At 48.9% G+C, this 57,336-nt stretch carries 54 protein-coding genes and 2 tRNA genes (1 of these 56 only partly in view); 35 read left to right on the top strand and 21 right to left on the bottom strand.

All coding sequences use genetic code 11. From position 1 onward, the window contains the following. Positions 1 to 1,778: the 5' portion of a leucine--tRNA ligase gene (gene leuS, locus HMPREF2700_RS09745; RefSeq protein WP_070591784.1), read on the bottom strand. It extends 853 nt beyond the left edge of the window; 1,778 of the gene's 2,631 nt are visible here — the first part of the coding sequence; its start codon is at positions 1,776 to 1,778; its stop codon lies beyond the left edge, outside the window. 210 nt (positions 1,779 to 1,988) lie between these two features. On the opposite strand from leuS, the gene dnaJ reads away from it, so the two are divergent. The 3 genes from dnaJ (at position 1,989) to HMPREF2700_RS09730 (ending at position 4,668) form a co-directional block, all read left to right on the top strand. Next, positions 1,989 to 3,140 carry a molecular chaperone DnaJ gene (gene dnaJ, locus HMPREF2700_RS09740; RefSeq protein WP_049322586.1) on the top strand — a complete coding sequence of 384 codons (1,152 nt, stop codon included), beginning with the start codon at positions 1,989 to 1,991 and terminating at the stop codon, positions 3,138 to 3,140. A 297-nt stretch (positions 3,141 to 3,437) separates the two neighbouring features. Then, positions 3,438 to 4,016, top strand: a complete 579-nt coding sequence (locus tag HMPREF2700_RS09735; RefSeq protein WP_070591782.1) for a TMEM165/GDT1 family protein — start codon at positions 3,438 to 3,440, stop codon at positions 4,014 to 4,016. A gap of 1 nt (position 4,017) precedes the next feature. Beyond that, positions 4,018 to 4,668 carry a TIGR01621 family pseudouridine synthase gene (locus tag HMPREF2700_RS09730; protein ID WP_070591780.1) on the top strand — a complete coding sequence of 217 codons (651 nt, stop codon included), beginning with the start codon at positions 4,018 to 4,020 and terminating at the stop codon, positions 4,666 to 4,668. Positions 4,669 to 4,743: 75 nt separating this feature from the next. Here HMPREF2700_RS09730 and HMPREF2700_RS09725 read toward each other — a convergent pair whose 3' ends face one another. Beyond that, complete coding sequence (locus HMPREF2700_RS09725; protein ID WP_003748251.1) at positions 4,744 to 5,670, bottom strand: LysR family transcriptional regulator; 927 nt, start codon at positions 5,668 to 5,670, stop codon at positions 4,744 to 4,746. Between the two features lie 175 nt (positions 5,671 to 5,845). Here HMPREF2700_RS09725 and HMPREF2700_RS09720 point away from each other — a divergent pair, with 175 nt between their 5' ends. From HMPREF2700_RS09720 to HMPREF2700_RS09695, 6 genes are all read left to right on the top strand, one after another. Beyond that, positions 5,846 to 6,595, top strand: a complete 750-nt coding sequence (locus HMPREF2700_RS09720) for a Nif3-like dinuclear metal center hexameric protein (protein ID WP_070591779.1) — start codon at positions 5,846 to 5,848, stop codon at positions 6,593 to 6,595. Between the two features lie 122 nt (positions 6,596 to 6,717). Next, positions 6,718 to 7,299 (top strand): ubiquinol-cytochrome c reductase iron-sulfur subunit, encoded by a 582-nt coding sequence (gene petA / locus HMPREF2700_RS09715; protein ID WP_003685865.1) that lies wholly within the window; start codon positions 6,718 to 6,720, stop codon positions 7,297 to 7,299. Between the two features lie 18 nt (positions 7,300 to 7,317). After that, positions 7,318 to 8,667 carry a cytochrome b gene (locus HMPREF2700_RS09710; protein ID WP_049328413.1) on the top strand — a complete coding sequence of 450 codons (1,350 nt, stop codon included), beginning with the start codon at positions 7,318 to 7,320 and terminating at the stop codon, positions 8,665 to 8,667. A gap of 14 nt (positions 8,668 to 8,681) precedes the next feature. Continuing rightward, the gene (locus HMPREF2700_RS09705; RefSeq protein WP_003685846.1) at positions 8,682 to 9,467 is read left to right on the top strand and encodes a cytochrome c1; all 786 of its coding nucleotides are present in this window, start codon (positions 8,682 to 8,684) and stop codon (positions 9,465 to 9,467) included. A gap of 214 nt (positions 9,468 to 9,681) precedes the next feature. After that, positions 9,682 to 10,287: a glutathione S-transferase N-terminal domain-containing protein gene (locus HMPREF2700_RS09700; RefSeq protein ID WP_003685910.1), complete on the top strand. Its 606-nt coding sequence runs from the start codon at positions 9,682 to 9,684 to the stop codon at positions 10,285 to 10,287. 11 nt (positions 10,288 to 10,298) lie between these two features. After that, the gene (locus HMPREF2700_RS09695; protein ID WP_003685902.1) at positions 10,299 to 10,703 is read left to right on the top strand and encodes a ClpXP protease specificity-enhancing factor; all 405 of its coding nucleotides are present in this window, start codon (positions 10,299 to 10,301) and stop codon (positions 10,701 to 10,703) included. Between the two features lie 141 nt (positions 10,704 to 10,844). Here the strand turns inward: HMPREF2700_RS09695 and HMPREF2700_RS09690 are convergent. The 3 genes from HMPREF2700_RS09690 to HMPREF2700_RS09680 form a co-directional block, all read right to left on the bottom strand. Then, a tRNA-Ala gene (locus HMPREF2700_RS09690) sits at positions 10,845 to 10,920 on the bottom strand. A gap of 6 nt (positions 10,921 to 10,926) precedes the next feature. Next, positions 10,927 to 11,003 (bottom strand) — tRNA-Met (locus HMPREF2700_RS09685). Between the two features lie 106 nt (positions 11,004 to 11,109). Then, the gene (locus HMPREF2700_RS09680; RefSeq protein ID WP_070591777.1) at positions 11,110 to 12,261 is read right to left on the bottom strand and encodes a class I SAM-dependent methyltransferase; all 1,152 of its coding nucleotides are present in this window, start codon (positions 12,259 to 12,261) and stop codon (positions 11,110 to 11,112) included. Positions 12,262 to 12,662: 401 nt separating this feature from the next. On the opposite strand from HMPREF2700_RS09680, the gene mraZ reads away from it, so the two are divergent. From mraZ to ftsZ, 24 genes are all read left to right on the top strand, one after another. Further along, on the top strand, positions 12,663 to 13,118 hold the full coding sequence (gene mraZ / locus HMPREF2700_RS09675) for a division/cell wall cluster transcriptional repressor MraZ (RefSeq protein ID WP_039861849.1): 456 nt from the start codon (positions 12,663 to 12,665) through the stop codon (positions 13,116 to 13,118). Continuing rightward, a complete protein-coding gene (gene rsmH, locus HMPREF2700_RS09670; RefSeq protein WP_070591776.1) occupies positions 13,115 to 14,077 on the top strand; it encodes a 16S rRNA (cytosine(1402)-N(4))-methyltransferase RsmH in 963 nt (320 codons plus the stop codon). The genes mraZ and rsmH overlap by 4 nt, the downstream gene beginning before the upstream one ends. 62 nt (positions 14,078 to 14,139) lie before the next feature. Next, a complete protein-coding gene (ftsL, locus tag HMPREF2700_RS09665; protein WP_003681879.1) occupies positions 14,140 to 14,403 on the top strand; it encodes a cell division protein FtsL in 264 nt (87 codons plus the stop codon). Between the two features lie 76 nt (positions 14,404 to 14,479). Then, complete coding sequence (locus HMPREF2700_RS09660; RefSeq protein ID WP_070591775.1) at positions 14,480 to 16,228, top strand: peptidoglycan D,D-transpeptidase PBP2; 1,749 nt, start codon at positions 14,480 to 14,482, stop codon at positions 16,226 to 16,228. A gap of 26 nt (positions 16,229 to 16,254) precedes the next feature. Then, positions 16,255 to 17,733, top strand: a complete 1,479-nt coding sequence (locus HMPREF2700_RS09655) for a UDP-N-acetylmuramoyl-L-alanyl-D-glutamate--2,6-diaminopimelate ligase (RefSeq protein ID WP_070591773.1) — start codon at positions 16,255 to 16,257, stop codon at positions 17,731 to 17,733. A 180-nt stretch (positions 17,734 to 17,913) separates the two neighbouring features. After that, positions 17,914 to 18,435 carry a M23 family metallopeptidase gene (locus tag HMPREF2700_RS09650; RefSeq protein WP_070591771.1) on the top strand — a complete coding sequence of 174 codons (522 nt, stop codon included), beginning with the start codon at positions 17,914 to 17,916 and terminating at the stop codon, positions 18,433 to 18,435. Positions 18,436 to 18,459: 24 nt separating this feature from the next. Continuing rightward, positions 18,460 to 19,314 carry a hypothetical protein gene (locus tag HMPREF2700_RS09645; protein WP_049348579.1) on the top strand — a complete coding sequence of 285 codons (855 nt, stop codon included), beginning with the start codon at positions 18,460 to 18,462 and terminating at the stop codon, positions 19,312 to 19,314. A gap of 21 nt (positions 19,315 to 19,335) precedes the next feature. Next, positions 19,336 to 19,839 (top strand): hypothetical protein, encoded by a 504-nt coding sequence (locus HMPREF2700_RS09640; protein WP_070591769.1) that lies wholly within the window; start codon positions 19,336 to 19,338, stop codon positions 19,837 to 19,839. Beyond that, complete coding sequence (gene murF, locus HMPREF2700_RS09635; protein WP_070591768.1) at positions 19,836 to 21,200, top strand: UDP-N-acetylmuramoyl-tripeptide--D-alanyl-D-alanine ligase; 1,365 nt, start codon at positions 19,836 to 19,838, stop codon at positions 21,198 to 21,200. The genes HMPREF2700_RS09640 and murF overlap by 4 nt, the downstream gene beginning before the upstream one ends. Before the next feature lie 15 nt (positions 21,201 to 21,215). After that, a complete protein-coding gene (locus HMPREF2700_RS11840; RefSeq protein ID WP_168162742.1) occupies positions 21,216 to 21,365 on the top strand; it encodes a hypothetical protein in 150 nt (49 codons plus the stop codon). A gap of 101 nt (positions 21,366 to 21,466) precedes the next feature. After that, the gene (mraY, locus tag HMPREF2700_RS09630; protein ID WP_003685861.1) at positions 21,467 to 22,549 is read left to right on the top strand and encodes a phospho-N-acetylmuramoyl-pentapeptide-transferase; all 1,083 of its coding nucleotides are present in this window, start codon (positions 21,467 to 21,469) and stop codon (positions 22,547 to 22,549) included. A gap of 115 nt (positions 22,550 to 22,664) precedes the next feature. Further along, a complete protein-coding gene (locus HMPREF2700_RS09625) occupies positions 22,665 to 23,153 on the top strand; it encodes a group II truncated hemoglobin (protein ID WP_070591766.1) in 489 nt (162 codons plus the stop codon). Positions 23,154 to 23,213: 60 nt separating this feature from the next. Beyond that, on the top strand, positions 23,214 to 24,134 hold the full coding sequence (locus HMPREF2700_RS09620) for an SEL1-like repeat protein (RefSeq protein ID WP_070591764.1): 921 nt from the start codon (positions 23,214 to 23,216) through the stop codon (positions 24,132 to 24,134). 73 nt (positions 24,135 to 24,207) lie between these two features. Beyond that, positions 24,208 to 24,807 carry a tetratricopeptide repeat protein gene (locus HMPREF2700_RS09615; protein ID WP_070591763.1) on the top strand — a complete coding sequence of 200 codons (600 nt, stop codon included), beginning with the start codon at positions 24,208 to 24,210 and terminating at the stop codon, positions 24,805 to 24,807. Positions 24,808 to 24,849: 42 nt separating this feature from the next. Then, positions 24,850 to 26,187, top strand: a complete 1,338-nt coding sequence (gene murD, locus HMPREF2700_RS09610) for a UDP-N-acetylmuramoyl-L-alanine--D-glutamate ligase (RefSeq protein WP_070591761.1) — start codon at positions 24,850 to 24,852, stop codon at positions 26,185 to 26,187. A gap of 13 nt (positions 26,188 to 26,200) precedes the next feature. Continuing rightward, a complete protein-coding gene (locus HMPREF2700_RS09605; RefSeq protein WP_070591760.1) occupies positions 26,201 to 26,761 on the top strand; it encodes a L,D-transpeptidase family protein in 561 nt (186 codons plus the stop codon). A 203-nt stretch (positions 26,762 to 26,964) separates the two neighbouring features. Next, complete coding sequence (locus HMPREF2700_RS09600; protein ID WP_070591758.1) at positions 26,965 to 28,461, top strand: amidase; 1,497 nt, start codon at positions 26,965 to 26,967, stop codon at positions 28,459 to 28,461. Positions 28,462 to 28,731: 270 nt separating this feature from the next. Then, entirely contained in the window at positions 28,732 to 29,994 is a 1,263-nt protein-coding gene (gene ftsW, locus HMPREF2700_RS09595) for a putative lipid II flippase FtsW (protein WP_070591756.1), read from the top strand. A gap of 4 nt (positions 29,995 to 29,998) precedes the next feature. Further along, complete coding sequence (murG, locus tag HMPREF2700_RS09590; protein WP_070591755.1) at positions 29,999 to 31,066, top strand: undecaprenyldiphospho-muramoylpentapeptide beta-N-acetylglucosaminyltransferase; 1,068 nt, start codon at positions 29,999 to 30,001, stop codon at positions 31,064 to 31,066. Positions 31,067 to 31,232: 166 nt separating this feature from the next. After that, the gene (gene murC, locus HMPREF2700_RS09585; RefSeq protein WP_070591753.1) at positions 31,233 to 32,642 is read left to right on the top strand and encodes a UDP-N-acetylmuramate--L-alanine ligase; all 1,410 of its coding nucleotides are present in this window, start codon (positions 31,233 to 31,235) and stop codon (positions 32,640 to 32,642) included. Positions 32,643 to 32,729: 87 nt separating this feature from the next. Next, positions 32,730 to 33,644 carry a D-alanine--D-alanine ligase gene (locus HMPREF2700_RS09580; RefSeq protein ID WP_070591752.1) on the top strand — a complete coding sequence of 305 codons (915 nt, stop codon included), beginning with the start codon at positions 32,730 to 32,732 and terminating at the stop codon, positions 33,642 to 33,644. Further along, complete coding sequence (locus tag HMPREF2700_RS09575) at positions 33,634 to 34,353, top strand: cell division protein FtsQ/DivIB (RefSeq protein ID WP_049328386.1); 720 nt, start codon at positions 33,634 to 33,636, stop codon at positions 34,351 to 34,353. The genes HMPREF2700_RS09580 and HMPREF2700_RS09575 overlap by 11 nt, the downstream gene beginning before the upstream one ends. Positions 34,354 to 34,427: 74 nt before the next feature. Continuing rightward, the gene (ftsA, locus tag HMPREF2700_RS09570; protein WP_004518873.1) at positions 34,428 to 35,678 is read left to right on the top strand and encodes a cell division protein FtsA; all 1,251 of its coding nucleotides are present in this window, start codon (positions 34,428 to 34,430) and stop codon (positions 35,676 to 35,678) included. A gap of 252 nt (positions 35,679 to 35,930) precedes the next feature. After that, a complete protein-coding gene (gene ftsZ / locus HMPREF2700_RS09565) occupies positions 35,931 to 37,130 on the top strand; it encodes a cell division protein FtsZ (protein ID WP_063076120.1) in 1,200 nt (399 codons plus the stop codon). A gap of 119 nt (positions 37,131 to 37,249) precedes the next feature. On the opposite strand, the gene ispH is transcribed toward ftsZ, so the two are convergent. The 15 genes from ispH to carA form a co-directional block, all read right to left on the bottom strand. Continuing rightward, on the bottom strand, positions 37,250 to 38,218 hold the full coding sequence (gene ispH / locus HMPREF2700_RS09560; RefSeq protein WP_070591751.1) for a 4-hydroxy-3-methylbut-2-enyl diphosphate reductase: 969 nt from the start codon (positions 38,216 to 38,218) through the stop codon (positions 37,250 to 37,252). A gap of 13 nt (positions 38,219 to 38,231) precedes the next feature. Continuing rightward, positions 38,232 to 38,738, bottom strand: coding sequence for a signal peptidase II (gene lspA / locus HMPREF2700_RS09555; RefSeq protein WP_070591749.1), 507 nt, complete (start codon positions 38,736 to 38,738; stop codon positions 38,232 to 38,234). Positions 38,739 to 38,886: 148 nt separating this feature from the next. Beyond that, entirely contained in the window at positions 38,887 to 39,786 is a 900-nt protein-coding gene (glyQ, locus tag HMPREF2700_RS09550; protein ID WP_003685919.1) for a glycine--tRNA ligase subunit alpha, read from the bottom strand. Positions 39,787 to 39,867: 81 nt separating this feature from the next. Beyond that, entirely contained in the window at positions 39,868 to 40,050 is a 183-nt protein-coding gene (gene yacG / locus HMPREF2700_RS09545; RefSeq protein ID WP_003682475.1) for a DNA gyrase inhibitor YacG, read from the bottom strand. Further along, positions 40,047 to 40,667, bottom strand: a complete 621-nt coding sequence (gene coaE / locus HMPREF2700_RS09540; RefSeq protein ID WP_070591748.1) for a dephospho-CoA kinase — start codon at positions 40,665 to 40,667, stop codon at positions 40,047 to 40,049. Before coaE ends, yacG begins: the two co-directional genes overlap by 4 nt. Beyond that, positions 40,667 to 41,554 carry a prepilin peptidase gene (locus tag HMPREF2700_RS09535; RefSeq protein WP_070591747.1) on the bottom strand — a complete coding sequence of 296 codons (888 nt, stop codon included), beginning with the start codon at positions 41,552 to 41,554 and terminating at the stop codon, positions 40,667 to 40,669. The genes coaE and HMPREF2700_RS09535 overlap by 1 nt, the downstream gene beginning before the upstream one ends. Before the next feature lies 1 nt (position 41,555). Further along, entirely contained in the window at positions 41,556 to 42,797 is a 1,242-nt protein-coding gene (locus HMPREF2700_RS09530; RefSeq protein WP_070591745.1) for a type II secretion system F family protein, read from the bottom strand. Positions 42,798 to 42,876: 79 nt separating this feature from the next. Beyond that, positions 42,877 to 44,556 carry a type IV-A pilus assembly ATPase PilB gene (gene pilB, locus HMPREF2700_RS09525; RefSeq protein WP_070591743.1) on the bottom strand — a complete coding sequence of 560 codons (1,680 nt, stop codon included), beginning with the start codon at positions 44,554 to 44,556 and terminating at the stop codon, positions 42,877 to 42,879. A gap of 403 nt (positions 44,557 to 44,959) precedes the next feature. Further along, on the bottom strand, positions 44,960 to 46,021 hold the full coding sequence (locus tag HMPREF2700_RS09520) for a DNA polymerase beta superfamily protein (protein WP_070591741.1): 1,062 nt from the start codon (positions 46,019 to 46,021) through the stop codon (positions 44,960 to 44,962). Between the two features lie 14 nt (positions 46,022 to 46,035). Next, entirely contained in the window at positions 46,036 to 46,794 is a 759-nt protein-coding gene (locus tag HMPREF2700_RS09515; protein WP_070591738.1) for a nucleotidyltransferase domain-containing protein, read from the bottom strand. Positions 46,795 to 46,885: 91 nt separating this feature from the next. Further along, positions 46,886 to 50,101, bottom strand: a complete 3,216-nt coding sequence (carB, locus tag HMPREF2700_RS09510; RefSeq protein ID WP_070591737.1) for a carbamoyl-phosphate synthase large subunit — start codon at positions 50,099 to 50,101, stop codon at positions 46,886 to 46,888. A gap of 23 nt (positions 50,102 to 50,124) precedes the next feature. Further along, complete coding sequence (locus HMPREF2700_RS09505; RefSeq protein ID WP_070591736.1) at positions 50,125 to 50,370, bottom strand: hypothetical protein; 246 nt, start codon at positions 50,368 to 50,370, stop codon at positions 50,125 to 50,127. A gap of 110 nt (positions 50,371 to 50,480) precedes the next feature. Further along, the gene (locus HMPREF2700_RS09500; RefSeq protein WP_210389900.1) at positions 50,481 to 50,858 is read right to left on the bottom strand and encodes a hypothetical protein; all 378 of its coding nucleotides are present in this window, start codon (positions 50,856 to 50,858) and stop codon (positions 50,481 to 50,483) included. Between the two features lie 341 nt (positions 50,859 to 51,199). Beyond that, positions 51,200 to 51,457: a SemiSWEET family transporter gene (locus tag HMPREF2700_RS09495; protein WP_049225703.1), complete on the bottom strand. Its 258-nt coding sequence runs from the start codon at positions 51,455 to 51,457 to the stop codon at positions 51,200 to 51,202. A 136-nt stretch (positions 51,458 to 51,593) separates the two neighbouring features. Next, a complete protein-coding gene (gene carA, locus HMPREF2700_RS09490; protein WP_070591733.1) occupies positions 51,594 to 52,724 on the bottom strand; it encodes a glutamine-hydrolyzing carbamoyl-phosphate synthase small subunit in 1,131 nt (376 codons plus the stop codon). Between the two features lie 481 nt (positions 52,725 to 53,205). Between carA and pilC the strand changes: the two genes are divergently transcribed. Then, the gene (gene pilC, locus HMPREF2700_RS09485) at positions 53,206 to 56,679 is read left to right on the top strand and encodes a PilC family type IV pilus tip adhesin (protein WP_070591731.1); all 3,474 of its coding nucleotides are present in this window, start codon (positions 53,206 to 53,208) and stop codon (positions 56,677 to 56,679) included. Positions 56,680 to 56,715: 36 nt separating this feature from the next. Here the strand turns inward: pilC and HMPREF2700_RS11715 are convergent, their stop codons facing one another. Then, on the bottom strand, positions 56,716 to 56,979 hold the full coding sequence (locus HMPREF2700_RS11715) for a hypothetical protein (RefSeq protein ID WP_141745851.1): 264 nt from the start codon (positions 56,977 to 56,979) through the stop codon (positions 56,716 to 56,718). A 27-nt stretch (positions 56,980 to 57,006) separates the two neighbouring features. Here HMPREF2700_RS11715 and HMPREF2700_RS11535 point away from each other — a divergent pair. Next, positions 57,007 to 57,336 (top strand): helix-turn-helix domain-containing protein (locus tag HMPREF2700_RS11535; protein WP_141745850.1); only part of this gene is annotated, 330 nt, incomplete at its 3' end.

Genomic DNA, 57,336 nt, shown 5'->3' with positions numbered 1-57,336 from the left:
TCGTTTTCGCGGTAGTAGGTTTCGCAGACGACCATGCCTTGCGTCAGCAGGCGTTCGAACGGCTCGTCAACATTGACCAAGCCTTCGTCGCGCATCAGTTTGGTGAAGAAGCGCGCGTACAGGAGGTGCAGAATCGCATGTTCGATACCGCCGATGTATTGGTCGACCGAGCCCCAGTATTTTGCGGCTTCAGCCGATACCATGCCTTCTGCGAACTTGGGCGACATGTAGCGGAAGAAGTACCAGCTCGATTCCATGAAGGTGTCCATGGTATCGGTTTCGCGTTTCGCCGCGCTGCCGCAGCATGGGCAGGTGGTTTCGTAAAACTCGGGCATTTTTGCCAAAGGCGAACCCATACCGTCGGGTACGACGTTTTCAGGCAGGACGACGGGCAGTTGGTCGGCAGGGACGGGGACGTCGCCGCATTTTTCGCAATGGACGATAGGAATTGGGCAGCCCCAGTAGCGTTGACGGGAAATGCCCCAGTCACGCAGGCGGTATTGGGTTTTCGGTTCGCCTGCATCTTGGCTTTGCAGCTTGGCGGCAATGGCGTCAAAGGCCGTCTGAAAATTCATGCCGTCCAAGTCGCCGCTGTTGACCAATACGCCGTTTTCTTTGTCGCCGTACCATTCTTGCCATTGGTTTGCGTCGAATGCGTTGTCGCTGACGGCAATGACTTGTTTTTTAGGCAGATTGTATTTGGTGGCGAACTCGAAATCGCGTTCATCATGCGCCGGAACCGCCATCACCGCGCCGTCGCCGTAGCCCCATAATACATAGTTGGCAATCCACACTTCCAGCTTGTCGCCGTTGAGCGGATTGACGACGTAGCGGCCGGTCGGCACGCCTTTTTTCTCCATTGTCGCCATGTCGGCTTCGGCAACCGAGCCGGCTTTGCATTCGGCGATAAATGCCTGCAATTCGGGTTTGTCGGCGGCTGCGGCGGTTGCCAGCGGATGCTCGGCGGCAACGGCAACATAAGTCGCGCCCATCAGCGTGTCGGGGCGGGTGGTATAAACTTGCAGGAATTTCGCGTAATCGCCTTCCAAGCCTTGTTTGCTGTCGTCTGAAACGGCGAAGCGCACGGTCATACCGCGAGATTTGCCGATCCAGTTGCGCTGCATGGTTTTAACTTGTTCCGGCCAGTGTTCCAGCTTGTCCAAATCGTTGAGCAGCTCTTCGGCGTAATCCGTGATTTTGAAGTAATACATCGGGATTTCGCGTTTTTCGATCAACGCACCCGAACGCCAGCCGCGCCCGTCGATAACTTGCTCGTTGGCAAGGACGGTTTGGTCGACCGGGTCCCAGTTCACCGTGCCGTTTTTGCGGTAGACGATGCCTTTTTCAAACAGCTTGGTAAACAGCCATTGTTCCCAGCGGTAGTATTCGGGTTTGCAGGTGGCGACTTCGCGCTCCCAGTCAATCGCAAAACCCAGGCTTTTGAGCTGGGTTTTCATGTATTCGATGTTGTCGTAGGTCCATGCGGCAGGGGCGACGTTGTTTTTCATCGCCGCATTTTCCGCAGGCATACCGAACGCGTCCCAACCCATAGGCTGCATGACGTTGAAGCCGTTTAAGCGTTTGAAGCGGCTTAATACATCGCCGATGGTGTAGTTGCGCACATGCCCCATATGCAGCTTGCCGCTGGGGTAGGGGAACATGGAGAGGCAGTAGTATTTGGGTTTGGAAGCGTCTTCGGAGACGTTGAAAATACGCTCGTCGTCCCATTTTTTCTGCGCCGCAGGCTCGATGGCGGCGGGTTGGTAATGTTCTTGCATGGTCATTCTGTTTTTCGCTTGAAAACGTTGGAAAAAATAAAGATGGGATTATAGCAGGTTGTCGGGCCTGTCGGTTTGACAAAGGCCGTCTGAATGTTTGGATGTCGGAAAAGCACAATTTCAGACGGCCTTGAAAATACTGACTTGAGTTTTTGATACTCGCCCACATATCCCACCCAGTTTGAATTCATTCTTAACACTATCAAAATTATGAGCAATAAAGATTTTTACGAAACACTTGGTGTTGCCCGCAGCGCTAGCGACGATGAAATCAAAAAAGCCTACCGCAAGCTGGCAATGAAATACCATCCCGACCGCAACCCTGACAACAAAGAAGCGGAAGAAAAATTTAAAGAAGTCCAAAAAGCTTACGATACCTTGTCAGACAAGGAAAAACGCGCCATGTACGACCAATACGGCCATGCCGCGTTTGAGCAGGGCATGGGCGGCGGCGCGGGCGGATTCGGCGGTTTTGGCGGGTTCGGCGGCGCGCAAGGCTTCGATTTTTCCGATATTTTCAGCCAAATGTTCGGCGGCGGTGCCGGCGGCCGCCAGCCGGATTACAGCGGCGCGGACTTGCAGGTCGGCATAGAAATTTCGCTTGAAGAAGCCGCCAAAGGCGTGAAAAAACGCATCAATATTCCGACTTACGAAGAATGTGATGTCTGCCACGGCTCAGGTGCCAAACCGGGTACATCCGCATCAACTTGTTCGACCTGTCACGGCTCAGGCACGGTACATGTCCGCCAAGCCATTTTCCAAATGCAGCAGACTTGTCCGACTTGTCACGGTACAGGCAAAGAAATCAAAGATCCTTGCGTCAAATGCCGTGGCGAAGGCCGCACCAAAACCAGCAAAACGGTTGAAGTCAACATTCCGGCAGGCATCGACGACGGTCAACGCATCCGCTTGAGCGGCGAGGGCGAGCCGGGTCAACACGGCGCGCCGGCAGGCGATTTGTACGTCAATGTCCGAGTGAGACAGCACAAAATCTTTGAGCGCAACGGTTTGGACCTGCATTGCGAGTTGCCGATCAGCTTTGCCATTGCCGCATTGGGCGGTGAAGTCGAAGTGCCGACTTTGGACGGTAAAGTCAAACTGCACATTCCGAAAGAAACGCAAACCGGCCGCCGCATGCGCGTGAAAGGCAAAGGCATTAAGTCTCTGCGTTCCAGCTCGACCGGCGATTTGTACTGCCACATTTTGGTTGAAACTCCGGTTAACCTGACCGACCGTCAGAAAGAGTTGCTGGAAGAATTTGAAAAAATCTCCTCCGGTCTCAATCTCAGCCAAACCCCGCGCAAGAAATCGTTTTGGGAAAAAGTAGGCGAAAAAGTAGGCGATTTGTTCTCCGATAATTAATCGTTGTGAAAAAGGCCGTCTGAAACCTGATTGAATGAGGTTTCAGACGGCCTTTTGTTTTTCTTTTTGTTGCTTCAAGCCATGGTTTGCCTTACAATTCGCGCTTCACTCTTACGGGAGTAGCCATTCGGCGCAATGCCGAAACCGTTGTCAACATAATCGGCTTGTGCGGCCGTGGCAGCGGTATCTTCTCTGCTTTATCGGAAGACAGGCAAGACGTAAGCGTTGTCCATACCCTTGCGGGCGGTATGCACAGCGCTTTTTGTTTGCCCGCTTTTCGGTTGAGTATCTTAAATCATGGAAGCTTTTTTCTCTTCGACGCTGGGCGTTGCCATTGCCGAAATCGGCGATAAAACGCAATTACTGGCGCTCTTTTTGGCAGCACGTTTTGCCCACAAAAACGCGATTGTTGCCGGTATCTTTGTTGCAACCCTGTTGAACCATCTTGTTTCAGCCGCACTCGGCGTCTGGCTGGCATCCGCTATTTCGCCCGAAGTCATGAAATGGGTGGTCGGCGGCAGCTTTATTGCGGTCGGTTTATGGCTGCTGTTGCCGGACAAAGACGAAGACCCTGACGGCAAGTGGCTGAAATACGGCGCATTTACGGCGACGGTTGTCCTGTTTTTCTTGGCGGAAATCGGCGATAAAACGCAGATTGCAACGGTTCTTTTGGCGGCAAAATACCAATCTATCCTGCTCGTCGTGGTCGGCAGTATTGCCGGTTTGATGATTGCTTCTGTGCCTGCCGTGTATTTGGGCGAAATGCTGATGCGCAAAATTCCGGCCAAAGCAGTGCGTATTGCCGCATGTATCTTGTTCTGCTTGTTGGGTATTTTGACCCTGCTTGGCGATGGTATCATGTTGAAGGCCGTCTGAAATGTGGGACCTTGTTTTTGAACACAAAGACTTTGTAGTCATTAATAAGCCTTGCGGCGTATCGGTACACAGCGAATCGGAAGAAGATATTTGCCTGACCGCATCGCTGGCGCAGCAGCTTGGCGTTGAACGCGTGTGGCTGGTTCACCGTTTGGACAAAGCCACCAGCGGCCTGTTGCTGTTTGCGTTAAGCCGCGACAGCGCGGCGGTTTTGTCGGCACAGTTTGCCGAGAAAACCATGCGTAAAACTTATTTGGCACTCGGTACGCACAAGCCGGCGAAAAAGCAGGGTTGGGTGAAAGGTGGTATGGCGCGTTCGCGGCGCGGTACATGGAAGCTGACGCGTGACGAGGATAATTTTGCCGTTACCCGTTTCAGCAGCCAAAGCCTGAAGCCCGGTTTGCGCCTGTTTGTGTTGCAACCGTTTACCGGCAAAACCCATCAGCTGCGTGTGGCCATGAAAAGCATAGGCAGTCCGATTTTGGGCGATACGCTGTATGGCGGCGATGAGGCGGAACATCTGTTTCTGCATGCTTGGCGTTTGGTTTTCGACTATCGCGGCGAGCATTTTGATATTCGGGTTGCGCCTGATAAAACATGGCCGTCTGAAATCGATTTGTCGGCGTGTTTGGGTTCGGATGAATCCGAATAGAAGCAGTGAAATTTTTGTATGTATTAAAAAAGGCCGTCTGAAAATTGTTCAGACGGCCTTTTGATTGTTTCAAGTTTACATTTCCAATTCGCTCAAGCCCGGCAAGTCGGCAAAACAGCGGTCATGCGTGATTTGGCAGAAGTTGTCCAGATAGCCTTTGTTAGCATCTTCCGTACGAATGGCGGCATAAAGTTTGCTTTGCAGGCCGTCTGAAGTGATTTTGCGGTGGACGACGTAGCCTTTTTCCAAATACGGCATGACCGTCCAGTAGGGCAGGGCGGCGATGCCGCGTTTGCTGGCAACCAATTGAATAATGGCAATGGTCAGCTCGCTGTGGCGGCGCGGCGGATTAATGCCTTTGGGCAGCAGCACTTTTTTGGGCAAATCCAGCATTTCGTCGGGGACGGGATAAGTAATCAAGGTTTCGTCGATAAAGTCTTCCGCTTCCCAAACGTCTTTGTCGGCAAGCGGGTGATCTTCCGCGCAGATGCCGACCATTTCATAGGCAAACAGAGGACGGTAGCTGATGCCGTTGAGCGGCTCGGCTTCGGAAACGATGGCAAGGTCGGCGCGGTGTTGCAACAGCAGGCCGACCGGATCGGCTTGGAAACCGGAAACGATGTCCAATTCAACTTGCGGCCATAAGGGGCGGAACTCGCCCATGGCAGGCATCAGCCAGTCAAAGCAGGTGTGGCATTCGACGGCAAGCCTGAGTTCGCCGGCTTCGCCTTCGATAATCCGTACCAAATCACGTTCGGCGGCGGCAACCTGCGGCAACAGCTCGCGCGCCAGTTGCAATAGGCGCATACCGGCCGGAGTGAAGCGCAAAGGTGTGGATTTACGTTCAAACAACGGCGTTTCGTAATAATTTTCCAAGGCGCGGATTTGGTGCGACAGGGCGGATTGGGTCAGGAAAACCCGTTTGGCGGCAAGGGAAACGCTGCCGGTTTCTTCTAAAGCCAGCAAGGTTTTGAGATGACGCAATTCGATAATAGAGTCCATGTGTTTTCAGACGGCCTGTGGGTAAGGTGGGGTATATTAAAATAATTCATGATGATGTGCAAATGATTAATGTTGGGAATGATTGCTGAAATCGGAATGTAAGAATTTGAGGCATAAACAGATTTTGCGGTTAGAATGCGAAGCTGTTTTTGAAGATAGATATAAGGAGCGGAATATGGCTTTACGCCGCGAAATTCTGGCTTGGTGCGATGAGACATTGCAGGTCGGGCTGTTTAAGGACTATGCGCCCAATGGTTTGCAGGTCGAAGGCAAAGAAGAAATTGCCAAAATCGCCACTTCGGTTACCGCCAGCAAAGCTGCAATCGATTTTGCCGTAGGGCAAGGGGCGGATATGCTTTTGGTTCACCACGGCATGTTTTGGAAAAGCGAGCCTGTCACGATTACCGGTTGGAAAAAAGCACGCATTGAAACCTTGCTGCAACACCAAATCAATATGGCGGGCTACCACCTGCCGCTGGACGCGCACCCGCAATTAGGCAATAACGCACAGTTGGCCGAGAAACTCGATTGGGTGCTCGAAAAACAATTCGGCGAGCAAAATCTGTTGAATACAGGCCGTCTGAAAACCACGCAAACATTGGCGCAGTTGTCTGAACGCATTGAGGCTGTATTCGGCCGCAAGCCGACCGTTATCGGTGATTTTGAACGCGAAATCAAACGTATTGCCTGGTGCAGCGGCGGTGCGCAGGGATTTTTTCAGACGGCTGTAGACGAAGGTGTCGATGCGTATCTGACCGGTGAAATTTCCGAAGCGCAATATCATCTTGCCAATGAAACAGGTGTGGCATTTATCAGTGCCGGCCACCATGCAACCGAACGTTACGGCGTACGTGCCTTAGGCGATGCCGTGGCAGAAAAATTCGGTATCGAAGTGGTTCACTTTGATGAAAACAATCCTGCTTGAGTATTGAGAAATATCATAAAACTTTACCTTATTTTAAATAATGCTTTGAGTATTACAACAAACTAGGTAGAATTACGCTGTTTAATGGCTCGGTATTCCCAAAATTTTAGGACGACTGAATAATGGATAATCAAGAAATCAACAACGGCCGCCGCCGTTTCCTGACACTGGCTACATGCGGTGCAGGCGGTGTGGCGGCTCTGGGCGTAGCTACGCCTTTCGTGGCCAGCTTCTTCCCATCGGAGAAAGCTAAGGCTGCCGGTGCTGCTGTCGAAGTAGATGTCAGCAAAATCGAAGCAGGCCAAATGCTGACTGCCGAATGGCAGGGTAAACCGATTTGGCTGGTCAACCGCACAGATCAACAGCTCAAAGACTTGAAAAGTTTGGATGGCGCAGTTACGGATCCTAATTCCGAAGTGGATCAGCAACCGGAATACGCTAAAAACGAGCACCGTTCGATCAAGCCGAACCTCCTCGTCGCTATCGGTATCTGTACCCACCTGGGTTGCTCTCCGACTTACCGTCCCGACATTGCTCCCGCCGACTTGGGCGCAGACTGGAAAGGCGGTTTCTTCTGCCCTTGCCACGGTTCGAAATTCGACATTGCAGGCCGAGTATACAAAGGTGTTCCTGCACCGACCAACTTGGTTGTACCGCCTTACAAATATCTGAGCGATACAACTGTTTTGGTGGGCGAAGACTAAAAATAAGGAACGATAATTATGGCAAACCAAACCAATAGCAAAGCAAAAGCATTGTTAGGCTGGATGGACGATCGCTTCCCTCTGTCTAAAATGTGGAATGAGCATTTGGCTCAATACTATGCGCCGAAGAACTTCAACTTCTGGTATTACTTCGGCTCTTTGGCTCTGCTCGTCCTTGTAATTCAAATCGTCAGCGGTATTTTCCTGACCATGAACTACAAACCGGACGGCAACCTTAACGCCTACCATCTGCCTGCTGCCTTTACCGCAGTAGAATACATCATGCGCGACGTGTCCGGCGGCTGGATTATCCGTTACATGCACTCCACCGGCGCATCTTTCTTCTTCATCGTCGTTTATCTGCACATGTTCCGTGGTCTGATTTACGGTTCGTACAAAAAACCTCGTGAATTGGTGTGGATTTTCGGTTCCCTGATTTTCTTGGCATTGATGGCAGAAGCCTTTATGGGTTACCTGTTGCCTTGGGGTCAAATGTCCTTCTGGGGTGCGCAGGTAATTATTAACCTGTTCTCCGCCATCCCTGTTATCGGTCCTGATTTGTCCACTTGGATCCGCGGTGACTTCAACGTTTCCGACGTTACTCTGAACCGCTTCTTCGCCCTGCACGTTATCGCAGTACCTCTGGTATTGCTCGGCTTGGTTGTGGCACACATCATCGCCCTGCACGAAGTGGGTTCTAACAACCCTGATGGTGTTGAAATCAAGAAAAACAAAGACGAAAACGGTATTCCACGCGATGGTATCCCCTTCCATCCTTACTACACCGTTAAAGACATCTTGGGCGTCGTTGTATTCCTGATTGTCTTCTGTTCTGTGTTGTTCTTTGCACCTGAAGGTGGCGGCTACTTCTTGGAAGCGCCAAACTTCGATGCAGCGAATGCGCTGAAAACACCTCCGCACATTGCGCCGGTATGGTACTTCACTCCGTTCTACGCAATTCTGCGTGCGATTCCTTCCTTTGCCGGTACTCAGGTATGGGGTGTAATCGGCATGGGCGCAGCAGTTGTATTGATTGCCTTGTTGCCTTGGCTGGATAAAGGCGAAGTTAAATCTGTCCGCTATCGCGGCCCAATCTTCAAAACTGCGTTGGTTCTGTTCATCATTGCCTTCATCGGTTTGGGTATTTTGGGTGCAATGGTAGCAACTGATACTCGTACTTTGGTTGCACGTATCCTGTCTTTCGTCTACTTTGCATTCTTCCTGGGTATGCCGTTCTATACCAAACTGGATACCAACAAACCGGTTCCTGAACGCGTAACCATGAGCACTACTAAACAAAAAATTATGTTCTTTGTTTACGTCGGTATTACCGTTGTCGGTGCTTACTTGTTTGCAACCAATATCTGATGAGGGCAGCGAAAATGAAACAAACTCTGAAAAACTGGTTTGCTGCCTTATTGCTGGCAGTGCCTATGAGTGCAGCCGTCGCCAGCGGCGGCGGACACTACGAAAAAGTCGATATTGACCTGCGTGACCAGGTCAGCCTGCAGCACGGTGCGCAAATCTTTACAAACTACTGTTTGTCTTGCCACTCTGCAAGCGGTATGCGCTTCAACCGTCTGAAAGACATCGGTTTGACTGAAGATGAAATCAAGAAAAACCTGATGTTCACAACAGACAACGTTGGTGATGTCATGGTAGCGGCAATGGATCCGAAAGATGCCTCCAAATGGTTGGGTGCGCCTCCGCCGGATTTGACCCTGATTGCCCGTTCTAAGGGTGCAGACTACCTGTATGCCTATATGCGCGGCTTCTATAAAGACCCAACTCGTCCGACCGGTTGGAACAATACTGTTTTGGCCGGTGCGAGTATGCCTCACCCATTGTGGGAGCAACAAGGTGTTCAAGCCGTTGAGTTGGATGCCAAAGGTCAGCCCGTTATGATTAAAGACGAGCATGGCAACCTGACTCCTAAGCTGTATTGGGAATCTACCGGTCTGCAAAGCCGTCGCCTGCCTAACGGTAAAGTGATCCAAAAAGAGTACGATACTTATGTACGCGACTTGGTGAACTACTTGGTGTACATGGGTGAGCCTGCTCAGTTGCAACGCCACCGCATCGGCTACATGGTTCTGGCATTCCTGTTTGCGGTAATGCTGCCATTGGCTTACTTCCTGAAAAAAGAATTCTGGAAAGACGTTCACTAATTCTTTTGAATCAAAAAGGCAAACCTCTCTCAGGTTTGCCTTTTTTGTTTGTGAAATTGGTTTATGCGAAAATAATGTAAATTTTAAAATTACTTAATATAAACAATATGATATGTGAAATTTCTGGATTAAGTGTTTGAAATTTTGTATAATTCTGTCTGAATTTTTATAAGGCTTAAGGCCGTCTGAAAAGATTTATCAGGAGTAAAAGATTATGATGACATTGTATTCGGGTATTACTTGTCCATTCAGTCAACGCTGCCGTTTTGTGCTGTACGAAAAAGGCATGGATTTTGAAATCAAAGATGTGGACGTGTTCAATAAACCTGAAGACTTGGCTTTGATGAATCCGTATAACCAAGTACCGGTTCTGGTTGAGCGTGATCTGATTTTGCACGAATCAAACATCATCAACGAATACATTGACGAGCGTTTCCCTCATCCTCAGTTGATGCCGGGTGATCCTGTTATGCGCGGTCGCGGCCGTTTGGTACTGTACCGTATGGAAAAAGAATTGTTCAGCTTGGTGCAAGTGTTGGAAAACCCTGAATCTACCAATAAAGAACAAGCTAAAGCGCGTGAAGCCATTGGCAATGGTTTGACACTGTTGGCACCGTCTTTTGCTAAAAACAAATACATCTTGGGCGATGACTTTTCTATGATTGATGTTGCCTTATCTCCACTGTTGTGGCGTTTGGACTATTACGACATCAAACTGGGTAAATCTGCTGCGCCTTTGCTGAAGTACGCCGAGCGTATTTTCCAACGCGAAGCCTTTATTGAAGCATTGACGCCGGCTGAAAAAGCTATGCGCCGCTAAAGGATGGATCTATGGCAACTTCAACCAAACCGTATTTATTGCGTGCTTTGTATGAATGGTGTTTGGATAATAACCAAACACCACACATCGTGGCTTGGGTAAATGAACATACCCGAGTGCCGATGCAGTATGTGCGCGATAATGAAATTGTTTTAAATATCGGTCCTACCGCCAGTCATAACTTGAATATCGACAACGAATGGGTCAATTTCTCTGCACGCTTTTCCGGCGTGGCGCACGAGATTTGGATTCCAGTCGGTCATATTGTCAGTATATTTGGCCGCGAAAGTGGAGAGGGTATGGGTTTTGAGGTAGAACCATATCAGCCTGCTTCTGTTGAAGCTGCGGAGGCCGAAGATAAAAAAGCTGAATCTGCGGAAGATAAACCGAAGAAAGTATTGAAGCTTGTGAAGTAATTAAAGACAAAAGGCCGTCTGAAATGTTTCAGACGGCCTTTATTGATTGGGGGTATTGAAGTGGCAAAATTAATGGGCAATCAGTTATTAATTAAGCCAAACAAAAAAGCTCTTGTGTTTAACAAGAGCTTTTTTGTTTAGTGGTGGAGGTAAGCGGGATCGAACCGCTGACCTCTTGCATGCCATGCAAGCGCTCTACCAACTGAGCTATACCCCCGAAATTTGGTGGCGAATCAGGGACTCGAACCCCGGACACAAGGATTATGATTCCTCTGCTCTAACCGACTGAGCTAATTCGCCGTTTCGTGAAGTCGCTATTATAGTTTTTTTTGAATATTTGGCAAGCGTTAATTTAGCTTTTTTTTATTTCTTATTGTTTTTAAAAAATAAAAAGTAATTTGTCAGGCTATAGCTTATGGCAAATATCGCCGTGACTGAAGCCTGTCCAATCGATATCGATGTCTTTGCCAAAAGCGATCACTTTAAAAAGTTCGCCCATTTCGTGCTGATGTATCAGTTTCTGTACTACGGCGGCGGCTTGGATATATTCAACCGCATCCGGGCTGCCGATTTGTGCCAGCAGATCGGTGATGCCGAGATTGAGCAGGAAATAAGATTGGGGCAGGTAGCCGATTAAGTCCAAACCTGATTCCGTGCCGGCGCGTGCGATATCGGTGAAATTGACGTGTGCAGTCAAATCGGTCAGGCCGATATTGAAAAATGGGTTATGGATAGTGTGATGGCGATAGTGGCCGATAAATGTGCCTTCCTTACGTTGCGGGTGGTAATACTGAGCGGCATCGAAGCCGTAATCGATAAATATCATGCTGCCGCGCTGCAATTTGGCGGCCAGGGTTTGGATAAAGACATATTGTGCCGGATGCAGCTCGCTTGTGTATGAAGGAAGGGGAGGGAAGTACAAGGCAGCTGTTTGCGAAAGTTCGGCTTGGGTTAATGGTCTGATGGCTTCGATTAACTCGTCATTCTCTAGGCTGACGCCAATTTGCTGAAACCCTTCATCTTGATAAATCAAGCGTTCAACCGGCATGGCATCCAATACTTCGTTGCCGATGATGATGCCGTCAAAATGTTCGGGTAATGTGGCGAGGTGGATGACTTTGGCGGCTGCTTCAGGGGAAGTGTGCTCAAGAATATGTTGGCGTTGTCTCTCTGCAAGTTCTGCCGATAGCTCAATAATATAGTAATGATTCAGGCCGTCTGAAAGATTTTGCAAGAGTGTAGCAGCGAGATGACCTGTGCCTGCACCAAATTCGTAGATATTACCTGCTGTTTGCGGCAGTAATTCGGCAAGTTGTTTGGCAAGAGTTTGTCCGAATAGGGGGGAGAGGGTGGGGGCAGTAATGAAGTCGCCGTCCGTACCGATTTTATGGCTGCCTCCGCTGTAATAGCCGTATTGAGGTGTGTAAAGGGCAAGCTCCATAAAACGGGAGAAGGGTATCCAGTTTTGATGTTGTTCAATTTCGTTTTTTATGAGCTTGGTCAGGTGTGCTGAAGAGGCTTGAGCATCAGGGGAAGGAAGGGGGAGTTGTGGCTTCATGACTGTTAGATAATGTAAAAAATTTAAATTTGTTTGTATATTATAGCCCCTTGTGAGAGGGGTGGTAATTGGGTGTAAAAACACTATATATAGTATTATAAAAGCACATATAATACTATATATAGTGTTTTATGCCATATAAAATGACCAGAATATTAACTTGTCATGTATTATTATATATATAACCTATTGAATTTTAAGTGTTTAGTGTTTTATTTCAGATAAGAAGCGGATTTGACCTGATTGCCAAAATTTCTTATAGTGTCGGTTAGTGGGGCATAGTGGGTGAAAGTGGTTACTTTTTCCTAAAAAGTGTTCTGTGGAAGTGAAAACGAAATATTTTAGGAAGGTGGGATTTTTAATCCCACTCTGTTTTATTTTAATCGAATTTGGGGTGTGATGTGTTTGGCGGTGCTCATGAATTGAGTATGGACAGTAAAGGGCGGTTGGCGATTCCTGCCAAATTCCGTGATATTTTGCTGCGCCGTTATACGCCTGCAATTGTGGTCACACTGGATTCCCGAAAAAAATTATTGATGTACCCCGAGCCCGTTTGGGAAGAAAAAGCCGAGCAGATTTTGAAGTTGAAAGTAGCCGGCAATGAAGCTTTGCAACGGTATCAGAATTTGCTGCTGCACAATGCAGAGATTTTAGAGTGGGATAGCGCCGGACGCGTTTTGATTCCGGCGAATCTGCGCAAACGCGTGGATTTTGAAAAAGAAGTTACTTTGGTTGGCCGTGCAAACCGTATGGAGTTGTGGGGCCGCGAACATTGGGAAGAGGAAATGAATCAGGCTTTGGATATCGATCCTGATGAATTGGCTTTCCAGTTGAGTCAAACGGATTTGCAATTGTGAGTAAAGTTGAAAATTATCAGCATGTTACTGTCTTGTTGCATGAGGCGGTAGATGCGTTGGCAATCCGTGAAGACGGGATTTATGTGGACGGTACGTTCGGTAGGGGAGGGCATTCCCGGCTGATTTTGTCGCGTTTGGGTGAGCAGGGTTGTTTGGTTGTTTTTGATAAAGACCCCGAGGCGATTGCGGTAGCCAATGAGCTGGCGGCGCAAGATAAACGTGTCAGTGTCGTACACAATGGTTTTGAAACATTTCAGACGGCCTTGGATGAATTGGGAATCGATAAGATTGACGGTGCGCTTTTTGATTTAGGGATTTCGTCGCCGCAAATTGACGATGGCAGCCGCGGATTCAGTTTCCGCTTTGATGCGCCGTTGGATATGCGGATGGATCCGACTCGCGGGATGTCTGCGGCAGAATGGATTGCAACCGCATCCGAACAGGATTTACACGAGGTAATTAAGAATTATGGTGAAGAGCGGTTTAGTCGCCAGATTGCGCGCGCCATTGTTGCGCAACGCGAGGAGAGTCCCATCGATACAACCCGCAAGCTGGCGCAGCTTGTGGCGCAAAACGTCCGTACTCGTGAGCGCGGACAAGACCCTGCAACGCGCACCTTCCAGGCAGTTCGCATCTTTATTAACCGCGAGCTCGAAGAGGTAGAGGCAGTTTTGCCGCAGGTTGCAGGCCGTCTGAAAGAGGGTGGGCGCTTGGCTGTCATTGCGTTCCATTCGCTGGAAGACAGAATTGTGAAGCAGTTTATTAAAAAATATTCGCAACATGCGCCTTTGCCCCGTTGGGCAGTGGTTAAGGAAGCGGATTTGCCTCAGCCGCCTTTGAAGGCTGTGGGCAAAGCAATCAAACCGGGTTCGATAGAGACTGAAGCCAATCCGCGTGCGCGCAGTGCAGTTTTACGTGTGGCGGAGCGAAGCAGTGGCGAATTTTCGGTTGTTGACTAGGGAAAGCGTTTCGGCATTGTCGCAAGGGATGTTTCTATTGACAGGCCGTCTGAAAGTTTGAGATGGGTAAGTTGAATATTTTATTGCTGGTTTTGGTGACGGTCTCAGCCTTTGCCGTAGTGTTTAAGCAAAACCAGTCCCGTTTGCATTTTATCGAGTTGGATAAGGCACAAAAACGGGAAATTCAGTTGGAACAGGATTACGCGCGCTTGAAATTGGAGCAGGCTAGGCTGGCAAACCACAAGTTGATTAAAGTGGCTGCCGAAAAGCAACATCTGCTTCCGCCGGGTGCGCATAATACGGCTATGCTGGAACGCAAAAAATAAGAATAGAGCCTTGCATTGATGCAAGATTTACGGGATTTGATGGCTCACTGAGTAGCTAAGTCATGAGAAGTTCAACATGTTAATTAAGAACGAATATAAACCTCAAATGCTGTCTGGAACAACAAAAACGAAAAAGCCGCTGACAAGTAACGGACGAATCGGTTTGGTGTTGGGCGCTGTTGCGCTGGCATTTACCGGTCTGTTGGTGCGCGGGGTTTATCTGCAAACCAGTCAGCATGAATTTTTGAAAAATCAGGGCGACCAACGTTTTGTGCGTACGCTTCCGTTGCCGGCATCACGCGGTATGATTACCGACCGTAATGGTGCTACATTGGCTTTGAGTGCGCCTACCGAATCATTGTATGCCATGCCTTCCGGTATGGAAGAAATGCCGACTAACGAGCAGTTGGAAAAATTGTCGGCCATTGCCGATGTGCCTGTTGAAGTTTTGAAAAATAAATTGTCTAAAAAAGACAAAGGCTTTATCTATCTGAAACGCCAACTCAGCTATGAGAAAGCAGAAGAAATCAAAGCATTGGGCATTAAAGGCATCGCCTTCCAAAAAGAATTGAAACGCCATTACCCGATGGGCAATCTGTTTGCGCACGTTATCGGCTTTACCAATATTGACGGCAAAGGTCAGGAGGGCTTGGAGCTTTCCCGTGAAGATAGCCTGCGCGGTGAAGATGGTGCGAAAGTCGTATTGCGTGACAACAAAGGCAATATCGTTGACAGCCTCGACTCTCCACGCAACAGCGTGCCTAAAAACGGCCAAGACATGATTTTGTCTTTGGATCAGCGTATTCAAACGTTGGCGTATGACGAGTTGAACAAAGCGGTAGCTTATCACAAAGCCAAAGCGGGTACGGTTGTGGTATTGGATGCGCAAACAGGCGAGATTTTGGCATTGGTCAACAGCCCGGCTTACGATCCGAATCAACCGGGTCAAGCCAATAGCGAACAGCGTCGCAACCGCGCCGTAACCGACATGATCGAACCTGGTTCTGCCATGAAGCCGTTTACCATTGCTAAAGCATTGGATTCAGGCAAAGTGGATGCAACCGATACGTTCAATACCCTACCTTACAAAATCGGTCCGGCTACCGTACAAGATACCCACGTTTATCCTACTTTGGATGTGCGCGGCATTATGCAAAAATCTTCCAACGTCGGTACCAGTAAACTTTCTGCCATGTTTACGCCTAAAGAAATGTACGATTTCTATCACGATTTAGGTGTGGGCGTGCGTATGCATTCAGGCTTTCCTGGTGAGACTGCAGGTTTGTTGAGAAGCTGGCGCAGATGGCAAAAAATCGAACAGGCAACCATGTCTTTCGGTTATGGCCTGCAATTAAGCCTGCTGCAATTGGCGCGAGCCTATACTGTCTTGACCCATGACGGCGAATTGTTGCCGGTAAGTTTTGAAAAACAAGCGGTTGCCCCTAAAGGCAAGCGTGTGATCAAAGCCTCTACTGCGAAAAAAGTGCGCGAGTTGATGGTTTCCGTTACTGAAGCCGGCGGTACCGGTACTGCCGGTGCTGTGGATGGTTTCGACGTAGGTGCGAAAACCGGTACGGCGCGTAAACTGGTCAATGGCCGCTATGTGGACAACAAACACGTCGGTACATTCATCGGTTTTGCCCCGGCTAAAAATCCACGCGTGATTGTGGCCGTTACCATCGACGAGCCGACTGCCAACGGCTATTACGGCGGCGTGGTTGCCGGTCCCGTATTCAAAGAAGTCATGAGCGGAAGCTTGAACATCTTGGGCGTTTCCCCGACCAAGCCTTTAAGTAATACCGCTACTGTCAAAGTACCGTCATAATCCAAACAATCAAAGAGATATTGTTTATGTTCAGCAAGTTAACCCCCTTGGCTGAAACCAACTTTCCGCCTCTGCTGTGTGAAAACGCAGCAGGGCGTTTGTTGCATTCAGACAGCCGACAAATTAAACAGGGTGACATTTTCGTTGCCTGTCAGGGCGAATATACAGACGGCCGCAGCTATATTCCTGCCGCCATCGCCAACGGTGCAACCTTTGTTTTTTGGGATGATGACGGCAAATTTACATGGAATCCCGAATGGAACGTTCCTAATCAAGGCATTAAAGATCTGAAACATCGCGCGGGTATGTTGGCGGCACAGGTTTACGGCAATGTTTCAGACGGTCTTAAAGTTTGGGGCGTAACCGGTACCAACGGCAAAACCTCTATCACACAATGGCTGGCCCAAGCTGCCGATCTGTTGGGCGAAAAAACGACCATTATCGGCACAGTCGGCAACGGCTTTTGGGGCGCATTGGAAGAGACCACACATACCACGCCTGCCCCTGTCGATGTCCAAACCCTGCTCTACCGCTTCCGCCAGCAAGGCGCAACAGCCGCCGCGATGGAAGTTTCCAGCCATGGCCTTGACCAATCGCGCGTCAACGGCGTGCCGTTTTGCAGTGCAATCTTCACCAATCTCACCCGCGACCACCTCGATTACCACGGCACCATGGAAGCCTACGGTGCCATCAAGTCGCGCCTGTTCTACTGGCATGGTCTGCAACACGCCATCATCAATGTCGATGATGAATACGGCGCAGAACTCACAGGCCGTCTGAAAAAAGACTGTCCCGATTTAGCTGTTTATGGCTATGGTTTCAGCGAACACGCCGATATCCGCATTACCGATTTCACCGCTTCTTCAGACGGCATGGAAGCCGTATTCCAAACTCCGTGGGGCGAAGGAAAATGCCGTACCCGTCTGCTCGGACGATTCAACGCGCAAAACCTCGCCGCCTGCGTTGCTTTGCTGTGTGCCAACGATTATCCATTCAATAACGTTTTGGAAGTACTGGCAAAAATCCGTCCTGCTTCAGGCCGCATGGATTGCATTATGAACAGCGGCAAACCTTTGGTCGTTGTCGATTATGCCCACACGCCCGATGCACTGGACAAAGCACTCTCCACTTTGCAGGAAATCAAACCTCAGGGCGCGGCTTTGTGGTGCGTATTTGGCTGCGGTGGCAACCGAGACCGCGGCAAACGCCCATTGATGGGCGCGGCAGCCGTGCAGGGTGCCGATAAAGTGGTGGTTACCAGCGACAACCCGCGCTTGGAAAATCCGCAAGACATCATCAACGATATTTTGCCTGCCGTAGCTAATCCTGAGCGCGTCGAGGTTGATCGCGCCGCCGCCATCCGTTATGCGGTTGAGCAGGCTGCCACGAACGATATCATTCTGATTGCCGGTAAAGGGCATGAAAACTATCAGGATGTACAAGGCGTGAAGCACCATTTCTCCGATTTTGAAATCGCAGAAAAAGCATTGGCGGAGCGCGGTTAAGCCATAACGCAAATATTCAGACGGCCCGAAACCTTAAGGCCGTCTGAAAAAGATTTAAGCATATACAATAAAAGCAATACGACACACGCATTACGGCACGTCAGCCATTAAACCCATCACAGTTGTTTGTTTCAGAAGACTTTTTAGAAATGCCGTCTGAACAACAAGGAGACTGATTTGATGCTGAAAATGCCGATAAAAACCTTATTAATCAGTGCAGCCGTGGTTTTATTCGCAGGCTGTACAACCAAACAACTTCCGCGTCCTACTGCCGAAATCGAGCAGTTGAGGGCGCAACAGCCTCCGACCGAGCAAAGCCTGCCCAATCCTGTTAAAGGCAAGCGTTTTGACGATACTTGGGGCGCAGCGCGCAGTCAGGGGCGCAGGCATGAAGGTGTGGATATTTTTGCTAAGAAAAATACGCCGATACGCAGTACGACGCCCGGCATCGTAACCAAAATCGGGCGCAACCAATTGGGCGGTAAAGTTATCGGTATTCAAGGGCCGGGTGCTTGGCATTACTATGCCCACCTGAATAAATTTGCCCGTATCCGTCTGTATGAACGAGTAAAAGAAGGACAGGTCATCGGCTATGTCGGTAAAACCGGCAATGCCAGAACCACACCGGCCCACCTGCATTACGGTGTGTATCTGCCGAGTGGAGCAGTGAATCCGTATCCGCTGATTAATCAGAACAGATAGGCCGTCTGAACAAGATTTGAGAGTATGAACGCAAAGAAATTGGTTAAGGCAACGAATATCGTCGGTATGGTGGCAGTTGTGCTGCTGGTGTACTGGGTATTTGTTCTGATTCTATCCAATGTTTTCGGGCTTAAGGTATTCCGCGAATACATTACGGAAATTTTCCTGATGAGTATTTTGGGGATTTTTGCTGTGATGGCGGGTGCCTTGATACTGAACATCATGCTGAATTTGACCCGTATTGCCGAGCGAGGACAAGAGGAAGAAAGCAAAGGTGGCCGGAAAACCTTATATTTGTTGTTGGCCGTATTTCCCGTTTTGGCCGCTTTGCTATTTGGCGGAAATTATCTGACGGTTCAGAAAAAACGTCAGATTTTGACTCAATCGCTAGAGCGCATCGTCAAGGACAATCCGTCGCAAATCAACGCATTGGCAGATTATCGTTTTGATTTTGCGTATATTAAAAAAGCAGCGTTAATCCTTGAGCTGATGTCGAAGGAAGATTCTGCCTTTAAAGCCGCTACGGTGATTGTGCCGGATACGATAGGTAATAAACAGGTTTATTTGGCTTTCTCAGCCGATTCCCAGTTAAGTGGGATTGATGAGCAGGCACCCGATACTCAGGGAACAGGCAACGATAATGATTTTGTCGTTACTCGGAATGGCAATAAAGAAACAATCAGCAAAACGCAATATCTTTATGCTCCAAATCTGAGCGAGCGTGAATACTTGCAGAGGGTATTTGCCGGACAAACAAATGAAATACGTTATGAGGCAAAAGACGGCAATTACAGCCTTTGCCACCCCTACCGCCAAAACGGTAAAACCATTGTATTGTGTTTTTCCGATTACCAGCAGTACGGGAAAATCGGCAGTTGATAAGAGAAAGTGATTTATAGTATGAAAAGTTGGTTTTTTAATACCTTTCCTGATTATAAAAAATTGCCTAAAAGCGGCAAATTTATGGCATGGTTGACTTTTGTGCAGGGCGTGACTTGGGTAGTTCTGGCAGGAGTTCTGGGTGTGCAGGGACTGATCAACAACATGGCATGGTCTGTGCTGTTTGGAGTTTTAATTTTCGTTCTGGGTGTGTTAGCGCTGTCTGCAGCATGGAATGCGTTTAAATACCGTGCAGTAGGTTTTAAGAGAATGACATATGTGTACATACCATGCATATTGCAGATTGCTTTTGCAAGCGATGTATTTTCTTTTGTATTTTATATAGATAGTGTATTGAAACTATCATTCAGCCTCACAATAAATAAGCTTACTGTCGGTGTAAATTTTGCCGCTATTCTTTTTATTGTGCTGGCAGGACGCAATTATCGTCATTTAAAAATGGTTTCCCAAAATACGGATAAAAATGTGGAGCCGTTAGAACAAGGACAAGAAACACAACCATGAAACCATTAGACCTAAATTTCATCTGCCAAACCCTCAACCTTCCGATGCCGTCTGAAAATCAACCTGTTTCGCGTATCGTTACAGACAGCCGCGATATTCAGGAAGGCGACGTATTTTTCGCGCTTGCCGGCGAGCGCTTTGACGCGCATGACTTTGTTGAAGATGCGTTGGTAGCGGGGGCAACGGCAGTTGTGGTTTCGCGCGAAGATTGTGCGGCTTTGAAAGGCGCATTGAAGGTTGACGATACGCTTGTGGCTTTGCAAAAACTGGCGAAGGCGTGGCGTGAAAATGTGAATCCGTTTGTCTTCGGCATTACCGGCTCTTCCGGTAAAACGACGGTTAAAGAGATGTTGGCCGGCGTATTGCGTCATCGATTCGGTGATGAAGCCGTGTTGGCGACTGCCGGTAATTTCAACAACCATATCGGCCTGCCGCTGACTTTGTTGAAACTGAATGAAAAAAACCGCTATGCCGTCATCGAAATGGGCATGAACCATTTTGGCGAATTGTCTTTGCTGACCCGAATCGCCGGTCCGAATGTTGCTCTGGTCAATAACGCTTTGCGCGCGCATGTCGGTTGCGGTTTTGATGGTGTCAGTGATATTGCCAAAGCCAAAAGTGAAATCTACGAAGGTTTGCTTTCAGACGGCATTGCGCTGATTCCGTGTGAAGATGCCAATATCGCTACATTTGAAGCTGCTACTGTGCAATTAAACGCTCAGACTTTCGGCGTTGCCAGTGGCGATATCCATGCGGAAAATATTGAGTTGAAACCGTTGTCCTGCGAATTTGATTTGGTGTGCGGCAATGAACGTGTTGCCGTGGTATTGCCAGTCCCTGGCCGTCACAATGTGCATAATGCCGTAGCGGCTGCTGCTTTGGCTTTGGCGGCAGGTTTGAGCCTTGCCGAAGTTTCAGACGGCCTGAAAAATTTCAGAAATATCAAAGGCCGTCTGAATATCAAGCAAGGCATTAAAGATACAACTTTGATTGACGATACTTATAATGCAAACCCCGACAGCATGAAAGCCGCCATTGATGTGCTCGCCGCTATGCCTGCGCCGCGTATTTTTGTGATGGGCGATATGGGCGAATTAGGTGAGGATGAAGCCGCCGCCATGCATGCTGAAGTTGGCGCGTATGCACGGGATAAAGGCATCGAGGCCGCGTATTTTGTCGGCGACAACAGCGTTGAAGCGGCAGAGACATTTGGCGCGGAAGGTTTGTGGTTTGCAGACAAAGATCCGCTGATCCAAGTGTTGAGCCACGATTTGCCTGAACACGCTACTGTGTTGGTCAAAGGCTCGCGCTTTATGAAGATGGAAGAAGTGGTTGAGGCATTGGCAGCAACAACCGCGTAAAAGGCCGTCTGAAATATGAAAAAGATTTTACTATTGGTTGGTTTGCTGATTACCGCGTTTTATGCCGGAATGAAAGTACAGGCATTTATTTATGAAGATACCTGCTTGGATTTGGGCGGCGGAAAGAATCCTGGAAACTATCCGATTTGTGTGGTAGAGAAATAATCTTACTTAACAAGGCCGTCTGCAATTTCAGACGGCATACCGATTTATTTTTAATTGGGCAATAAGCCCGCTGTAACAACAAAAACAAAAAAGGAAGCCCCATGTTTTTATGGCTCGCACATTTCAGTAACTGGTTAACCGGCCTGAATATTTTTCAATACACCACATTTCGTGCCGTGATGGCCGCGCTGACTGCACTGGTATTTTCATTATTGTTGGGTCCGTGGACCATCCGCAAGCTGACTGCGCTTAAAGTCGGCCAAGCCGTCCGTACCGACGGTCCTCAAACCCACCTGATCAAAAACGGTACGCCAACCATGGGCGGCTCGCTGATTTTGACCGCCATTACCGTGTCCACAATCTTGTGGGGCAACTGGGCAAATCCTTATATCTGGATTCTCTTAGGAGTCTTGCTCGCTACCGGCGCACTCGGTTTTTACGACGACTGGCGCAAAGTGGTTTATAAAGACCCTAACGGCGTGTCTGCCAAATTTAAAATGGTGTGGCAGTCCAGCGTTGCCATCATTGCCGGTTTGGCATTGTTCTACCTTGCGACAAATTCCGCCAACAATATCCTGATTGTTCCCTTCTTCAAACAAGTTGCCTTGCCGCTTGGCGTGGTCGGCTTCTTGGTATTGTCTTACTTGACCATCGTCGGCACATCCAATGCCGTTAACCTGACCGACGGTTTGGACGGCTTGGCCGCATTCCCCGTTGTACTTGTTGCAGCCGGTCTTGCCATCTTTGCTTATGCCAGCGGCCACTCCCAATTTGCCCAATACCTGCAATTGCCTTACGTTGCCGGCGCAAACGAAGTGGTGATTTTCTGTACCGCCATGTGTGGCGCATGTCTCGGCTTTTTGTGGTTTAACGCCTATCCGGCACAAGTCTTTATGGGCGACGTCGGCGCGCTCGCGCTTGGCGCGGCACTCGGTACCGTTGCCGTCATCATCCGCCAAGAATTTGTCCTCGTCATCATGGGTGGCCTGTTTGTTGTTGAAGCCATTTCCGTTATGTTACAGGTCGGTTGGTACAAACGCACCAAAAAACGCATCTTTCTGATGGCGCCGATTCATCACCATTACGAACAAAAAGGCTGGAAAGAAACCCAAGTCGTCGTCCGTTTCTGGATTATCACCATCGTCTTGGTGCTGATTGGTTTAAGTACCCTCAAAATCCGCTAAATCTCCAAAGGCCGTCTGAAACTTTCAGACGGCCATTATGTAAGGTAAGCATGCTTGCCTGAATCCTACATCTCAAAATAAATCCCGCAATAATCCACACAGAAAGTCCCCAAACATGTACCAATCTTTTGGCGGCGCAACCGGCATCCGCACCCTGACCGACCGTTTCTACGACTTGATGGAACTCGAGCCGCAATACCAAGCCTTGCGCCAAATGCACGGCGAAGACATGACCCTGATACGCGAAAAACTCTATGAATTTTTCAGCGGCTGGCTCGGCGGCCCGCAACTTTTTGTCGAAAAATACGGACATCCCCAACTGCGCGCCCGCCATATGCCTTTTGCCGTCAACGTACAAGTCCGCAACGAATGGATCGCCTGCTTTGCTCAAGCCATGAGCGAACTGGACATCGACAAAGCACTTGCCGAACCTGTTTTAATCCAAGTTTTTGCCATGGCAGATTGGTGCCGTAACCAAAACGAAGACGGTGTCGAACCGCCTATGCCGCCGATGGCAGTTGACCCATGGGTGCGCGCACCGGAATTACAGCAGATTTTAGCCAGCTATGATGTCAACGGATTTTTTGAAGGATTCGCTAGTTAAGGCCGTCTGAGACTTCTTGGATAACACAGAAATAATAATTTGAAAGAAATGGATTTTAGAATGAATAAATTATTAAAAAAAATGATGGTAGCCTTGCTGGTTTTCTGTATAGGACAAACAGTGTATGCGGAAGAGGTTCCTGACGTTCAGAAAATTTTGTGGGTGGCGGAACAAGGTTATGTTCCTGCTCAATATATTTTGGGTGTAATGTATGCTGATGGACAAGGCGTGCGCCAAGACTATGCTGAAGCGGTCAAGTGGTATCGTAAAGCAGCGAAACAGGGAGATACCCGAGCACAATCTAATTTGGGGTTGATGTATGTCAACGGAAAAGGTGTGCGCCAAGATTATGCAGAGGCAGTGCGGTGGTTTCGCAAGGCAGCAGAACAAGGGGATGCAGCTGCCCAATCCAATTTGGGTGTAATGTATGTCAACGGACAAGGCGTACATCAAGACTATGCTGAAGCGGCAAAATGGTTCCATAAAGCAGCGGAACAAGGAAGTGCTGAAGCCCAACTTAATTTAGGTGTGATGTATGCTAATGGGCAAGGTATGATCCAAGACTATGTCGAAGCGGCAAAATGGTATAGAAAAGCGGCAGAACAGGGTGATGCTCAAGCCCAATATAATTTAGGTGTGATGTATACCGATGGACAAGGTGTACGCCAAGACTATGTCGAAGCGGTTAAATGGTATCGTAAAGCTACAAAGCAGGGTGATGTCAAAGCCCAATATAATTTAGGTGTGATGTATGCCAATGGACAAGGAGTCCGTCAAAACTATGTGCAGGCAGTGAAGTGGATTGAAAAGGCAGCAATGCAAGGTCATGTCAAAGCCCAATACAATGTGGGTGCGATGTATGCTAATGGACAAGGTGTCCGCCAAAATCTAAGAGTTGCCAAAGCGTGGCTCGGTATGGCATGTAATAACGGTAATCAGCTAGGATGTGACGGTTACCGTCGTTTAGAATCGGGTTATTGAGCGGTTTATGAAATGCCGTCTGAAAAAACTAGGATAAAACAGAAACAATAATCTGAATGTAATGGATTTAAAAATGAATAAATTATTAAAAAAAATGATGGTAGCCCTGTTATCTTTGGGCTTGGTGCAGGCAGCTTGGGCTGATAATGTGCCGGATTTTAAGGAAACGTTTCAAGTTGCGAAGCAAGGAAATGCTAAAGCCCAATACAATTTGGGTGTGATGTATGAAAAAGGACAAAGTGTCCACAAAGACTATGTTGAAGCGGTCAGATGGTATCGCAAGGCGGCAGAACAAGGGATTGCAGAAGCCCAATTTAATTTAGGTTTGATGTATTACAACGGACAGGGAGTCCGTCAAGACTATGTACAGATAGTGAAGTGGTTTCGCAAGGCTGCAGAACAAGGGTTTGCACAAGCCCAATTTAATTTGGGTGTGATGTACGACAATGGGCAAGGAGTTCGTCAGGACTATATACAGGCAGTGCAGTGGTATCGCAAGGCTGCAGAACAAGGGTTTGCACAAGCCCAATTTAATTTGGGTGTGATGTATGCCAATGGGTTAGGAGTTCGTCAGAACTATAAGATTGCTAAAGAATGGTTTGGTAAGGCTTGTGATAATGGATTCCAACCAGGTTGTGATGCTTATCGAAAATTGAATCAGGCAGGATATTGAATTTTTCTAAAGGCCGTCTGAAAAAACTAGGACAAAACCAAAATGACTTTCCAAAATAAAAAAATCCTCGTCGCCGGGCTTGGCGGCACGGGTATTTCCATGATCGCCTACCTGCGCAAAAACGGTGCGGAGGTTGCCGCTTATGATGCGGAGCTGAAAGCTGAGCGCGTGTCGCAAATCGGTAAGATGTTTGACGGGCTGGTGTTTTACACGGGCTGTCTGAAAGATGCGCTGGACAACGGTTTCGATATTCTGGCGCTCAGTCCCGGCATCAGCGAGCGGCAGCCGGATATCGAGGTCTTTAAGCGAAACGGCGGACGCGTGTTGGGCGACATTGAATTGCTGGCGGATATTGTGAACCGCCGCGGCGATAAGGTGATTGCGATTACCGGCAGCAACGGCAAAACCACGGTAACGAGCTTGGTCGGCTATCTCTGCATCAAGTGCGGGCTGGATACCGTTATCGCGGGCAATATCGGTACGCCGGTTTTGGAGGCGGAATTGCAGCGCGAAGGCAAAAAGGCGGACGTGTGGGTGTTGGAGCTTTCCAGCTTCCAACTGGAAAACACCGAAAGCCTGCGCCCGACTGCGGCGACGGTATTGAACATTTCCGAAGACCATCTCGACCGCTACGATGGCTTGCTCGACTACGCGCATACCAAAGCCAAGATTTTCCGTGGCGATGGCGTGCAGGTTTTGAATGCAGACGATGCGTTCTGCCGTGCGATGAAGCGTGCCGGGCGCGATGTGAAATGGTTTTCGTTGGAACATAAAGCCGATTTTTGGTTGGAGTGCGAGACAGGCCGCCTGAAACAAGGCAATGAAGATTTGATTGCCACACAAGACATTCCGCTGCAAGGCTTGCACAATGCCGCCAATGTTATGGCTGCCGTGGCTTTATGTGAGGCTATCGGTTTGCCACGAAATGAATTGCTCGAACACGTTAAAACCTTCCAAGGCCTGCCGCACCGCGTGGAAAAAATCGGCGAGAAAAACGGCGTAGTGTTCATCGACGACAGCAAAGGCACGAACGTCGGCGCGACCGCCGCCGCGATTGCCGGTTTGCAAAATCCGCTCTTCGTGATTTTGGGCGGCATGGGCAAAGGGCAGGACTTCACGCCCCTGCGCGACGCGCTTGCCGGCAAGGCAAAAGGCGTGTTCCTGATTGGTGTCGATGCGCCGCAAATCCGCCGCGATTTGGACGGTTGCGGTCTGAATATGACCGACTGTGCCACTTTGGAAGAAGCCGTTCAGACGGCATACGCCCAAGCCGAAGCGGGCGATATTGTGTTGCTCAGTCCCGCTTGTGCGAGCTTTGATATGTTTAAAGGCTATGCGCACCGTTCGGAAGTGTTTATCGAAGCGTTTAAGGCTTTATGAGGCCATCTGAAACATGAAAAGAGGGTTGAAAATCTGCTTGGCGACAGTCGTACTTTTGGCTGTCGCCGCTTCGGTGTTCTGGTTTGCTGCGCCGATTCGTTCCACGACTACTGTTGCCACGCCAAGCGAAACGCCGTTGCCAGAAGATGCAGTTATCGACAGATTGGTTGTGCATAAAAGCAAGCGCACCATGTCGGCGTACTCGCAAGGCAGGCTGCTGAAAACCTATCCCATTTCGTTGGGCAAGCAACCAGTCGGGCATAAACAGTTTGAAGGCGACGGCAAAACGCCCGAAGGAAAATACCGCATCAATGAGCGCAATCCCAACAGCGGATACCACAAAAACCTCGGCGTTTCCTATCCCAGCGAAGCCGATAAAGCCTACGCGGCGGCACAAGGCAAAAGCCCGGGCGGGCTGATTAAAATCCACGGCATGAAAAACGGCTGGGGTTTTATCGGCAAAAAACACCTGCAAAAAGACTGGACCAACGGCTGCATCGCGGTAACGGACGAGGAAATCGACGAACTCTACCGCAGCGTGAAACACAACGCAGAAATTGAGATTCTGCCGTAAACATTGTGCGCCATTGCCTCAAAGGTCGTCTGAAAACATAAAAGCGGTTTCAGACGACCTTTTTGCAGCAACGGCAAACTTGTTCTTTGCTTTTATCCGGTGTTACTGTTTCTTAAAAATTGCCTATGCGGGCAAACGGCGAAAAGGCGGGCAGCCATGCCTGACCGAAAAAACGTGTGTTCATCAATCCGAAAGGAAAACCCATGAATTTTCAAGACTACATCCGTTACGATGCCGTCGGTTTGGCAGAGCTGATCCGCAAAAAAGAAGTCTCCGCCGATGAAGTGTTGCAGGCTGCTTTAAACCGCTTGGACGAAGTCAATCCCAAGCTCAATCTGTTGGCGCATGATTTGCGCGAACGCGCGGCGGCGTGGCAGGGGTCGTCTGAAAATGCCGATACGCCGCTGGCGGGCGTGCCGTTTTTGCTTAAAGACCTGCTGGCGGATTGGGAAGGCGCGCCGACATGGTCGGGTTCGCGCATGATGCAGCATTACATTGCCAAGCAAAACAGCGATTTGACCCAAGCCTATCTCGATGCGGGGCTGCGCGTGTTCGGCAAAACCACCACGCCCGAATGGGGCGCGTATCCCGTTACCGAAACCGAAATTTACGGCATCACGCGCAATCCGTGGCATTTGGATTACACCGCGGGCGGCAGCAGCGGAGGCGCGGCGGCGGCAGTGGCTTCGGGCGTCGTACCCGCAGCGCACGGCAGCGACGGTGGCGGCTCCATTCGCTTACCCGCGCACAACTGCGGCGTGTTCGGGCTGAAACCCACGCGCGGCCGCAGCAGTTACGCGCCGAACGCATCGGAGGCATGGCAAGGCTTGGTATGCGACCATGTGTTGACCCGCAGCGTGCGCGACAGCGCGGTTTTGCTGGACATCGCCGCCCAAACCCAAGCCCGCGCCCTGTATGCCTGCCCGCCGCCGCCCGAAAACGGTTTTGCAGACAGCCTGAAACTAGAAACAGGTCGTCTGAAAATCGCTTTTTGGAAACAGGCATGGTTTGGCGGCGGCAACGACGAAGGCACGGAAGTCGCGTTCGCCCATAGTTTGAAACTGATGCAAGACGCGGGACACGAATTGGAAGAAGCCACGCCCGATTTTGCACCGCCTGAACAGCTCAACCGAGCCGCCCGCATCATCGTCATGGGCGAAACGGCAAAACTGTTCTACCAATATCAATACGAAACCGGACAAAAACTGCCGCATCACCTGCTTGAGCCGACAACGTGGGCAATGATTCTGCAGGTGCGGCAAATCAGCGCGGGTGAAATGGCTTGGGCGCGTGACGTGATGCTGGCGCAGGAACGTGCCGCCAAAGCATTTTTCACACGCTACGACGTGTTGATGACGCCCGTCTGCCCGCGCACCACGCCGAAAATCGGCGAGATGATGCCGCCGCCCGCCGCACAAAAAGCCATGCGCCTGCTGTTTGGCACGCTGCGCTTGGGTTTTCTGTTGAAACACAACCCGTTTTTAGAAAATGAAGCCGCCACGACGCTGCAATACGTCGGCTATACGTCGCCGCTGAACATGAGCGGCAACCCCGCCATGAGCGTGCCGCTTTACCGGCATAACGGGCTGCCTGTCGGTACCCAGTTCGCCGCCGCACACGGGCGCGAAGACACGCTGCTTAGCCTCGCCGCGCAGTTGGAACAGATACAGCCGTGGGCGGAAATACCGCAGTTGGCGTAGGGTTTGCATGGGATAAAAAGTAGCCTATTTCCTGAAGAAAAGATTTATACAAGGCTATCTGAAAACATAAAAGCGATTTCAGACGACCTTTTGCCGATATCAAAGGGTAGGGGAGGGCGCAAAGAACGTCAGAATCCGACATCTTTAAAGAATCTGAATTGTTGGTTTGGAAATAAACCTTTAAAATAACGTCAATTCATTTTTTCAGACGGCCTCTTGCCCATTTGCAGGCCGTCTGAATATTTTATTCAAGCCGTTACGGATGTTTTCATGATTAGTCTTTCCAAAATGCTTGACCGGCCGATTGCGCGCGATGGTCGGAAGTTTGATGTTTCTCTCTTGTGGATGGTCGTCTTAATGACGGTCTTCAGCCTGATTATGATTTATTCGGCTTCTATTGCGTATGCGGCATCGGAAGGGGGCAGCCAGTTTTCTTTTGTGTCTAAGCAGGCAATGTTTATCCTGTTTACGGTGGCCATATGCTTGCCGCTTTTCCTGCTGAAGATGAGCTTCTGGCGGCGGATTATTCCGTTTTATTTTGCTGTTTCGGGTTTGCTGTTGTTGCTGGTTTTGTTTGTAGGCCGTGAGATTAACGGCGCGACGCGCTGGATTCATATCGGGCCGCTCAATTTGCAACCGACCGAATTTTTCAAATTGGCGACGGTCTTGTATTTGTCCAGCCTATTTACGCGCCGTGAAGAAATGTTGCGCGATTTGGATTCTTTGGGTTGGTCGTCTTTGTTTACCGGTATTAGCGATTTGGTGTGCAGCCCTTTTAAAAGTGAAGCTTGGGTAAGGGTAAAGGAACGCTTCCGCAAGTTTAAGACCTTGATTCTGCCGATTATGTTGGTGGCGGTCGGTTTGGTTTTGATTATGGGCCAGCCGGACTTTGGCTCGTTTGTCGTGATTGTCGTGATTACCATGGGTATGCTGTTTTTGGCAGGTTTTCCGTGGAAGTATTTTGCCGTATTGGTGGCGACCGTTGTGAGTGGTATGGGCTTGTTGATTTTGGCCGCGCCTTACCGTATGGCACGTGTGGCGGCGTTTTTGGACCCTTGGAGCGATCCGTTGGGTAAAGGCTATCAGCTGACGCATTCCTTAATGGCGATTGCGCGCGGCGGCTGGTTTGGCGAGGGCTTGGGTGCGAGTTTGGAAAAACGTTTCTATCTGCCTGAAGCGCATACGGACTTTATTTTTGCCGTCATCGGCGAGGAATTTGGCTTTGTCGGGATGCTGGTTTTGGTGTTCTGCTACGGCTGGCTGGTGTGGCGTGCGTTTTCCATCGGCAAGCAGGCGCGTGATTCGGGCTTGATGTTCAGCGCGTACATTGCCAACGGTATCGGTATTTGGATTGGTATTCAAAGTTTCTTCAATATCGGTGTAAACATCGGTATCCTGCCCACTAAAGGCCTGACTTTGCCGTTTATGTCTTACGGCGGTTCGGCTGTCTTTATCATGCTGGTGTGCGTTACTTTGTTATTGCGCATTGATTATGAAAACCGCCAAAAAATGCGCGGTTATTCGGTGGAGTAAAACCATGAGCGGTAAAACTTTTATGCTGATGGCCGGCGGTACGGGCGGTCATATTTTCCCTGCATTGGCGGTTGCCGAGTCGCTGCAGAAGCGCGGCCATCATGTGATTTGGCTGGGCAGTCAGGATTCGATGGAAGAGCGTATCGTGCCGCAATACGGCATACGCTTGGAAACGCTGGCCATTAAAGGCATCCGCGGCAACGGTATTAAGCGCAAGCTGATGTTGCCGTTTACGCTGTATAAAACCGTCCGTGCGGCGCAGCAGATTATTAAGAAACACCGTGTCGAGTGTGTGATCGGTTTTGGCGGTTTTGTTACTTTCCCCGGTGGCTTGGCGGCAAAAATTTCCGGTGTGCCGATTGTGATTCACGAGCAAAACGCCGTAGCCGGTTTGTCCAACCGCCAACTGTCGCGTTGGGCAAAACGTGTCCTGTATGCTTTCCCGAAAGCCTTTCAACATGAAGGCGGATTGGTAGGTAATCCTGTCCGTGCCGATATTGCGGCATTGCCTGTTCCTGAAGAACGCTTTGAAAACCGTCAAGGCCGTCTGAAAGTTTTGGTGGTGGGTGGTAGTTTGGGGGCGGATGTGTTGAACAAAACCGTTCCGCAGGCTTTGGCATTATTGCCTGAGGCGGCACGTCCGCAAATGTATCATCAGTCTGGCCGCAATAAATTGGGCAACCTGCAGGCGGATTACGATGCGTTGGGTGTACAGGCCGAGTGCGTCGAATTTATTACTGATATGGTGTCGGCCTACCGTGATGCCGATTTGGTGATTTGCCGTGCCGGCGCGCTGACGATTGCCGAGCTGACGGTTGCAGGTTTGGGTGCATTGCTGGTGCCGTATCCGCACGCGGTAGACGACCACCAAACAGCCAATGCGCGTTTTATGGTGCAGGCCGAAGCTGGTTTGCTGCTGCCGCAAACTCAACTGACGGCAGAAAAACTGGCCGAAATCCTCGGTGGATTAAACCGTGAAAAATGCCTGAAATGGGCGAAAAATGCCCGTACGCTGGCGTTGCCGCACAGTGCGGACGATGTGGCGGAAATTGCCATATCCTGTACCGAATAAGTAGGCAGACTTCGATTAAAGGCCGTCTGAAAAGTTGATTAACGGCGTTTCAGACGGCCTTTATTGCTTTTGTTAAAATTCCTTTACAATAAAAGCATAGCGCAGAAGCGGATAGCCCTTTAAAATAACGCCTTTACGCACTAAAAACCAACCGGAACGCAACGTTATGATGAAAAATCGAGTGACCAACATCCATTTTGTCGGAATTGGCGGCGTCGGCATGAGCGGTATTGCCGAAGTTTTACACAATTTGGGCTTTAAAGTTTCCGGTTCGGATCAGGCGCGTAATGCCGTTACCGAGCATTTGAGCGCTCTCGGCATCCAAGTTTACCCAGGCCATACTGCCGAACACGTCAACGGTGCCGACGTGGTTGTTACCTCTACTGCCGTTAAAAAAGACAATCCTGAAGTTGTTGCCGCGTTGGAGCAGCAGATTCCCGTGATTCCGCGCGCGCTGATGTTAGCAGAATTGATGCGCTTCCGTGACGGCATCGCCATTGCCGGTACGCACGGCAAAACCACGACAACCAGCCTGACCGCTTCCATCCTCGGTGCGGCAGGACTCGACCCGACTTTCGTTATCGGTGGCAAACTCAATGCCGCTGGTACCAACGCCCGTTTGGGTAAAGGCGAATATATCGTCGCAGAAGCTGACGAATCCGATGCCTCTTTCCTGTACCTGACTCCGATTATGTCCGTCGTGACCAATATCGACGAAGACCACATGGACACTTACGGCCACAGCGTTGAGAAGCTGCATCAGGCGTTTGTTGATTTTATCCACCGTATGCCGTTTTATGGTAAGGCATTTTTGTGTATCGACAGCGAGCACGTCCGCGCGATTTTGCCCAAAGTAAGCAAACCTTACGCTACTTACGGCTTGGATGATACTGCCGATATCTACGCAACCGATATTGAAAACATCGGCGCGCAAATGAAATTTACCGTTCATGTTCAAATGAAAGGACATGAGCAAGAGCCGTTTGAAGTTGTTTTGAATATGCCCGGCCACCACAACGTCCTCAATGCGCTGGCGGCTATTGGTGTTGCGCTGGAAGTTGGCGCATCGGTTGAAGCGATCCAAAAAGGCTTGCTCGGCTTTGAAGGCGTCGGCCGCCGCTTCCAAAAATATGGCGACATCAAATTACCAAACGGCGGAACCGCTTTGCTGGTGGACGATTATGGCCACCATCCTGTCGAAATGGCGGCAACCCTTTCCGCTGCGCGTGGTGCATACCCTGAAAAACGCTTGGTCTTGGCTTTCCAACCGCACCGCTATACCCGTACACGTGATTTGTTTGAAGACTTCACCAAAGTCCTCAATACCGTTGATGCTTTGGTGTTGACCGAAGTTTATGCCGCAGGCGAAGAGCCGATTGCCGCAGCCGATTCCCGCGCCTTGGCACGTGCCATCCGCGTATTGGGCAAACTTGAGCCTATTTACTGCGAAAACGTTGCCGACCTGCCGCAAATGCTGCTGAATGTTTTGCAAGACGGTGATGTCGTTCTGAATATGGGTGCCGGCAGCATCAACCGCGTTCCGTCTGCATTGGTGGAATTGTCGAAACAATCATAATAAACAGGCATATTGGCCTTTGAGGACAGATAGGTCGTCTGAACAATATTCAGACGGCCTGTATCAGTATTTAAGAAAGTGGAAATTATGCAGAATTTTGGCAAAGTGGCCGTGTTGATGGGTGGCTTCTCCAGTGAGCGCGAAGTTTCGCTGGACAGCGGCGCCGCTATTTTAGCTGCCTTGAAAAGCAAAGGGGTTGATGCCCATGCGTTCGACCCCAAAGAAACCCCGTTGTCTGAGTTGAAAACACAAGGTTTTCAGACGGCCTTCAATATTCTGCACGGCACTTTCGGCGAAGATGGCGCGATTCAAGGCGCGTTGGAACTGATGGGTATTCCTTACACCGGCAGCGGCGTGACTGCTTCTGCGCTGGGTATGGATAAATACCGCTGCAAACTAATTTGGCAGGCCTTGGGTTTGCCTGTTCCTGAGTTTGCCGTATTACATGATGACAGCGACTTTGATGCTGTTGAAAAAAAATTGGGCCTGCCGATGTTTGTGAAACCTGCCTCAGAAGGCAGCAGCGTCGGCGTGGTAAAAGTAAAAGAAAAAGGCCGTCTGAAAAGCGTTTACGAAGAATTGAAACACTTGCAGGGCGAAATCATTGCCGAACGCTTTATCGGCGGCGGCGAGTATTCTTGCCCGGTATTGAACGGCAAAGGCCTGCCGAGCATCCATATTATTCCGGTTACCGAGTTTTACGACTACGAGGCTAAATACAACCGCGACGATACGGTTTATCAATGCCCGTCGGAAGATTTGAGCGAGGCGGAGGAAAACCTGATGCGCGAACTCGCTGTGCGTGGCGCGCAGGCGATTGGTGCGGACGGCTGTTCGCGCGTGGACTTTCTGAAAGATACGGACGGTAAACTGTATCTCTTGGAAATCAATACCTTGCCCGGTATGACCAGCCACAGTTTGGTGCCAAAATCTGCAGGCCATACCGGCGTGGGTTTTGCTGATTTATGTATTGAGATTTTGAAGACCGCTCATGTGGGATGATGCAGGCGCACTGGGTCGGTTGACCCGCCGGCTATTGGTGCTGATGACCTTTCTGCTGATAGGTTCGGGCATAGCTTGGCTTTACAATTCCAAATATTTTCCTGTGAAACAGATTGCCATTCAGGGCAAGCTGAAATATGCTTCCAGCAAAGAATTGCAAACCGTTGCACGAGAGCATATCAGGGGTAATATGTTCCGCGCCGATATTGATTCGGCGCAGGCCGCTTTTCAGGAATTGCCTTGGATTGACTCGGCAATGGTACGCCGCCGTTTTCCGGAAACCGTGGAAATTATCCTGACCGAGCGTGTGCCGGTTGCACACTGGCGCGCTGGCGGCTTGGTGGACAGTAAGGGCAATGTGTTTGCCGCAAGCCTGAAACAGGACCTGCCTATATTTGAAGGGCAGCAGGGGACAGGCAAAGACATGGTCAAACATTATGCGGACTTTTCCGGAATTTTGAGCCCGTTGAAACTGACCATCAAAGAATTGATCTACACGCCGCGTTCGGCATGGCTGCTTGTATTGAACAACGGCATTACCGTGCGCTTGGGGCGTGAAAACGAAATCAAACGTTTGCAGCAGTTTGCCCAGATTTGGCCATCGCTGCTGCGTAAAAAACAAAGTCGTATCGAGTATGTCGATATGCGTTATAAGGATGGTTTTTCAGTCCGTTACCGGCCGTCTGAAAACCCTTCCGACAGTGAATAGCCGATTAGACGTGAAGCAATCTTGTTTCAAAAATAATCAAACCGTCAGTCAGACAACATAGCGAACGAGCAATTATGGAACAACAAAATAAATATATCAGTGCATTAGACATTGGTACGTCCAAGGTCATCGCCTTAATCGGTGAGATTCGGGAAGATAACGAAATCCACATTGTTGGCTTGGGTCAAAGCCCTTCACGCGGTCTGCGTGCAGGTATGGTGACCAACATTGACGCCACTGCGCAAGCCATTCGTCAGGCGGTAGAAGATGCCGAGCTAATGGCAGATACCAAAATTTCCCACGTCGTCACCGGTATTGCCGGTAACCATATCCGCAGCCTGAATTCACAAGGAGTGGTAAAAATTAAAGATGGCGAAGTATCGCAAGCCGACATCGATCGTGCTATCGAAACGGCCAAAGCCATCAATATTCCGCCTGATCACAATATCTTGCATACCGTGGTTCAAGAGTACATCATCGACAACCAACCTGGTGTGAAAGAGCCTATCGGCATGAGCGGCGTGCGTTTGGATACCCGTGTACACATCATTACCGGTGCGAACACTGCTTTGCAAAATATCCAAAAATGTATCCAACGTTGCGGCTTGCAAATGGATCAAATCATGCTTCAGCCTTTGGCAAGCGGTCATGCTGTTTTGACTGAAGACGAAAAAGATTTGGGCGTGTGTGTCATCGATATCGGTGGCGGTACGACCGACATCGCGGTTTATACCAACGGCGCAATCCGCCATACTGCGGTTATTCCCGTTGCCGGCGATTTGATTACCAAAGACTTGGCGCAAGCCTTGCGTACGCCGCACAGTGCAGCCGAATACATCAAAATCCATTACGGCGCCGCGATTCCGACTATGGACGGCTTGGATGAAATGATTGAAGTCCCTAGCGTTGGCGACCGTCAATCGCGTCAAATTTCACGCCGTGTATTGGCTGAAATCATCGGTCCGCGCGTAGAAGAAATTTTGGAATTGACGCTGAACGAATTGCGCCGCTCTGGGTTCCCTGAAGAAGTGTTAACTTCCGGTATCGTTTTGACCGGTGGTGCTTCTATGTTGACCGGTATTGTTGAGTTGGCGGAAGAAGTCTTCAACCTGCCGGCGCGTATCGGCGTTCCACAGGAAATGGGCGGCGTATCCGAGCGTATCCGCAATCCACGCTATTCAACAGCGATTGGCCTGCTTCAGACGGCCTATGCTGCCGAAGAGGGTGAGCAAACCAGCCGAACCGGTGCGATTGCCCTGAATGATTCGGGCAAAAAAATGGGTCTGTGGGAAAAAATCCAAAGATTCTTCAGAGACAATTTCTGATAAAAGTTTTCAGGGCAGGCGGCGTAGCAACCGTTTGTCCTGAATATTTAAGTGGAATTAAACGGTTTTAAATAATTGCCAAGTGGATAATTTAAAACTTGTATATTTTCTGTTAAAAAATGTAGTAAAAATATAACGCCGACAGCCGAATGGTAAGAAGATTTTTGCCAGTATCTGGATACTTCTTATATAATACGGATAATAAGTTATTTTTGAACCGTCCTTATAAAGCGGGGCGCGGAGGATTATTGAATGGAATTTGTTTACGACGTAGCAGAATCAGCAACGAGCCCTGCTGTTATTAAAGTTATCGGTTTGGGCGGCGGTGGCTGTAATGCCATCAACAACATGGTTGCCAACACTATTCATGGTGTTGAGTTCATCAGTGCCAATACCGATGCGCAATCATTGGCTAAAAACAATGCGGCTAAACGCATTCAATTGGGTACAAACCTGACTCGCGGTTTGGGTGCCGGTGCAAATCCTGAAATCGGCCGCGCCGCTGCTCAAGAAGATCGCGAAGCCATCGAAGATGCCATCCGCGGTGCAAACATGCTGTTCATCACTACCGGTATGGGTGGCGGTACAGGTACCGGCTCTGCTCCTGTTGTGGCTGAAATCGCTAAAGAAATGGGTATCCTGACCGTTGCGGTTGTAACCCGTCCGTTTGCTTACGAAGGCAAACGCGTACATATCGCTCAAGCAGGTTTGGATCAACTCAAAGAGCGCGTCGATTCCCTGATTATTATCCCGAACGACAAATTGATGACTGCTTTGGGTGAAGACGTGACCATGCGCGAAGCCTTCCGTGCAGCAGACAATGTACTGCGTGACGCGGTTGCCGGTATTTCTGAAGTAGTGACTTGTCCTAGCGACATGATCAACTTGGACTTCGCCGACGTGAAAACCGTGATGAGCAATCGCGGTATCGCCATGATGGGTTCTGGTTTCGCGCAAGGTATCGACCGTGCCCGTTTGGCTACCGATCAAGCTATCTCCAGCCCGCTCTTGGATAACGTTACTTTGGATGGCGCACGCGGTGTATTGGTAAACATTACCACTGCTCCTGGCTGCCTGAAAATGTCTGAGTTCAACGAGATTATGCGTATCGTCAACCAAAATGCACATCCTGAAGTGGAATGCAAATTTGGTGCTGCCGAAGACGAGAGCATGAGCGAAGACGCTATCCGTATTACCATCATTGCTACCGGCTTGAAAGAAAACGGTACTGACAACCAACTGCGCGCTGCTGCCCGTACCCAACAATTGGTACGCGGTGCGGAAGAAGCGCCTCAAGCTCAAAGCCAAAGCAGTGCTGAAAGCCTGGTTCGTACCAACCGCAATATCCGTTCTATGAATCTGACTGCGGCTGATTTTAGCAACCAGTCTGTACTGGATGACTTTGAAATTCCGGCTATCTTGCGCCGTCAGCAACATACTTCTGATAAATAATCAGGATCATGTATGAAAAGACCTGCCTTTAAGGCAGGTCTTTTTTATTAGTAAAATATACTTAAGGCCGTCTGAAAATTTTCAGACGGCCTTAAGTTCAAATAAAGCAAATAACAAACTTACCCTTTATTGAGAATTTGCTTGTTTTCGCCCTCACGACGCAATTCTTTGGGCAAGACAAATACAATGCTTTCTTCTGCGCCTTCTCCTTCGCGTATGGTCTCATGTCCCCAATCTTGAATGGTTTGTAAGACTTCTCGAACCAAGACTTCGGGCGCAGATGCACCGGCAGTTACACCGACCTTGGTTTTATTTTCAAACCATTCTTTTTTCAGATAGGAAGCATTATCGACCATATAGGCATCAACTCCGCGCAATGCGGCTACTTCACGCAAGCGGTTGCTGTTGGAAGAGTTGGGCGAGCCGACAACAATCACGAGATCGCATTCTTCGGCCAATTCTTTAACAGCGGTTTGGCGGTTGGTTGTGGCGTAGCAGATGTCTTCTTTGTGCGGATTGCGGATATTGGGGAAGCGTTGGTTTAAAGCTGCAATAATGTCTTTGGTTTCATCCACCGATAAAGTGGTTTGGCTGACGTAGGCAAGTTTGTCAGGATTCTTGACGTTCAGTCCGGCTACATCTTCCACTGTCTCAACCAGAAACATTTTACCCGGAGGTAATTGTCCCATCGTGCCTTCTACTTCGACGTGGCCTTTGTGGCCGATCATGATAATTTTGTAATCTTGCTCATCAAGGCGGGCTACTTCTTTATGGACTTTGGTTACCAAAGGGCAGGTGGCATCAAAAACGCGGAAACCACGTTGCACCGCTTCTTCCTGTACGGCTTTGGATACGCCGTGAGCAGAGTAAATCAGTGTGGCACCCTTTGGGACATCCGCCAAGTCATCAACAAAGACGGCACCTTTTGCACGCAGATTGTCCACGACGAATTTGTTGTGAACAACTTCATGGCGGACGTAAATAGGCGCGCCGAATTCTTCGAGTGCACGTTCAACAATGCTGATGGCACGGTCAACACCGGCACAGAAGCCGCGGGGATTGGCAAGGATAATGGTTTTTTGAGTCATGTGTATTCCGTTTTCAGACGGCCTTTGTGTCGTTTGAAGGTGTTTTTTTGTGCAGCAAACCATCTAATACCAAGCAAACTGCACCAACGCAGATAAAGCTGTCGGCAATGTTAAATGCAGGGTAAAACCAGTTTTGCCAATAGAAAAGCAGAAAATCGACAACGTGGCCGTGAATCAGGCGGTCAACCACATTGCCAATCGCGCCACCGATAATCATGGCAGCCCCCAGTTTGCCCCAGCGGCCAAACTCATCACGCCAAATAGCACGGGCTAAATATAGGCTGATAACGATGGCCAGACCTAAAAAGAAGAATTTTTGCCAGCCACCTTGGTCGGCCAAAAAACTGAATGCCGCGCCTGGATTATAGGCAAGTGTCAGGTCAAAGAGGTCTGGAATGATATTGAGGCGTTCGCCTTCGGTAAAGTGTTTCAAGATTTCCCATTTGCTCAGTTGGTCAAGAATAATGGCAACGAGGGAAAGTAAGAAAAAGGGCATTTTTGCAGAAGAGGATGAACTCATGTTTTCAGACGGTTTATGTAATAAAGGGCTTATTTTACCTGAAAGCAGGCTGGAAGTGTTTGCGATGGCATCGACGTTAAGGCCGTCTGAAAATAGAAACGCCGCCACTTGAATGTATCAAATGGCGGCGTGGTAAGTATATATGGGCTTATTGGTTTTTAAGCAATGGGAAGCCCAGTTTCTCGCGGCTTTCAACGAATTTTTGAGCAACGATACGGCTCAGTGCACGAATGCGGCCGATGTAGGTTGCGCGTTCTGTAACAGAAATGGCGCCGCGTGCATCCAAGAGGTTGAACGTGTGGCCGGCTTTGAGTACAAGCTCGTAAGCAGGCAGGGCAAGACTGGTATCCTCAACTGCAAGCAGGCGTTTGGCTTGTTCTTCATAGTCGTTGAATTGGCGCAAGAGCCAATCGGCATCGCTGTATTCGAAGTTGTAGGTGGATTGTTCGACTTCGTTTTGATGATAAACGTCGCCGTAAGTGACGATGTTGCCATCAAGGGTTTTTGCCCAAACGAGGTCGTACACGTTTTCCACGCCTTGCAGATACATGGCGAGACGCTCGATACCGTAGGTAATTTCACCGAGTACAGGGGAGCAGTCGATACCGCCGACTTGTTGGAAGTAGGTGAATTGGGTTACTTCCATGCCGTTGAGCCAAACTTCCCAACCCAAGCCCCAAGCGCCGAGAGTAGGGTTTTCCCAGTCGTCTTCGACAAAACGGATGTCGTGTACTTTAGGGTCGATACCCAATTCGCGCAGGGAATCGAGGTAGAGGTCTTGAATATTGGCTGGTGCAGGTTTGAGCGCAACTTGGAATTGATAGTAGTGTTGCAGGCGGTTGGGGTTGTCGCCATAGCGGCCGTCTTTGGGGCGGCGGCTGGGTTGAACGTAAGCGGCAAACCAAGGCTCTGGGCCTAATGCGCGCAGGCAGGTGGCTGGATGCGAAGTACCAGCACCGACTTCCATATCGAAAGGTTGGATAACGGTGCAGCCTTTGTCTGCCCAGTAGTTTTGTAATTTGAAAATAATTTGTTGGAAGGTGAGCATGGTGGATGGAATAGATTGGAATAAAGAGGGTATTTTACTGTTTTGAGCCTGTTTTGGATAGGCTGAAGGAAGCGGAGCAGTTTATTTGCCGTCCAACAGGTCTGAAAAGGGGTCGTCTTCCGAAGAAACGGTGTATTTTTCTTGTGCCCATTCGCCTAAATCAATGAGTTTGCACCGTTTGCTGCAGAAAGGGCGGTAGGGACTGTCGGTGTTCCAAACGACTTCTTTGTGGCAGGTCGGACATTTTACAACAGGAGCGGTCATGCAGTTTCTTTCAGAGTTTGTGCAATGGATTGATAGTATTGATGCAAACGGACAACCTTGATTTTTGCTTCTTCCATGCTATGGGTATTGTCCAATACATCGTCGGCATGCAGCAGTCTGTCACATCGAGAAGCTTGGGTAGCCATGATTTGACGCGTTTGTTCTTCTGAAAAACCATTGCGTTGATGTACGCGTTCGATTTGGACGGACTCTGGAACATCTACAACCAAAATACGGTCGGTCTCCGCTTTAAATGCTGGATTCTCAATTAAAAGCGGTACATCGACAATGCCGTAAGTTGAGAAGGTAAGTTGTTGTTTCTGCTGTTGGATTTTGTTTAAGATTAATGGCAGAAGCAGGTTTTCCAGTTGTTTTTTGGATTGAGGCCGTCTGAAAACTTCTTCCCGTAAAGCCATACGATTCAGACGGCCTTCATGATCAAAAACCTCATCGCCGAAAAGCTCGCGGATGGCAGGAAGGGCTTCGCCGTTTTCAGCGGTCAGTGAGCGGCTGATGGCATCGGCATCGATAATGGGTACGCCAAGTTCGGCAAACATTTGGGCGATAGATGATTTGCCACTGCCGATGCCGCCGGTCAAGCCTATCCATAATGTCATTATCGGAATCCTGATTGTACGAGCCACCATTGTACCAGTTGGGTAATAGGTGCATTGGCAACCAAAATAATCCATCCTGCCACAGCAAGGCTGGGACCAAAAGCAAAATATTGACCTTTACCGACGCGGGCAATGAGTGCGCCCACCAGACCGACTAAGGCAGCCATGAAGATCAGAACAGGCAATATACCTACGCCCAGCCATGCCCCGAGCGCGGCCAAAAGTTTGAAGTCGCCATTGCCCATGCCGATTTTACCGGTCAGAAGTTTATAGACGGCACATAAAGTGTAAAGGCTCATATAGCCTGCGATTGCGCCCCAAACGGCTGAATGCAGGGGCACAAATGTGTCATTCAGATTAAACAACAGACCGATCCAAATTAGGGGCTGAGTCAGGCTGTCGGGTAAATATTGCGTATCGGCATCAATAAAGGTCAGCGCAATCAATATGGCAGTCAGAATTAATCCGCCAATAGTCGACCATGACCAGCCGTATTGCCACGCGACAATACCGAATAAGACGCCTGTTAGCAGCTCAATCAGCGGATAGCGTATGCCGATAGCGGTTTTGCAGGAGTGGCATTTCCCGCCCAGTAAAACATAGCTGAGAATGGGGATGTTTTGCCAAAGTTTGACAGGGCTTTTACATTTTGGGCAGCGTGAATCCGGTTTACGCAGATTAAATGGCTGTTTGTCTTCATCTGTCAGCTCGATGCCCAAATGCTCTTTGGAAAATTGTGTCCATTCGCGTTCCATCATTATCGGAGTACGATAAATGACAACATTCAGAAAGCTGCCAATCAGCAATCCCAAAATAACGGCTAAAGGAATAGCGAATGGCGCAAGAACGGAGAGGGCATCGATGGCAGAGTAAATACTATCAAGCATATCAACCTACGACATTACCCAAGTTAAACAGCGGCAGATACATGGCAATCAGCAAGATACCGATGAGCGAACCCAATACCACCATGATGATAGGCTCCATCAAGTGAGACAATCGGGAGACGGAGTTGTCCACTTCATCTTCGTAGAATTCAGCGGCTTTGTTCAGCATATCGTCCAAAGAGCCTGACTCTTCGCCGATGGCCGCCATTTGGATCACCATATTGGGGAACATATCAGTACTTTGCATACTGGATGTCAGCGACAGGCCTTGGGTTACCTTGGCTCTGATGTCTTGAGTAGCTTCTTCATAGAGAATATTGCCGGATGCGCCTGCAACTGAATCTAATACTTCCACCAAAGGAACGCCGGCTGCGAAGAGGGTAGAGGTCGTACGCGCCCAACGGGCGATGGTCGCTTTTCGGACGATGGCGCCAAAAACAGGCAGTCGCAAAATCAGAGCATCGATTCGTTTTTGGAAGGTAGGCGATTTTTCATGGAGTTTGTACAGGCCGAAAGCGGAAACAATCAAAAGGATGATCATAATCCAGCCGTAGTCGACGAATAAATCAGACAAGTTCATGACAAGTTGGGTGAGACGTGGCAGCTCTGCACCCATATTGGCATAAACTTCTTTAAAGGCAGGCAGTACAAACATCATCATGATGAAGATAAGCGCAATCGCCACCACGATAATGGCAATCGGGTAGGTCAGTGCGGTTTTAACTTTTTTCTTAATGGCTTGGGTTTTTTCTTTATAGACAGCCAGTTTGTCCAATAAGCTTTCCAGTACGCCGCCGGACTCGCCTGCGCTGACCAGATTGCAATAGAAACGGTCGAAATATTTTGGATATTTGGAGAACGATTTACCCAATGCGCTGCCTTGTTCGACATCGGAGCGAACCTGCATCAGCATTTCGGTCATGCTCGGATTGGAGTGGCCGCGCGCAACGATTTCAAAAGCCTGCATCAGCGGTAAGCCTGCCTTCATCATGGTTGCCAGTTGGCGAGTGAACACTGTAATGTCTTCTTGGGTAATACGGCGTTTGCGTGCGGTTTTGACTTTGCTGATACGCAAAGGGCGAATGCCTCTGCGTTGGAGTTTTTTGCGTGCTTCTTCTTCGTCTTTAGCAACTACTTCACCACGGACAAGACGTTCGGTCTCGGTATTTTTTCCTTCAAATGTAAAACGCTTGCCTTTGCTTCTTGAGCCGAACAGACTTCTTTTTTGCTCTGCTTGAGCCATGAGTTATCCCTTGTTAGTAAGAAATAAAGCGGACTGTTTCCCCGTGCCGCTTTATTTTAATTTTCGAAAATATGGCAGTTTAGTCATTGGTATGGGCAGTTACTTCTTCCAACGAGGTCAGGCCTTGCATGACTTTCATGAGGCCGGCACGACGCAAGTCTACCATGCCTTCCTGATAGGCCATGTTCATGATATCAACTTCCGTACCGTTGTTCATAATGACTTTTTGCATTTCATCGCTGACCGGCATGACTTCATAAATACCGACGCGGCCTTTAAAGCCTTTGCCGCGGCAGCTGTCGCAGCCAACCGGGCGGTAGAGTTTCCAATCTTGAGCCAAGTCCGCATCGGTAAAGCCGGCTTTTTTCAATGCCGGAACCGGCGGGCGTTCAACTTCGCGTTTGCAGTTTGGACACAGTCTGCGCAACAGTCTTTGCGCCATAATCAGGCTGACCGAGCTGGCGATATTAAAAGGCGCTACGCCCATGTTCAAAAGGCGGGACAGCGTGGCAGGTGCATTATTGGTATGCAGGGTCGAGAAAACCATGTGGCCGGTTTGGGCGGCTTTAATGGCGATGTCGGCGGTTTCTAAGTCACGAATCTCACCGACCATAATAATATCAGGATCCTGACGTAAGAAGGACCGGAGTGCGGCGGCAAACGTCAGGCCTTGTTTTTCATTGACGTTGACTTGGTTGATACCCGGCAGGTTAATCTCGGCCGGATCTTCTGCCGTTGAAATATTCACATCTTCCGTGTTCAAAATACTCAGGCAGGTATAGAGCGAAACGGTTTTGCCCGAACCTGTCGGACCGGTAACCAATACCATGCCGTAAGGGCGGTTGATGGCCTCAAGCAGCATTTCTTTTTGGAAAGGCTCTAAGCCGAGCTGGTCGATATTGAGCGATGTACCATCGGAATTTAGGATACGCATCACCACTTTTTCGCCAAACAATGTCGGCAAAGTGCTGACACGGAAGTCAATCGGACGGCCATGTTTATGGAAGGCAATTTGAATTCTGCCGTCTTGCGGAATACGTTTTTCGGAAATATCCAAACGCGCCATCACTTTGATACGCGATGCCAACTGGCCGCGCACGGCGACAGGAGGTTGTACGACTTCGCGCAATTGTCCGTCCACACGGAAACGAACGCGCGCCATTTGTTCGTAGAATTCAAAGTGGATATCCGATGCGCCCGCGTTCAGGGCATCGGATAAGGTTTTGTGGATGAAACGGGGGATAGGGCCGTCTTCAGCTTCTTCATTGTCGATATAAAGCGATTGAGATTGCTGCGTTGCTTCATGTTCGTCGTTGATTTCTTTCAGAATGGTCGTCGAACGTTGACCCAGCCATTCCAGCAATGAGCTGAGCTGGTCGTCGGGAACCACTACCAAGTCGACACTTAAACCTGAAGCAAAAGCGATTTTTTGGAAGTTTTGGATTTGGGTCGGATCGGATACGGCGAAATAAACCTTGCGTCCGCGTTTGAAAATCGGAATGCAACGGTTTTGCACCATTTGCTCTTCCGTCAGAATGTCGCTGACTACATTATTGCGCGGGTAGTAGCGCAAATCCAAAAGGGGATAACTGAATACGCGCGCGACCAACTCTCCCAAAGCTTTAGGGGAGATGATGCCGTCTGAAAACAGTTTGGGCAGGATTTCTTTGCCTGATTGTAAAAGGCTGTTGTAATGTTCCGCTTGTTGATTTGAGATGGTCTGGCTTTGAACCAAAACACGCAATAATCCGACACTCATTTTATTTTCCGTTTCTTGTGCAGTTTTCCCTTTAATTTAGAGGAAAGCCGTATTATTTTATCATTATTATGATTAAAGCATATATTTAATTATGCAAATCTGCTTAAGTGGCAAAGACATGCTTCTGCTTTAATTGTATTTTTATTTCAGACGGCCATTATAAAGCAAGGAGAATAGGCGTTAAACTCGATATTTTTGGATTATGATGAAAAAACAACAATTTTGTCGTATGAATCCAATCAATAACGAAATTATATTTCATGTTGCTATCCCTTGTTTGGAGACGGCAGAAAAGGTTGTTTTGATGGACAGACGGTTGGAATTTGAAATATGAAAAGGCCGTCTGAAAAGCGGAAACACATAATTTCAGACGGCCTCTGTTTTTGATTCTCTTTTGGTTCTCTTATCCGTAAATCTTAGTTCGGATTTCAACAAGTGCATTGATTGCCAAACTGGTGTTTACAGCTTCCGGCAGATCGGACTGGGCGAACAAATTTGCTACTTCGTTAATCAAGGTTTCTGCACGCACCAACAGTTCATCGTAAGGAAAAGAACCACGCTTGATGACCAGCAATTCGTCACGATTAGGACGACGTGGACGGATTTCGCCATAAAGGGCAATATCGCGCGCGGTTTCAAGCAGGCGGAAGGTGTGCATCATATTTTTTGCATCGTAACCTTGGCCGTGCGCCTGCGTGCCTTGATAGCGTGTTTCGTTGCGTTCTGCCAGCCATTGTTGATAAGAGGCATATTCGCGGCAGTAGCTGCTGTATCCATCTTGGTTGAAGGATAGATGGGCAAGCGGTGTTTCTCCTTCTGGAATAGTGCTGAGTGAAAGCGTTGTGGCTTCGGGTTTGGGTGCAATACCGTGGTAGCCCATCGTGCCGTCGGCATCGTAAAACAGCGCATAAAGTTCTCGGGCGTGGGCGATTTTGATTAAGCCTGCACGCCTTTGCTCCATTCCGCGTTGTGCAAGCCAGTACTGTAACGGTACGGTTTGCCTGCCTGCTACGATGTGGCAGAAATCAAGGATGCTTTTCTTTTCAGACGGCATTGGATTGCTGATTTTTTTATTCAATCCCCGTGCTTTTTTGATTTGTCCGTAGGCATAACCTGCAAAACTTTGTTGGCAGGTTTTAGAGATAAACCATTCGGTTTTGAACGCATCCATCAATGGCGAACGGTATCGCACACAGTCGGAAGGGGAAGCCAGCAGCTCCAGCGTGTTCGGATTGCTTTGCAGCAGCAATTCGATAAACCGTCCCAGTTCGTAATACACAATATCGTTGGTTTCATTGCTGATTTGCGGGATGTATTCCATGCCGTAAAACATGGATTTGGGCAGGTAAAACACGCCTTTGATGTCGGTATCGGACTCAGGCGTTGCCAAACCGTAGGCACGGCTGCCGGACACGGCTTCAAGCAGAATCAGGTTTTGCGTGTGCAAGTCTTCGAGGGTCAGCATATTCAGACGGCCTTTTACGGATAAATGGTTGCCAAGGTGGAACGGAATAATTCGTTCAAAGGCCCGCTATCGGCAGGTTCGGCAGTAGGGGCAGACAAGGCGTAAACTTCGTTATATAGGTCAACAGTCAGCTTTTGCAGCTCTGGCGATAATGTGTGCAGATAACTTTCGTTCTGCTCTGCTTTTAATGCAACCAGATCAGTAATTTGGGTAGCACAATCGGTTTGCCATTCGCTCATCAACTCAATCAAAGTCATTGGTGGAATGTCACCTTGTTTTACTGCCCAGCGTGCCGCCAATAAAGGACGTAAGACGTAAAACCATTTCTTCAATTTAATCGGCTGCGCCAAATCCATGGCTTTCAAAGCATTGCCGGCGATACCGCGATAATGGTGCAACAACGCGGCGGCTTGGACGTATTGGGGCGCAAGTTCGTTCAGACGGCTTATGAATGCCTCATCTTGTGTATAAACAATCGGCGAACGCAACCATTCCAGCAATACGGCATTGCTTTTTCTCAACAGGCGCAAAGCCTTGCGGATGTCCCAGCCGCCTACATCAAACCATTGGTTTTCAATAAATTCAAACGTATCTTTTGCTTCATCAATTTGCAGATAATGTTCTTGGGGTCGGATATAAATGGCGCGAACGTCATAATCGCTGTCGGGCGAAGCAAAGCCCCATGCGCGGCTTCCGCTCTCCGCCGCCAGCAGAAAATGCAGTGGTTCGGCAAGTGAAATTTGAGTCAGTTTTTCTTGAATAGTTTGTTTCATTACGTTTTCCTTCTTTTTGCAGAAAGGCCGTCTGAAACTGAGCAATCAGGTTTCAGACGGCCTTTTAACTATTTAAATCCGATAGGATTGATTAGGCTTTGTTTTTCAGACGGCCATGCAATTCCTGTACGCTGTACACGCCCAAGTGTTCGCGGCTTTTTGCGCCTTCGCTCATGGCTTCGCTGCCGGCGATGGTGGTGTATTGCGGTACGCGTTGGGTGAGGGAAGTGCGGCGGATGCTGTGGCTGTCGGTAACGGATTGCACTGTACTGCCGACGGTGTTGACCACCAGTGCGATTTCGCCGTTTTTAATTGCGTCCACGATGTGTGGGCGGCCTTCCTGCACTTTGTTGACCGCTTGCACGATGATGCCATGTTCTTTCAAGTATTCGGCGGTACCGCGTGTGGCGCAGACACCGTAGCCGAGTGCTTGGAAGTTTTGTGCGGTTTTGACGATGAGCGGTTTGTCTTCGTCGCGTACGGCGAGGAACACTTTGCCTGTTGTACTCAAGCGTTCGCCTGCGCCGAGTTGGGCTTTGAAGTAGGCTTCACCGAAGCTTGCGCCTACGCCCATGACTTCGCCGGTAGAGCGCATTTCAGGGCCGAGAATGGTGTCCACACCCGGGAATTTGATAAATGGGAACACGGCTTCTTTAACAGCGTAGAAGTCCGGGATGACTTCTTTTTCTACGCCTTGCTCTTTCAGCGAAATGCCTGCCATCACGCGTGCGCCGACTTTGGCGAGCGGTACGCCGGTGGCTTTGGATACGAACGGTACGGTACGGCTGGCGCGTGGGTTCACTTCCAGTACGAAGACCACGCCGTCTTGTACGGCAAACTGTACGTTCATCAAGCCGACCACGCCCAGTGCATATGCCATGGCTTTGGTTTGACGGCGGATTTCGTCTTGAATTTCTTCGTCCAAAGAGTATGGAGGCAATGAGCAGCCGGAGTCGCCGGAGTGGATACCTGCTTGTTCGACGTGTTGCATGATGCCGCCGATCACGACATCTTGGCCGTCTGAAACGCAGTCTACGTCCACTTCGATGGCGTTGTTCAAGAAGAAGTCGAGCAATACGGGGCTGTCTTCGGAAACTTGTACGGCTTCGCGCATGTATTTTTGCAACTCTTCGGCAGAGTGAACAATCTGCATGGCGCGGCCGCCGAGTACGTAAGAAGGACGGACAACCAACGGATAACCGATTTCTTCGGCTTTAACGAGGGCTTCTTCTTCGTTGTGGGCGATGCGGTTAGGCGGTTGACGCAGGCCTAAGTCGTTCAATACTTTTTGGAAGCGTTCGCGGTCTTCGGCAGCATCGATGCTGTCGGCAGATGTGCCGATGATGTTCACGCCGTTTGCCACCAAAGCATTGGCCAGTTTGAGCGGAGTTTGGCCGCCGTAATGCACAATCACGCCCCATGGGTTTTCGGTGCGGACGATTTCCAATACGTCTTCCAAGGTCAGCGGCTCAAAGTACAGGCGGTCGCTGGTGTCGAAGTCGGTGGATACGGTTTCCGGGTTGCAGTTGACCATGATGGTTTCAAAACCGGATTCGCGCAGGGCGAGTGCGGCATGAACGCAGCAGTAGTCAAATTCGATACCTTGGCCGATACGGTTTGGACCGCCGCCGAGAATCATCACTTTTTTACGGTCGGAAGGACGGGATTCGCATTCTTCTTCGTAAGTAGAGTAGAGGTAGGCGGTTTCGGTGGCAAACTCGGCGGCGCAGGTGTCGACGCGTTTGTAAACCGGGTGCAGGTTCAGCGCGTAGCGGTGTTCGCGGACTTCTTTTTCGCTTACGTTCAACAATTGTGCCAAACGTTTGTCAGAGAAGCCTTTGCGTTTCAGACGGCGTAAAGCGGCGTAATCCAAGTCTTGCAACTGGCCGTCTGAAACCGATTTTTCTTCTTTCACCAAGTCTTCGATTTGCGCTAAGAACCAAGGGTCGATGGCGCAGATTTCGTGGATTTCTTCCAGTGTGAAGCCTGCGCGGAACGCATCGGCTACAAACAGCATACGCTCAGGGCCTGGGTTGGCCAGTTCGCGGCGGATTTCCGCTTTGTCTTCGCTGCGTGGGTTGAAGCCGCACAAGCCGGTTTCCAAACCGCGCAGGGCTTTTTGGAAGCTTTCCTGAATCGTGCGACCCATCGCCATCACTTCGCCCACCGATTTCATCTGCGTGGTCAGGCGGTCGTCTGCGGCAGGGAATTTTTCAAATGCGAAACGCGGGATTTTGGTCACGACATAGTCGATGGAAGGCTCGAACGATGCAGGCGTGCGGCCGCCGGTAATGTCGTTGCGCAACTCGTCCAGCGTAAAGCCGACCGCCAGCTTCGCCGCCACCTTCGCAATCGGGAAGCCCGTTGCTTTGGAAGCCAGAGCGGACGAACGGCTCACGCGTGGGTTCATCTCAATCACAATCATCTCGCCGTTTTCAGGGTTCACCGCAAACTGAACGTTTGAGCCGCCGGTATCCACGCCGATTTCTCGCAACACTGCCAACGAAGCATTACGCATGATTTGGTATTCTTTGTCGGTCAATGTTTGTGCAGGCGCAACAGTGATGGAGTCACCGGTGTGCACACCCATTGGGTCGAAGTTTTCAATCGAGCAGATAATGATGCAGTTGTCGTTTTTATCGCGCACCACTTCCATCTCGTACTCTTTCCAGCCGAGAACGGACTGCTCAATCAGCAATTCATGCGTAGGCGACGCATCAAAACCGCGTTCGCAAATTGCCAAAAATTCGTCTTTATTGTAGGCAATGCCGCCGCCCGAACCACCCATCGTGAAAGAAGGACGAATCAGGGTAGGGAAGCCGACCTGTTCTTGCGCAGCCAAGGCTTCATTCATGGTGTGGCAGACAAAAGATTTCGGGCAAGACAAACCGATTTTTTCCATCGCTTCTTTAAAGCGGCCGCGGTCTTCCGCCTTGTCGATGGCGTCTTCCGTTGCGCCGATTAACTCGACATTGTATTTCGCCAGCACGCCGTTACGCGCCAAATCGAGCGCACAGTTCAGCGCGGTCTGACCGCCCATGGTAGGCAGAATCGCGTCAGGACGCTCTTTGGCGATAATTTTTTCTACCGTCTGCCACATAATCGGCTCGATGTAGGTAACATCGGCCATTTCAGGGTCGGTCATGATGGTGGCGGGGTTGGAATTCACCAGAATGACTTTATAGCCTTCTTCACGCAAGGCTTTGCAGGCCTGTGCACCCGAATAGTCAAATTCGCAGGCCTGACCGATAACGATAGGGCCGGCGCCGATGATAAGGATGGATTTTAGGTCAGTACGTTTGGGCATGATGGGAGCTTTCTCTTAACTGGTTATTTAAGCTGTTTGTTTTCTTTAAGTTGCTGAACAGCATATTCGGTTTGATTGTTATCATTGTTTTTATTGAAATCAGTATTGTTCCTATGGATTTGCACATCAAAGTCAAGTCGTTTTATTTCCAAATCAATTTCTTTTTCAATCAATTTTGTATATGATTGAATAAATTCTTTATTTTCAGGATGTTGTTCAATCATTTTTTCAAGAAAAAGAATTCTGTCATTGTAAAAATTCCAATACATTTTTTTCTCCAACTGCTAAATTAAATAAGGTAGAAAACGTAGATTAGAACTAATCAGCGCTAGAAAGTGTCAGATTTACAAACCAATTTACTCAAACCTTTAAATTAAAATTAGTCTTTTTTCCTGGTAAATTTTGCTTTGAATTTTCCCTCGGTGTCTTTTTCAAACTCAACATTATAATCTTTAAAAAGTGCGATAAGCATACCAATACCCAAAAAAGCAACAGCCGTGATTGTGGCAATTTCTAATCCAGTTAATGTTGCTACCGTAGCTGCCCCAGCAAATCCCCATGCACCTGAAATTCCTCCTGTTGCAGGTGTTGCAACAATACCTGCAAGAGAAGCGATTAAGATACTTAAAGAAATCTTTCCAAGAGTGGTTATTTGTTGCCCTTTTTTCAGATTCTCGGCTAATTCACCTTCAACCTCAAAATTTTGAACTTTATTTTTTATGGCATTTTCTAATTCGTCTTTTGTTTTTATGATCATGAGCATTATTCCTAAAATGCTTAAACATAATTAAGCAAGCCGTAGCCTGCATGTAGCAAGCCGTAGCCTGCATGTAGCAAGCCGTAGCCCGTATGTAGTGTGTGTGCGGTACGCACGCACGCGTTCTCTATTTTCCCTGCAACCCAACCCACCGCGTGCGTGCCTTGCGGCACACACCCTACCGACGGGTTCAAAGGTCGTCTGAAAAAACGCTCGCGGCGTTTGTTCCATTTGCCTTGCGATAAAGGCTGCCTGAAAAATTCCTGCTGTTGATATTTTGGTAACTCTTTTTCAGACGACCTTTTGCGTTTTTATGTTGCACAGGCCGTCTGAAAACTTCCTTAAAAACTAGTGATAAATGTAATCAAACCCAAAATAATGCCTGGGGCGTTTGCCAGTATGATGGGGTAGTCGCGTTTTTCTTTCAAAAAGCCGTAGGCAAACCATAATGTGCAGTTGATGGCGGCGACGAGGGGTTGCAACGGCGAGCCGGGGTTGCCGGCAAGGTTGTTTTGGATTTGCGGGATATAAGAAACGTACATACCGACGCCGGCCAGGGTGGCGGTGACGGAAAGAATGTGCATTTGTTTTTCAGTCATTGGTTTTCCTTTCTGATTAGACGATTGGGTTTTCAGGCTGTACAGATGTTGAGAGGGGGCTGAATTTATATTTTTGAAGTTTGGTTTTCAGACGGCCTGTTGTCGAGTTGAGTGTGGCCGTCTGAAAAAATCAGCTTTATTGTTTTGCTGCTTTGATATTGTCAATGAATTTGTCGAATAGATAGCCGACGTCTTGCGGGCCCGGGCTGGCTTCGGGGTGGCCTTGGAAGCAGAATACAGGTTTGTCTGTCAGTTCGATGCCTTGCAAGGTGTTGTCGAACAAGGATTTGTGGGTAATGCGTGCGTTGGTGGGCAGAGTGTCGGCATCGACGGCGAAACCGTGGTTTTGGCTGGTGATGACGACTTTGCCGCTGTCTAAATCTTGTACAGGGTGGTTGGCACCGTGATGGCTGAAGCGCATTTTCAGGGTTTTCGCACCGATGGCGAGGCTGATGAGCTGGTGTCCCAAGCAGATGCCGAAGATGGGTTTGCCGCTTGCCATCAGTTTTTGCACGGCCTCGATGGCGTAGGTGCAAGGCTCGGGGTCGCCGGGGCCGTTGGAGAGGAACACGCCGTCGGGGTTGAGCGCCAACACATCTTCCGCGCTGGTTTGGGCGGGAACGACGGTCAGGAGGCAGCCGCGCGAGGCGAGCATACGCAGGATGTTGGTTTTCACGCCGAAATCGTAGGCGACGACGTGGAACGGCTGTTCGGCAGGGGTAACGAAACCTTTCCCCAACGCCCATTCGCCTTCGGTCCATTCGTAGGCTTCTTTGCAGGAAACTTCTTTTGCCAAATCTTTGCCGACCATGCTGCCGAACGCGGTGATGAGTTCTTGCGCTTTTTCAACCGTAGCGTCCGCGCCGGTCAAAATCGCGCCGCCTTGTGCGCCTTTTTCACGCAGCAGCGTGGTCAGGCGGCGGGTGTCGATGTCGGCGATGGCGACGGTTTTGTTGCGCACCAAATAGTCGTGCAGGCTTTCGGAAGCGCGGAAGTTGCTGTGCAAGAGCGGCAGGTCGCGGATAATCAAACCGGCGGCGTAAACGCTGCGGCTTTCTTCATCTTCGGCGTTGGTGCCGGTATTGCCGATGTGTGGATAGGTAAGGGTAACGATTTGTTTACAGTAGGAAGGGTCGGTCAGGATTTCCTGATAGCCGGTCATGGAAGTGTTGAACACGACTTCGCCGGAAGTCGAACCTTCGTAACCGATTGATGTGCCGTGAAATACGCTGCCGTCAGCGAGAACGAGAAGAGCCGGAGTGGTCATGATGGAATCCTGTTTGCCTGATGATGGTCGGTTCGAAAAAAATAGGTCAGGCCGTCTGAAAAATAAAAATTGTTTACAAAAAAGACAGCCCTCGGAAATCTCGGCTAAAAAAAAACACGCTCCGCAGCTTTGATTTTGCTGTGTAACGTGCTTTTTCAGACATAGCGGTCTATGCCGTAGAAGCAGTGTATTTTAAGTCAAAGTAATAGGAATTTCAAGCGTAGAGCCAATAATCGATAATTTAAAAACGTTTTATCTTTACGGTACAGCCCCTTACTTTTGGAATGCTTGATGAATAAGGTTGAACTAAATATTCAGTCAGGCCGTCTGAAAACTGAGCAGGCAGATTGTTTCATTTTTGCTGTATTTGAAATGCGCACTTAGGGAAATTCAGCCGAGTCAAACATGAAACAGGCTGTTTATGCTAAAATCGTAGTCTATAAAAAATAAAAACAACGTCATTTTTAACTGAGATTATCCGATGAAAAAAGAACACATTATGCAAAACGCTCCATCAGGCCGCCATCGCCTCATTCATGCAAGCGTCGCTTCCGCTTTAGCGCTCATCAGCATTGCCGCTCAGGCAAATACGCAGCAATTTGCCCAAACTCCTTTTTACCTGCAAAACAAAACCGACGTCAGCGGCCAACCCAAAGTCAAACACAATATTATGTTTTTGATTGATGACTCGGGCAGTATGTTGGCTGATGCTAAGGGTGATTATCATGTCCGTGATGAGAATAAAAAAATCAATATTGCAAAATCGGCATTAAAGCAGGTTTTAGCGCAATATAAAGATCAGTTCAACTGGGGCTTGCAGACTTTGCACAATAATCCTCGGTATTGGAAATGGGATGAGAAAAAAAGGCAAGAGAATAATGCTATTTACGCATATACAGAACTGCCTAGACCCGATGATACCAAAGGTGATATGAAGGATTCTGAAGGCTTTACGGATGGTTCTGCCGGTCGAAACTGGGAATATGTCAGTAAAAAAGTAGATGAAATGCTGGCTTATCAAGGTACGCCGACAACGCGCCGTTATTATGAAGTTGTCAAAAATTTCGTTATCCCAAATATTAAATACCGTTGTCAAAAATCTTATGTTGTCGTGATGTCGGATGGTGATGCCAATATGAGTTGTAGCAATCAGGATGCCGGTGAGGATCCTCGCTTATCGCGCAATACCAGCTTCAACTACGATCGAGATTATTACTATTCAAACTACTACCGCGCCATCGAACATAGCGCGGATACGCCTGCATACCAATATTTCGAGCCGTCCGCAGCGAAGGCTTATGACGATAAATATGGAAAAGGTGAATTTTTCAACGATGGCCATGGCTTTAGTGGATACTTTGACCTGCCACTTTATCAATATGATGCCCATATCCCGGAGCATGAAAAAAAAGTGATGTGCCAATATACCGATTATAAATTCGGGTATAGCGATTATTATCGTAGGCGAATGTGGATAGGTAGTGGCGAAATCATTGTTCCTATTTGGGATAGAAACTATGGTAATGAGAAACGCGGTATGCGTTTCTTTAGTCAGACTTTGGCAGAAAAAGACATCAAAACAGAAAAAGATGGCAAAGATGCTGCCGGCAAGAGCTGGGATGGTGATCCAAGCGATCCTAAGGGCGTAGATTATAGCAAGCAATTGGTTCAGACTTTTACCGTGGGCTTTGGTGAGGGAATCTCTGAAGTCGGGATGGAGTATCTGCAAAAAGGCGCTAGCCGTCCTGACTGGTATTTCAATGCCTCAAAACCTGAAAAGTTGCTCGATGCTTTCAAGACCATTGTCGACAATATTGAAAATGACAGCAAGAATACGAAATTTGAAGGAGCATCTTCAACTGCACCAGCAACGACCAGTGCAGGTATTCCCAATATGGCGGCAACGGTTCATTTAAATACCGGCTCTTGGAGCAGTCAGTTGCGGTTTTATAAATTAAACCGCGATGGTACGCCTATCAATACGACTGAGTTTGTTCAGCCATCATTTAATAACCGTCTTACTTTGGTTAATGATGGCAGTAAGACCTATTTCATCGATAGAGTTGCAGATAATGAGGCTTCAAATGCCGATTTTGGCATTTCAGACGGCAGTGCGAAAGATAAGTTGGAATGGAAAAATGCATTGCTGAAATGGACTGGCCGAGCAGGTAGTGATGAGGCCATTAAAGCGGATGCAGAGACAAAAGGTTATAGTCAGTCTTATCGAATTCGTCCCACTGATCCAGCTGACGCAAGTAAAGATGAACGTAATTTGGGCGATATTTTAGACGGTTCGGTTGCGGCTATTGGCAATAAGCGCGACAACCGTCAAGAGTTTTTGGTCGCCGCTGCCAATGACGGCATGGTACATATTTTCCGCAATGGTACGCCTAGCAATCCTTATGACTTGAAACTCAGCTATATTCCAGCAGGCATGGAGCGCGAGGACGATAAAGGTCAAGCGACAACTTTGGGTAAAGTTCTGAAAGATATTGCACGCGATGGTTACGGCTCCGGCACGCCACACCGCTATATGGTCAATGGTGGCTTTGTTCTCCGTCAAACGCCTGATAAGCAAACCTTTATGTTTGGTGCGATGGGTCAGGGTGGACGCGGTGCGTATGCGTTGAATATTGGTGCAGTGGCTAACAGTGATCATAGTGGTTGGGATAAGACCGTACCTTTGTTTGAAACAGAAAAAGGCTCTGGCAATAAGCTCGGTTATACCATTGGTTCGACACAAATCGGCCGTGTTTCCATCAAGCGCGATACTACTCCGGTTAATTTGGAATCTAATGTGCGTTATGCGGGTTTCTTGGCCAGTGGTTATCGTACTGAAGATGTGAACAGTGCCGACAATGAAACGGCTTTGTATATCTATGATATGACAGGTAAAGAAGCGGGTACGCAAGACACCGGTAAAAATGTTTCTAGTGCCGGTAATCTCTTGGTCAAAATTTCTGTACCGAATGGCAAAGGTGGCCTCTCTACCCCCACTTTGGTGGATACCGATTTTGACGGTATTGTCGATATTGCTTATGCCGGCGACCGTTACGGTAATATGTTCCGCTTCGACTTGAGCGCTAAAAAGCCGTCTGAATGGTCGGCGCAAATGATTTTCCAAGGCTCGGGTAATCAACCAATTACGTCTGCGCCTGCGGTATCACGCCGCAGTAAAGATAAGTATGTCGTTATTTTTGGTACGGGTAGCGAGATTTATCAGAATGAATTGAATAATACCAACGGTCAAATCAATGCCGTTTACGGTATTTACGACGATGTGTCTACTGATGAATCTAAAAAAGCGGTTTTGGCAAACAGCAGTGAGTTGGAACAGCAAACCAGAGAAAGTGACGGCGAAAACATTTATGTCAGCAACAATAAGGTTGGCGAAGGCAAAAAAGGCTGGAGTCTGACTTTAGATCCGAATGAACGTGTGACTGTCAAACCAACGATGATTTTGCGTACAGCCGTTGTAACCATCCGCAAGTATGAAAGCAAAACAATTCATACTGATTCTTCCAGTACCGATGTTTGTTTGCCGGACAGTACATCCACACAAACGACAGCGAAAACGATTATTTTGGGCGTAAATGCTGAAAATGGCGGCCGTTTGGGCTTGCGTGATGCGCGTATCTCCAGCAAGGACCGTAAGTTTATCAAACGTGAAAATAATGGTCAGATTTATTACGCCAACGGTATGACTTTTGATGGCGTTATCAACTTTACTTATATGAATTCCAGCAAAGCTGACGATTCTCCGGTCACTGCCGATGGCGATAGCGGCGGTACGGGTACGGATAAGGAGCTGAATGCTACGCCGAGCGTGCCAAACAATAAATGTTTTGCAACCAAAGGCGATCGCAGTCTCTTGTCCAATCAATTGGACAGTCTGGAAGTTCAAGGCCGTACATGCGGACTCAAACGCATCAGCTGGCGTGAATTGTTCTTTTAATCTGTAAGGCTTAAGTATCGAGGCCGTTTGAATTTTTCAGACGGCCTTTTCTGTTGAGTAGTAGTAATTCAAAGATGTTGGATTGGTGGATAGAAAAGCTTGTTTGAGGGCAAAACAAGGTTTGATCAAATTGAAATCTTGGACAGAGCTAAACGACAGATTTGGACTATTTTTTTTTAATTTTCTACTATTTAGCTGAGAAGTTAAAAGGCCGTCTGAAAGATTAAATTTCAGACGGTGGCGGATTCGGATTTGAAGTGCAACTTTCCCTAACAGAAAAAGGCCAGTATGCGGTAGCATACGGCCTTTCCTGCAAGAAAGATTGCCATGAGCTACACACAACTGACCCAAGACGAACGATACCACATCCAATACCTATCCCGCCACTGCACCCTTACCGAAATCGCCAAACAGCTTAACCGCCACAAAAGCACTATCAGCCGAGAAATCAAGCGGCACTGCTTACAAGGGCAACAATACAGTGCCGAAAAAGCCCAGCGGCAAAGCCAGACTATCAAACAGCGTAAGCGACAACTCTATAAGCTCGATTCGCAGCTGATTCAACACATAGACACCCTTATCCGCCGCAAACTTAGTCCCGAACAAGTATGCGCCTACCTGCACAAACACCACCAAATCACGCTCCACCATAGCACC

The organism is Neisseria sp. HMSC068C04, assembly GCF_001810105.1.
GTDB classification, from domain to species: Bacteria; Pseudomonadota; Gammaproteobacteria; order Burkholderiales; family Neisseriaceae; genus Neisseria; species Neisseria flavescens_B.
The sequence above is the reverse complement of the archived record's forward strand: the minus strand, read 5'-3'. Positions and strand labels throughout refer to the sequence as shown.

Bases quoted from the DNA above. Each gene is read 5' to 3' on its own strand.
- dnaJ (WP_049322586.1), top strand. From the start codon at position 1,989: ATGAGCAATAAAGATTTTTACGAAACACTTGGTGTTGCCCGCAGCGCT.
- HMPREF2700_RS09735 (WP_070591782.1), top strand. From the start codon at position 3,438: ATGGAAGCTTTTTTCTCTTCGACGCTGGGCGTTGCCATTGCCGAAATC.
- HMPREF2700_RS09730 (WP_070591780.1), top strand. From the start codon at position 4,018: ATGTGGGACCTTGTTTTTGAACACAAAGACTTTGTAGTCATTAATAAG.
- HMPREF2700_RS09725 (WP_003748251.1), bottom strand. From the start codon at position 5,670: ATGGACTCTATTATCGAATTGCGTCATCTCAAAACCTTGCTGGCTTTA.
- HMPREF2700_RS09720 (WP_070591779.1), top strand. From the start codon at position 5,846: ATGGCTTTACGCCGCGAAATTCTGGCTTGGTGCGATGAGACATTGCAG.
- petA (WP_003685865.1), top strand. From the start codon at position 6,718: ATGGATAATCAAGAAATCAACAACGGCCGCCGCCGTTTCCTGACACTG.
- HMPREF2700_RS09710 (WP_049328413.1), top strand. From the start codon at position 7,318: ATGGCAAACCAAACCAATAGCAAAGCAAAAGCATTGTTAGGCTGGATG.
- HMPREF2700_RS09705 (WP_003685846.1), top strand. From the start codon at position 8,682: ATGAAACAAACTCTGAAAAACTGGTTTGCTGCCTTATTGCTGGCAGTG.
- HMPREF2700_RS09700 (WP_003685910.1), top strand. From the start codon at position 9,682: ATGATGACATTGTATTCGGGTATTACTTGTCCATTCAGTCAACGCTGC.
- HMPREF2700_RS09695 (WP_003685902.1), top strand. From the start codon at position 10,299: ATGGCAACTTCAACCAAACCGTATTTATTGCGTGCTTTGTATGAATGG.
- HMPREF2700_RS09680 (WP_070591777.1), bottom strand. From the start codon at position 12,261: ATGAAGCCACAACTCCCCCTTCCTTCCCCTGATGCTCAAGCCTCTTCA.
- ftsL (WP_003681879.1), top strand. From the start codon at position 14,140: ATGGGTAAGTTGAATATTTTATTGCTGGTTTTGGTGACGGTCTCAGCC.
- HMPREF2700_RS09660 (WP_070591775.1), top strand. From the start codon at position 14,480: ATGTTAATTAAGAACGAATATAAACCTCAAATGCTGTCTGGAACAACA.
- HMPREF2700_RS09655 (WP_070591773.1), top strand. From the start codon at position 16,255: ATGTTCAGCAAGTTAACCCCCTTGGCTGAAACCAACTTTCCGCCTCTG.
- HMPREF2700_RS09650 (WP_070591771.1), top strand. From the start codon at position 17,914: ATGCTGAAAATGCCGATAAAAACCTTATTAATCAGTGCAGCCGTGGTT.
- HMPREF2700_RS09645 (WP_049348579.1), top strand. From the start codon at position 18,460: ATGAACGCAAAGAAATTGGTTAAGGCAACGAATATCGTCGGTATGGTG.
- HMPREF2700_RS09640 (WP_070591769.1), top strand. From the start codon at position 19,336: ATGAAAAGTTGGTTTTTTAATACCTTTCCTGATTATAAAAAATTGCCT.
- murF (WP_070591768.1), top strand. From the start codon at position 19,836: ATGAAACCATTAGACCTAAATTTCATCTGCCAAACCCTCAACCTTCCG.
- HMPREF2700_RS11840 (WP_168162742.1), top strand. From the start codon at position 21,216: ATGAAAAAGATTTTACTATTGGTTGGTTTGCTGATTACCGCGTTTTAT.
- mraY (WP_003685861.1), top strand. From the start codon at position 21,467: ATGTTTTTATGGCTCGCACATTTCAGTAACTGGTTAACCGGCCTGAAT.
- HMPREF2700_RS09625 (WP_070591766.1), top strand. From the start codon at position 22,665: ATGTACCAATCTTTTGGCGGCGCAACCGGCATCCGCACCCTGACCGAC.
- HMPREF2700_RS09620 (WP_070591764.1), top strand. From the start codon at position 23,214: ATGAATAAATTATTAAAAAAAATGATGGTAGCCTTGCTGGTTTTCTGT.
- HMPREF2700_RS09615 (WP_070591763.1), top strand. From the start codon at position 24,208: ATGAATAAATTATTAAAAAAAATGATGGTAGCCCTGTTATCTTTGGGC.
- murD (WP_070591761.1), top strand. From the start codon at position 24,850: ATGACTTTCCAAAATAAAAAAATCCTCGTCGCCGGGCTTGGCGGCACG.
- HMPREF2700_RS09605 (WP_070591760.1), top strand. From the start codon at position 26,201: ATGAAAAGAGGGTTGAAAATCTGCTTGGCGACAGTCGTACTTTTGGCT.
- HMPREF2700_RS09600 (WP_070591758.1), top strand. From the start codon at position 26,965: ATGAATTTTCAAGACTACATCCGTTACGATGCCGTCGGTTTGGCAGAG.
- ftsW (WP_070591756.1), top strand. From the start codon at position 28,732: ATGATTAGTCTTTCCAAAATGCTTGACCGGCCGATTGCGCGCGATGGT.
- murG (WP_070591755.1), top strand. From the start codon at position 29,999: ATGAGCGGTAAAACTTTTATGCTGATGGCCGGCGGTACGGGCGGTCAT.
- murC (WP_070591753.1), top strand. From the start codon at position 31,233: ATGATGAAAAATCGAGTGACCAACATCCATTTTGTCGGAATTGGCGGC.
- HMPREF2700_RS09580 (WP_070591752.1), top strand. From the start codon at position 32,730: ATGCAGAATTTTGGCAAAGTGGCCGTGTTGATGGGTGGCTTCTCCAGT.
- HMPREF2700_RS09575 (WP_049328386.1), top strand. From the start codon at position 33,634: ATGTGGGATGATGCAGGCGCACTGGGTCGGTTGACCCGCCGGCTATTG.
- ftsA (WP_004518873.1), top strand. From the start codon at position 34,428: ATGGAACAACAAAATAAATATATCAGTGCATTAGACATTGGTACGTCC.
- ftsZ (WP_063076120.1), top strand. From the start codon at position 35,931: ATGGAATTTGTTTACGACGTAGCAGAATCAGCAACGAGCCCTGCTGTT.
- ispH (WP_070591751.1), bottom strand. From the start codon at position 38,218: ATGACTCAAAAAACCATTATCCTTGCCAATCCCCGCGGCTTCTGTGCC.
- lspA (WP_070591749.1), bottom strand. From the start codon at position 38,738: ATGAGTTCATCCTCTTCTGCAAAAATGCCCTTTTTCTTACTTTCCCTC.
- glyQ (WP_003685919.1), bottom strand. From the start codon at position 39,786: ATGCTCACCTTCCAACAAATTATTTTCAAATTACAAAACTACTGGGCA.
- yacG (WP_003682475.1), bottom strand. From the start codon at position 40,050: ATGACCGCTCCTGTTGTAAAATGTCCGACCTGCCACAAAGAAGTCGTT.
- coaE (WP_070591748.1), bottom strand. From the start codon at position 40,667: ATGACATTATGGATAGGCTTGACCGGCGGCATCGGCAGTGGCAAATCA.
- HMPREF2700_RS09535 (WP_070591747.1), bottom strand. From the start codon at position 41,554: ATGCTTGATAGTATTTACTCTGCCATCGATGCCCTCTCCGTTCTTGCG.
- HMPREF2700_RS09530 (WP_070591745.1), bottom strand. From the start codon at position 42,797: ATGGCTCAAGCAGAGCAAAAAAGAAGTCTGTTCGGCTCAAGAAGCAAA.
- pilB (WP_070591743.1), bottom strand. From the start codon at position 44,556: ATGAGTGTCGGATTATTGCGTGTTTTGGTTCAAAGCCAGACCATCTCA.
- HMPREF2700_RS09520 (WP_070591741.1), bottom strand. From the start codon at position 46,021: ATGCTGACCCTCGAAGACTTGCACACGCAAAACCTGATTCTGCTTGAA.
- HMPREF2700_RS09515 (WP_070591738.1), bottom strand. From the start codon at position 46,794: ATGAAACAAACTATTCAAGAAAAACTGACTCAAATTTCACTTGCCGAA.
- carB (WP_070591737.1), bottom strand. From the start codon at position 50,101: ATGCCCAAACGTACTGACCTAAAATCCATCCTTATCATCGGCGCCGGC.
- HMPREF2700_RS09505 (WP_070591736.1), bottom strand. From the start codon at position 50,370: ATGTATTGGAATTTTTACAATGACAGAATTCTTTTTCTTGAAAAAATG.
- HMPREF2700_RS09500 (WP_210389900.1), bottom strand. From the start codon at position 50,858: ATGATCATAAAAACAAAAGACGAATTAGAAAATGCCATAAAAAATAAA.
- HMPREF2700_RS09495 (WP_049225703.1), bottom strand. From the start codon at position 51,457: ATGACTGAAAAACAAATGCACATTCTTTCCGTCACCGCCACCCTGGCC.
- carA (WP_070591733.1), bottom strand. From the start codon at position 52,724: ATGACCACTCCGGCTCTTCTCGTTCTCGCTGACGGCAGCGTATTTCAC.
- pilC (WP_070591731.1), top strand. From the start codon at position 53,206: ATGAAAAAAGAACACATTATGCAAAACGCTCCATCAGGCCGCCATCGC.
- HMPREF2700_RS11715 (WP_141745851.1), bottom strand. From the start codon at position 56,979: ATGCTACCGCATACTGGCCTTTTTCTGTTAGGGAAAGTTGCACTTCAA.